At 63.2% G+C, this 57671-nt stretch carries 47 protein-coding genes and 1 riboswitch (2 of these 48 running past the window's edge); of the genes, 32 read left to right on the top strand and 15 right to left on the bottom strand.

Features of this window, described 5'->3' with window-relative positions:
* The 3 genes from VGE08_RS21605 to VGE08_RS21595 all read right to left on the bottom strand — a co-directional run.
* A protein-coding gene (locus VGE08_RS21605) for a CsiV family protein (RefSeq protein WP_331069998.1) crosses the window boundary here: on the bottom strand, positions 1–458 show its 5' portion. The gene continues 208 nt to the left of window position 1, outside the view; only the first 458 of its 666 coding nucleotides appear in the window; it begins with the start codon at positions 456–458; its stop codon lies beyond the left edge, outside the window.
* 82 nt (positions 459–540) lie between these two features.
* Positions 541–4149 carry a transcription-repair coupling factor gene (mfd, locus tag VGE08_RS21600; RefSeq protein WP_331069997.1) on the bottom strand — a complete coding sequence of 1203 codons (3609 nt, stop codon included), beginning with the start codon at positions 4147–4149 and terminating at the stop codon, positions 541–543.
* A 160-nt stretch (positions 4150–4309) separates the two neighbouring features.
* Positions 4310–4615 (bottom strand): hypothetical protein, encoded by a 306-nt coding sequence (locus VGE08_RS21595; protein WP_331069996.1) that lies wholly within the window; start codon positions 4613–4615, stop codon positions 4310–4312.
* Positions 4616–4874: 259 nt separating this feature from the next.
* On the opposite strand from VGE08_RS21595, the gene VGE08_RS21590 reads away from it, so the two are divergent.
* Genes VGE08_RS21590 through lolD form a run of 3 tightly spaced genes read left to right on the top strand, consistent with a single transcriptional unit; the run spans position 4875 to position 8107 of the window.
* Positions 4875–6140, top strand: a complete 1266-nt coding sequence (locus VGE08_RS21590) for a lipoprotein-releasing ABC transporter permease subunit (protein WP_331069995.1) — start codon at positions 4875–4877, stop codon at positions 6138–6140.
* A complete protein-coding gene (locus tag VGE08_RS21585; RefSeq protein WP_331069994.1) occupies positions 6133–7380 on the top strand; it encodes a lipoprotein-releasing ABC transporter permease subunit in 1248 nt (415 codons plus the stop codon). Before VGE08_RS21590 ends, VGE08_RS21585 begins: the two co-directional genes overlap by 8 nt.
* A 46-nt stretch (positions 7381–7426) precedes the next feature.
* Positions 7427–8107, top strand: coding sequence for a lipoprotein-releasing ABC transporter ATP-binding protein LolD (gene lolD, locus VGE08_RS21580; protein WP_331069993.1), 681 nt, complete (start codon positions 7427–7429; stop codon positions 8105–8107).
* 45 nt (positions 8108–8152) lie between these two features.
* On the opposite strand, the gene VGE08_RS21575 is transcribed toward lolD, so the two are convergent.
* A complete protein-coding gene (locus VGE08_RS21575) occupies positions 8153–8683 on the bottom strand; it encodes a DUF2062 domain-containing protein (protein ID WP_331069992.1) in 531 nt (176 codons plus the stop codon).
* An 84-nt stretch (positions 8684–8767) separates the two neighbouring features.
* Between VGE08_RS21575 and VGE08_RS21570 the strand changes: the two genes are divergently transcribed.
* The 8 genes from VGE08_RS21570 (at position 8768) to VGE08_RS21535 (ending at position 16980) form a co-directional block, all read left to right on the top strand.
* Positions 8768–11104 carry a DNA internalization-related competence protein ComEC/Rec2 gene (locus VGE08_RS21570; protein WP_331069991.1) on the top strand — a complete coding sequence of 779 codons (2337 nt, stop codon included), beginning with the start codon at positions 8768–8770 and terminating at the stop codon, positions 11102–11104.
* A 74-nt stretch (positions 11105–11178) separates the two neighbouring features.
* The gene (locus VGE08_RS21565; protein WP_331069990.1) at positions 11179–11805 is read left to right on the top strand and encodes a MotA/TolQ/ExbB proton channel family protein; all 627 of its coding nucleotides are present in this window, start codon (positions 11179–11181) and stop codon (positions 11803–11805) included.
* Entirely contained in the window at positions 11802–12239 is a 438-nt protein-coding gene (locus VGE08_RS21560; RefSeq protein WP_331069989.1) for a biopolymer transporter ExbD, read from the top strand. The genes VGE08_RS21565 and VGE08_RS21560 overlap by 4 nt, the downstream gene beginning before the upstream one ends.
* 40 nt (positions 12240–12279) lie before the next feature.
* A complete protein-coding gene (msbA, locus tag VGE08_RS21555; RefSeq protein ID WP_331069988.1) occupies positions 12280–14043 on the top strand; it encodes a lipid A export permease/ATP-binding protein MsbA in 1764 nt (587 codons plus the stop codon).
* Positions 14044–14126: 83 nt separating this feature from the next.
* Positions 14127–15167: a tetraacyldisaccharide 4'-kinase gene (gene lpxK, locus VGE08_RS21550; RefSeq protein ID WP_331069987.1), complete on the top strand. Its 1041-nt coding sequence runs from the start codon at positions 14127–14129 to the stop codon at positions 15165–15167.
* A 16-nt stretch (positions 15168–15183) separates the two neighbouring features.
* Positions 15184–15372: a Trm112 family protein gene (locus VGE08_RS21545; protein WP_331069986.1), complete on the top strand. Its 189-nt coding sequence runs from the start codon at positions 15184–15186 to the stop codon at positions 15370–15372.
* 4 nt (positions 15373–15376) lie between these two features.
* Positions 15377–16171, top strand: coding sequence for a 3-deoxy-manno-octulosonate cytidylyltransferase (gene kdsB, locus VGE08_RS21540; protein ID WP_349258760.1), 795 nt, complete (start codon positions 15377–15379; stop codon positions 16169–16171).
* A 320-nt stretch (positions 16172–16491) separates the two neighbouring features.
* Positions 16492–16980, top strand: coding sequence for a low molecular weight protein-tyrosine-phosphatase (locus tag VGE08_RS21535; protein ID WP_331069984.1), 489 nt, complete (start codon positions 16492–16494; stop codon positions 16978–16980).
* Between the two features lie 68 nt (positions 16981–17048).
* Here VGE08_RS21535 and VGE08_RS21530 read toward each other — a convergent pair whose 3' ends face one another.
* On the bottom strand, positions 17049–19646 hold the full coding sequence (locus VGE08_RS21530; protein ID WP_331069983.1) for an Rne/Rng family ribonuclease: 2598 nt from the start codon (positions 19644–19646) through the stop codon (positions 17049–17051).
* Between the two features lie 486 nt (positions 19647–20132).
* Here VGE08_RS21530 and VGE08_RS21525 point away from each other — a divergent pair, with 486 nt between their 5' ends.
* Positions 20133–21149 carry an RluA family pseudouridine synthase gene (locus tag VGE08_RS21525; RefSeq protein ID WP_331069982.1) on the top strand — a complete coding sequence of 339 codons (1017 nt, stop codon included), beginning with the start codon at positions 20133–20135 and terminating at the stop codon, positions 21147–21149.
* Between the two features lie 241 nt (positions 21150–21390).
* Here the strand turns inward: VGE08_RS21525 and VGE08_RS21520 are convergent, their stop codons facing one another.
* The gene (locus VGE08_RS21520; protein ID WP_349258769.1) at positions 21391–21966 is read right to left on the bottom strand and encodes a nucleoside triphosphate pyrophosphatase; all 576 of its coding nucleotides are present in this window, start codon (positions 21964–21966) and stop codon (positions 21391–21393) included.
* A gap of 155 nt (positions 21967–22121) precedes the next feature.
* Between VGE08_RS21520 and VGE08_RS21515 the strand changes: the two genes are divergently transcribed.
* From VGE08_RS21515 to VGE08_RS21500, 4 genes are all read left to right on the top strand, one after another.
* Complete coding sequence (locus VGE08_RS21515) at positions 22122–22667, top strand: DUF177 domain-containing protein (protein ID WP_331069980.1); 546 nt, start codon at positions 22122–22124, stop codon at positions 22665–22667.
* Positions 22668–22739: 72 nt separating this feature from the next.
* Complete coding sequence (gene rpmF / locus VGE08_RS21510; RefSeq protein WP_331069979.1) at positions 22740–22931, top strand: 50S ribosomal protein L32; 192 nt, start codon at positions 22740–22742, stop codon at positions 22929–22931.
* 24 nt (positions 22932–22955) lie between these two features.
* On the top strand, positions 22956–23981 hold the full coding sequence (gene plsX / locus VGE08_RS21505) for a phosphate acyltransferase PlsX (protein WP_349258768.1): 1026 nt from the start codon (positions 22956–22958) through the stop codon (positions 23979–23981).
* A gap of 109 nt (positions 23982–24090) precedes the next feature.
* Complete coding sequence (locus VGE08_RS21500; RefSeq protein WP_331069977.1) at positions 24091–25134, top strand: L,D-transpeptidase family protein; 1044 nt, start codon at positions 24091–24093, stop codon at positions 25132–25134.
* Between the two features lie 325 nt (positions 25135–25459).
* Here the strand turns inward: VGE08_RS21500 and VGE08_RS21495 are convergent, their stop codons facing one another.
* Positions 25460–25771, bottom strand: coding sequence for an alanine-zipper protein (locus VGE08_RS21495; protein WP_331069976.1), 312 nt, complete (start codon positions 25769–25771; stop codon positions 25460–25462).
* A 376-nt stretch (positions 25772–26147) separates the two neighbouring features.
* Between VGE08_RS21495 and VGE08_RS21490 the strand changes: the two genes are divergently transcribed.
* The 7 genes from VGE08_RS21490 to lexA all read left to right on the top strand — a co-directional run bounded on the left by VGE08_RS21490 (position 26148) and on the right by lexA (position 35017).
* Complete coding sequence (locus VGE08_RS21490) at positions 26148–26825, top strand: GspH/FimT family pseudopilin (protein ID WP_331069975.1); 678 nt, start codon at positions 26148–26150, stop codon at positions 26823–26825.
* Positions 26826–26851: 26 nt separating this feature from the next.
* Positions 26852–27325, top strand: a complete 474-nt coding sequence (gene pilV / locus VGE08_RS21485; RefSeq protein WP_331069974.1) for a type IV pilus modification protein PilV — start codon at positions 26852–26854, stop codon at positions 27323–27325.
* 9 nt (positions 27326–27334) lie between these two features.
* The gene (locus VGE08_RS21480) at positions 27335–28531 is read left to right on the top strand and encodes a PilW family protein (RefSeq protein ID WP_331069973.1); all 1197 of its coding nucleotides are present in this window, start codon (positions 27335–27337) and stop codon (positions 28529–28531) included.
* An 8-nt stretch (positions 28532–28539) separates the two neighbouring features.
* On the top strand, positions 28540–29145 hold the full coding sequence (locus VGE08_RS21475; protein ID WP_331069972.1) for a pilus assembly protein: 606 nt from the start codon (positions 28540–28542) through the stop codon (positions 29143–29145).
* A gap of 27 nt (positions 29146–29172) precedes the next feature.
* Entirely contained in the window at positions 29173–33813 is a 4641-nt protein-coding gene (locus VGE08_RS21470; RefSeq protein WP_331069971.1) for a pilus assembly protein, read from the top strand.
* A gap of 14 nt (positions 33814–33827) precedes the next feature.
* Entirely contained in the window at positions 33828–34244 is a 417-nt protein-coding gene (locus VGE08_RS21465; protein WP_331069970.1) for a type IV pilin protein, read from the top strand.
* A 146-nt stretch (positions 34245–34390) separates the two neighbouring features.
* Complete coding sequence (gene lexA / locus VGE08_RS21460) at positions 34391–35017, top strand: transcriptional repressor LexA (protein WP_331069969.1); 627 nt, start codon at positions 34391–34393, stop codon at positions 35015–35017.
* A gap of 9 nt (positions 35018–35026) precedes the next feature.
* Here lexA and VGE08_RS21455 read toward each other — a convergent pair whose 3' ends face one another.
* The 3 genes from VGE08_RS21455 to nirB are packed head-to-tail and all read right to left on the bottom strand — an operon-like array spanning position 35027 to position 41759.
* The gene (locus VGE08_RS21455) at positions 35027–37678 is read right to left on the bottom strand and encodes a molybdopterin-dependent oxidoreductase (RefSeq protein ID WP_331069968.1); all 2652 of its coding nucleotides are present in this window, start codon (positions 37676–37678) and stop codon (positions 35027–35029) included.
* On the bottom strand, positions 37675–39231 hold the full coding sequence (gene nirD, locus VGE08_RS21450; protein ID WP_331069967.1) for a nitrite reductase small subunit NirD: 1557 nt from the start codon (positions 39229–39231) through the stop codon (positions 37675–37677). The genes VGE08_RS21455 and nirD overlap by 4 nt, the downstream gene beginning before the upstream one ends.
* Positions 39228–41759, bottom strand: coding sequence for a nitrite reductase large subunit NirB (gene nirB, locus VGE08_RS21445; protein ID WP_331069966.1), 2532 nt, complete (start codon positions 41757–41759; stop codon positions 39228–39230). The genes nirD and nirB overlap by 4 nt, the downstream gene beginning before the upstream one ends.
* A gap of 360 nt (positions 41760–42119) precedes the next feature.
* Between nirB and VGE08_RS21440 the strand changes: the two genes are divergently transcribed.
* The 6 genes from VGE08_RS21440 to VGE08_RS21415 all read left to right on the top strand — a co-directional run bounded on the left by VGE08_RS21440 (position 42120) and on the right by VGE08_RS21415 (position 49818).
* Positions 42120–42725: an ANTAR domain-containing response regulator gene (locus tag VGE08_RS21440; RefSeq protein ID WP_331069965.1), complete on the top strand. Its 606-nt coding sequence runs from the start codon at positions 42120–42122 to the stop codon at positions 42723–42725.
* A complete protein-coding gene (locus VGE08_RS21435; RefSeq protein WP_331069964.1) occupies positions 42722–43954 on the top strand; it encodes a CmpA/NrtA family ABC transporter substrate-binding protein in 1233 nt (410 codons plus the stop codon). The genes VGE08_RS21440 and VGE08_RS21435 overlap by 4 nt, the downstream gene beginning before the upstream one ends.
* A 327-nt stretch (positions 43955–44281) precedes the next feature.
* On the top strand, positions 44282–45664 hold the full coding sequence (locus VGE08_RS21430; RefSeq protein WP_349258767.1) for a CmpA/NrtA family ABC transporter substrate-binding protein: 1383 nt from the start codon (positions 44282–44284) through the stop codon (positions 45662–45664).
* A 119-nt stretch (positions 45665–45783) separates the two neighbouring features.
* On the top strand, positions 45784–46794 hold the full coding sequence (locus VGE08_RS21425) for an ABC transporter permease (RefSeq protein ID WP_414717521.1): 1011 nt from the start codon (positions 45784–45786) through the stop codon (positions 46792–46794).
* A gap of 14 nt (positions 46795–46808) precedes the next feature.
* Positions 46809–48497 (top strand): nitrate ABC transporter ATP-binding protein, encoded by a 1689-nt coding sequence (locus VGE08_RS21420; protein ID WP_331069961.1) that lies wholly within the window; start codon positions 46809–46811, stop codon positions 48495–48497.
* Positions 48498–48546: 49 nt separating this feature from the next.
* Entirely contained in the window at positions 48547–49818 is a 1272-nt protein-coding gene (locus tag VGE08_RS21415; protein WP_331069960.1) for a hypothetical protein, read from the top strand.
* Between the two features lie 23 nt (positions 49819–49841).
* Here VGE08_RS21415 and arsC read toward each other — a convergent pair whose 3' ends face one another.
* Positions 49842–50213, bottom strand: coding sequence for an arsenate reductase (glutaredoxin) (gene arsC, locus VGE08_RS21410; protein ID WP_331069959.1), 372 nt, complete (start codon positions 50211–50213; stop codon positions 49842–49844).
* A gap of 242 nt (positions 50214–50455) precedes the next feature.
* Between arsC and VGE08_RS21405 the strand changes: the two genes are divergently transcribed.
* Complete coding sequence (locus tag VGE08_RS21405; RefSeq protein ID WP_331069958.1) at positions 50456–51625, top strand: dipeptidase; 1170 nt, start codon at positions 50456–50458, stop codon at positions 51623–51625.
* Between the two features lie 44 nt (positions 51626–51669).
* Here the strand turns inward: VGE08_RS21405 and VGE08_RS21400 are convergent, their stop codons facing one another.
* Positions 51670–51981: an HPF/RaiA family ribosome-associated protein gene (locus VGE08_RS21400; protein ID WP_331069957.1), complete on the bottom strand. Its 312-nt coding sequence runs from the start codon at positions 51979–51981 to the stop codon at positions 51670–51672.
* Positions 51982–52286: 305 nt separating this feature from the next.
* Here VGE08_RS21400 and sulP point away from each other — a divergent pair, with 305 nt between their 5' ends.
* Positions 52287–54431 carry a sulfate permease gene (gene sulP, locus VGE08_RS21395; RefSeq protein ID WP_331069956.1) on the top strand — a complete coding sequence of 715 codons (2145 nt, stop codon included), beginning with the start codon at positions 52287–52289 and terminating at the stop codon, positions 54429–54431.
* A gap of 80 nt (positions 54432–54511) precedes the next feature.
* Positions 54512–54901 carry a YchJ family protein gene (locus VGE08_RS21390; protein ID WP_349258759.1) on the top strand — a complete coding sequence of 130 codons (390 nt, stop codon included), beginning with the start codon at positions 54512–54514 and terminating at the stop codon, positions 54899–54901.
* 5 nt (positions 54902–54906) lie between these two features.
* On the opposite strand, the gene VGE08_RS21385 is transcribed toward VGE08_RS21390, so the two are convergent.
* The 3 genes from VGE08_RS21385 to VGE08_RS21375 all read right to left on the bottom strand — a co-directional run.
* On the bottom strand, positions 54907–55494 hold the full coding sequence (locus tag VGE08_RS21385; protein WP_349258766.1) for a TMEM165/GDT1 family protein: 588 nt from the start codon (positions 55492–55494) through the stop codon (positions 54907–54909).
* Between the two features lie 2 nt (positions 55495–55496).
* Positions 55497–55674: riboswitch (yybP-ykoY riboswitch) on the bottom strand.
* Positions 55675–55712: 38 nt separating this feature from the next.
* Complete coding sequence (locus VGE08_RS21380) at positions 55713–57398, bottom strand: MFS transporter (protein WP_331069953.1); 1686 nt, start codon at positions 57396–57398, stop codon at positions 55713–55715.
* A gap of 145 nt (positions 57399–57543) precedes the next feature.
* Positions 57544–57671 carry the 3' end of an FAD-binding oxidoreductase gene (locus tag VGE08_RS21375; RefSeq protein WP_331069952.1) on the bottom strand. It continues 1252 nt past the right edge of the window, so the window shows 128 of its 1380 coding nt (coding positions 1253–1380); its start codon lies beyond the right edge, outside the window; the stop codon is at positions 57544–57546.

Below are 57671 nucleotides of genomic sequence, written 5' to 3'. Positions count from 1 at the left end.
GAGCCTGGCACCAGCGAGCTGAGCGAGAGATATTTGGCCGAGTCGCGAGCAAAGCCAGGCTGCGTCCAGCCGATATGCGCCAACGGTTGATAACTCCGGTTGCGACGCATCGTGTCTTCGACGGCCGTGAGCTTCATCTTCGCTGCGGGCAGGGCCGGGAAGGTGACCGTCGGTGCCGCGACCGTAGGCACATCGGCCAGCTCGGAAGACGACAACTCATCCTCCGGAATATCCAGCCGCTGCGCGGCACCTGCCGCCTCCGTGCCCCAGTTCTCGGGCGTTTCGCGGCCACCAAGATTGCGAAAGATCAGCAACTCGACATCGTAGGACTGCACCGGCGCAGCCGCTTGCTGTGCGACTGCAGAGCCCACCACCGACATCAAAGCGGCAAGCCATACCGCCACACCGAGCTTGCGCTGGCGGGCCCCGAAGCGAGTGACCGAAGCTGAATGAGTCATGGGGGAGAAGTTTACCAGTTGGCGGCGGCTGGCAGGGGAGAGGGAAGTGTCGCGTTTGAGTGACCGTTTTGCGCTAGCGCCACTAACGTTTGAACCGCTGAGATTTACTCGAACCTGACTTGTAACTGACCGTCGGCTTGGGCGGCGCAGGCCTGGCGGGCTGACTGGTCTTGGCGGCAGCCGCAGCAATCACTTTCTCACGCTTCCTTTCGGCTTCCAGCTCCGCCGCCGTCGGCGTGGACTTGCTCAGCTCGGAGAGCAACTGCTCCACCGCCGTGAACCGCAATTCCTCTTGTTCAAGATTCGTCGTGAATCGAAGCTTGTTGCCACCCTCCAAGCGATGCGTGCGCGAGTTACGCTGCACGTAACGAATCAGAGCGCCAGGCTCAACTTTGGTGTCGCTCTCGAAGGTGACCGACCCGCCGCCAGGGCCTACGTCGATCTTGCGCAAGCCGAGATTGCGGGCGGCCTGCTTGAACTCGGCGATGCGGAACAAGTTCTTGGCCGGCGGTGGCAGCAGGCCAAAGCGATCGATCATTTCGACCTGCAACTCACGCAGTTCCTCGTTGGTCTTGGCTGCCGCGATGCGCTTATACAAAACCAGGCGCAAATGAACGTCAGGCAGATATTCATCGGGCAGCAAGGCGGGCAGGTGCAGATCCACCTCGGGGCCTTGGTGCATGGGCTCGTCGAGCTGCGGCACCTTGCCGGACTTCAACGCATTCACCGCGCGCTCCAGCATCTCCATGTACAGCGCGTAACCAATCTCCTGGATCTGCCCGCTCTGTTCCTCGCCGAGCAATTCGCCGGCGCCGCGGATTTCGAGGTCGTGGGTCGCCAGAGTGAAGCCGGCGCCGAGGTCTTCCAGCGATTCGATAGCTTCCAACCGCTTCACCGCATCCGCCGTCATGAGATTGCGCGGCGGCGTCATCAAGTACGCATAGGCCTGATGATGCGAGCGACCGACGCGGCCACGCAGCTGGTGCAACTGGGCCAGGCCGAGTTTGTCGGCGCGATCGATAATGATGGTGTTCGCTGAGGGCACGTCGATGCCGCTCTCGACGATGGTGGTACACACCAGCAGGTTGGTGCGCTGGTGATAGAAATCGAGCATCACCTGTTCCAGCTCGCGCTCGCGCATCTGGCCGTGGCCCACGGCAATGCGTGCTTCGGGAACCAGCTCGGCCAAGGTGCGAGCAGTCTTCTCGATGGTGTCGACGCTGTTGTGCAGGAAATAAATCTGGCCGCCGCGTCGGAGCTCACGAAGACAGGCTTCGCGAATCGTCGCCGTATCCCATTGCGACACGAAGGTCTTGATCGACAGTCGCGACACCGGAGGTGTCGTGATCAGCGACAGCTCGCGCAAGCCGCCCATGGCCATGTTGAGCGTGCGAGGGATCGGCGTGGCAGTGAGCGTCAACACATCCACTTCGGCGCGCAACTGCTTCAGTTTCTCCTTGTCCTTGACGCCGAAACGATGCTCTTCGTCGATGATGAGCAAGCCGAGCCGGGCAAATTTCACCCCGGTCTGCAGCAGCCGATGGGTGCCGACGACGATATCGGTTTGGCCCGACTCCAAAGTCTCTATCACCTGATTCACTTCCCTGGCCGTACGGAAGCGTGAGAGTGACTCCACGCGCACAGGCCAGTCGGCGAAGCGATCGGCGAAGGTTTGATAGTGCTGTTGCGCGAGGAGGGTCGTCGGCACGAGAACCGCGACTTGCTTGCCTGCCTGCACGGCAACGAACGCAGCGCGCAAAGCCACTTCGGTTTTGCCGAAGCCCACGTCGCCGCACACCACGCGATCCATCGGCCGCCCGCTGCCGAGGTCGTCGATCACGGCGCGAATGGCTTGCGCCTGATCTGGCGTCTCTTCGAACTTGAATGCAGATTCGAACGCACGCAAGTCGTCTTCGGGCGCAGTGAGTTGCTCGCCCTGTCGCGCGGCGCGGCGCGAATACAGATCCAACAGCTCGGCAGCTGTATCGCGAATGCGCTGCGCCGCCTTCCTGCGCGCCTTTTCCCAAGCATCGCCGCCAAGCTTGTGCAGTGGCGCCTGTTCGGCGGGCGCGCCGGTGTAACGGCTGACCAGATCCAGCGCTTGCACCGGAACATACAACTTGTCGCCTTCGGCGTATTCGAGCACCAGGAACTCGCTGGTCAGACCGCCAACGTCCAGCGTCGTGAGGCCGACGAATCGGCCGACGCCGTATTCCTCGTGAACCACGGGTGAGCCGGGGTGCAGATCGGTGAGATCGCGAATGATTTTTTCGGGATCGCGCTCCGGGCGGCGGCGCCGGCGCTCCTGCCGGGCACGCTCGCCGAACAATTGTTCTTCGGCGATCAGCGCAAACGGCGGCTCGTCCAGCTGCAAACCCGTCGAGATCGGCGATACGGTGATGGCCAGCCGTGCGTCACCGTCTTTGAATGCCGACCAGCTCTCGACCAGTTGTGGACGCAGGTGACTCTTGTGCAGCAGGTCGATCAGCATCTCGCGGCGGCCGGCCGACTCGGCGGCGAGCAGCACGCGGCCAGGAAATGAACCCAGGAAATTCACCAGCTCGCGTGCGGGCTCTTCGCTGCGCTGGTCGACGCGCAGGCTCGGCGGTACCCGGGTGGAGAAGTTCTGGTAGGGCTTCGGGGTCGTCAGCGGATCCAGCTCGACGCGCGACAGCTCGATGCGTCGATAGGACGTCATCCGCTGCATGAGCTCCGCCACTGGCATGAACACTTCGCGAGGCAACAGGATCGGCCGTTCCGCGTCGTGGCCACGCTGTTCGTAGCGGCTTTCGACTTCGGTGAACGCCTGTGCCGCCAGCGAATCGATCTCGCGCTCGGCGGCGATGATGGTGTTCTGCGGCATATAGTCGAGCAGGGTCGCAGTGCCGTCGAAGAACAACGGCAGGTAATACTCGATGCCCGGCGGCGGCGAGCCCTCGGCAATATCGCGATAGATCGACATGCGCGTGAGATCGCCGGGGAAGCGATTGCGGAAGCGCCGCTTGAAGTTCTGGATGCCCTCGGCGGTCAGCGGGAACTCGCGAGCGGGCAGCAAGCGCAGTGCCGTCACCTTCTCGCCGGAGCGCTGCGTCTCCGGATCGAACTTGCGAATCGATTCGACCTCGTCATCGAACATGTCGAGGCGATACGGCGTGTCGCTGCCCATCGGATACAGATCGACGATCGAGCCGCGCACCGCGAACTCGCCCGGTGCCATCACTTGCGAGCTCGAGACGTAGCCGGCGCCGGCGAGTCGGTCGCGAAACGCCGCCACGTCGAATTTCTCGCCAGCCCGCAAATCGAATGCATGCGCATCGATGTACGCCTGCGGCGGCAGTCGTTGCAGCATCGTCTCCAGATCGACGATGACGATGCCCTTGGTCATGCGCGGCAGCGTCGACAACAGTCGCAGCCGTTGCGAAACGATGTCGGGATGCGGCGAGAACAGGTCGTAGGGCAGCGTCTCCCAGCCGGCGAAGATTTCGATCGGCGTGCCGGGCTCGCAGAAGAAGCGCAGCTCGTCTTCGGTGCGACTGGCCTGGCGGGCGTCGTGAGCGATCACCAGCAGCGGCTGGGACGATTTGCGCGCGGCCTCGGCGAGCCACAGGGAAGTGGCGGAGCCATAGAGTTGGCCCCAGCGCACTTGCAGTTGTGTACGGCTGGGAAGCAGCGGACGGTCGGAGTCGGTCATCGCGCGTTTAATGGGGGCGTTGGCGCCCGATCAAAATGGAAAAAGCCAAATAGCGGACACTCGGGCCGATGCCGCAGGGGCACCCCGAGGGGGCGATGACTCTACCAGAGCGGGCGCGCCGCCGCCGGCGCGCTAGCGAGGGGGACCGACCGAGCCGGGCTCAGCCGATCGCGACGGTGTGAATGACCAGCTGATGCTCGAAGTACACCACGAAGCCAGGGTATTCCCAGCGGGTGATCGGCGGTTCGCCGACGGGTGCGGCGCGCTGCGTGGGGGCGCCAAAGGTGGCTTCCACCTTTTCCATGGACATGCCCCGGGACGGCCGGTTGGCCTGCTCGCTGGCCGTGGGGGCGGGCGGAGTGGTCAGCTCGTCGGCCCCGGCGGCGGCCGCTGCCATTGAAACGACCAGCCCGGCCAGCAGCCGTGGCAGCACAATGCGCAGTTTCGGGCGAATCTGAAAGCTCATACACCCCTCCCTATCGGGATTCCTTCGGCCCTTGCAGGACCCGCGGCACTGTATAGCAGGGCTTACATAACGGCCAAGCGCGGGGCCTCGATTTGTTGTCCCAGTTCACACTTTACGGCCAGTGCAGGATGTTGCCCCGGCCGTTCATCGTCCGGCCGGCCCAGGGGCGGCGACATGCACTGGCAGCGTGCAATTTGACACTGACAGTTCACATTGCGGCCGGCGGCAAGGTAGCCTTGCCCGCCCGCAAAGGAGATCCATGTTCCACCCCCTGCCGCTCTACATCGGCCTGCGCTACGTGCGCAGCCGCAGCCAAGGCTTCTTCGTCTCATTCATCAGTTGGGTTTCGATGCTGGGCATCTGCGTCGGGGTGGCGGCGTTGATCACGGTCATTTCGGTGATGAACGGGCTGGAGGGCGAGATGCGGGGCCGCCTGCTGAGCGTGGCGTCGCATGCCACCCTGGCGGGCACACCTGAACAGCTGCGGCACTGGGAGACCCTGGCGGATCAGATCCGCAGGGAAGACGGCGTCGTCGGCGTCGCGCCGTACATCGACCTGCAGGGCATGCTGGGGCGGGGCGAGGACATGCGTGGCGCGCTGATTCACGGCGTCGATCCCGAACTGGAGTCCCAGGTGTCGGACATGGCGGCTCACATGCAGGTGGGCAGCTTCGACGACCTCGTGCCGGGCGAGCAGCACATCATCCTGGGGTCCGGCCTGGCGTACGCGCTCGATGCGCGAGTGGGCGACGAGATCACGGTGCTGGTGCCCGCGCTGGCGGGTGCGGAGGGCGGCATGGTCGCCGGCATCGAGCTGCGGCCGCGCATTCAAAATTTCATCGTCAGCGGCGTTTTCGAAGTGGGCGCGCAGGAGCACGACAACGTGCTGGCGATCGTTCATTTGCAGGATGCCGCGGGACTTGCGGGCACACTGGGTCTGCCCAGCGGCCTGCGCCTGAAGTTCAGCGACATCTTCGCCGCGCCGGTGCGTGCGCCGCAGATCAACGCGGCGCTCGGCGGGCAATTCAAAGTCAGCGACTGGTCGATCGAGAACGCCAGTTACTTCAGAGCCGTGCGCATCGAAAAGACCATGATGAGCCTGATCCTGATGCTCATCGTGGCGGTGGCCGCATTCAACATCGTCGCCGCGCTGGTCATGGTGGTGAACGAGAAACGCACCGATATCGCGATCCTGCGCACCGTCGGCATGACGCCGCGCGCCATCGTCGGCGTGTTCATGACGCAAGGTGTGTTGATCGGCTGGGTCGGCGCGCTGTTGGGCCTGGTGGTCGGCTTGCTGCTGGCGTTCAACGTCAGCACCATCGTGCCGTTCCTGGAAGGCCTGTTCGGCGCCAAGGTGTTCGACCCCAGCGTGTTCGTGATCTCCGATATGCCCTCGGAAGTGCAATGGCCGCAGGTGGCTGCCATCACGATCACGGCCTTGGTCCTGACGGTGCTCGCGACGATCTACCCGTCATTGCGTGGCGCGGCGACCGAGCCGGCGGAAGCGTTGCGCTATGAGTAGTCGTTACGAGTTCCTCATTGGTCGGCGCTATCTGCGCTCGAATCGTGGCAACCGCTTCGTTTCATTCATCTCGACCATTTCGATGCTCGGCATCGCCATCGGCGTCGCGGTGCTCATCGTGGTGCTGTCGGTGATGAACGGCTTCGAGCGCGAGGTGCGAGGCCGCATTCTCAATCTCACCTCGCACGCGACCATCAGCGCCTTCGGCTCGGGCCTGCCGGACTGGGAGGACACGGCCGCGAGAATCGGTGAGCATCCCGATGTCGTCGCTGTCGCGCCCTACATCGAACAACAAGCGTTGCTGCTTGCCGGGGACAAGAGCAGCGGCGCCGTGGTCACGGGCGTGCTGGCCGACCACGAACGCAATGTCACGTCCATCACAGACAAGATGGCAGCGGGCTCGTTCGAGGATTTGCAGGCCGGCGGCTTCGGCATCGTGCTCGGCGTTGAGCTGGCGAACGCGCTTGGTGTGAAGCTTGGCGATCGTGTCGTGGTGGTCACGCCGTTGCGCACGGTTACGCCGGTGGGCGTGAAGCCGCGCTACCGAAATTTCAAAGTGGTCGGCATCTTCAACGCGGCCATGTACGAGTTCGATCGCAATCTCGCGTACATCAACCTGGAAGACGCCGCGCTGCTGTATCGCATGGGCGATCAGGTCACCGGTTTGCGGCTGAAGCTCGCCGATATGTTCGAGGCGCCGCGGCTGGTGCGCGAGTTGGCGCTGTCGCTGGGCGGTGGCTATTACATCGACGATTGGACCCGCAAGCACGCCAACTTCTTCCGCTCCATCCAGCTCACCAAATCGGCGATGTTCCTGATCCTGCTGCTGGTGGTTGCGGTGGCCGCGTTCAACATCGTGTCCACGCTGGTGATGGTGGTGAAAGACAAGCGTGCCGATATCGCGATCCTGCGTACCATTGGCGCTTCACCGCGCGGCATCCTGACGATCTTCATGACCCAGGGCACGGCCATCGGTTTCATCGGTACGGCTGCCGGCGTCGCGCTCGGTGTACTGATCTCGGTCAATCTGGAAACGTTGATCCATGGGCTGGAAGCGCTGCTCGGCGTGCATTTCCTGGACGCCAAGGTGTATTTCATCAGCGACCTGCCGGCCACGGTGCAATGGCCCGATGTGCTCAAGATCAGCCTGACGACGTTCCTGCTGTGCTCGCTGTCGACGCTGTATCCGGCCTGGCGCGCGGCGCGTACCCAGCCGGCGCAATCGCTGCGTCACGATTGAATCCGCGACCGACGCCCGATCACGAGTTTCATAACAAGAGAGTTCCATGGCCGATCCGGTTCTTGCCTGCAGCAACCTGACCAAGCATTTCCAGCAGGGCGACACCCGCGTGGAGGTGCTCAAAGGCATCGACTTCGCGATTCATCCCGGCGAGCGCGTCGCCATCGTCGGCGCTTCCGGCTCCGGCAAGACCACGCTGCTGCAATTGTTGGGCGGCCTGGACCTGCCGACCTCGGGCACGGTGACCATTGCCGGTCAGCAGATCAATCAACTTTCGGACAAGGAGCGTGGCGATTTGCGCAATCGGGCGCTGGGCTTCGTCTATCAGTTCCATCACCTGCTGCCGGAGTTCACGGCGTTGGAGAACGTCGCCATGCCGCTGCTGATTCGGCGCGTGTCTGTCGAAGAAGCACGCTCGCAAGCACGACAGTTGCTGGAGCGGGTTGGATTGAGCGCGCGCTTGGATCATCGCCCGGGGCAACTGTCCGGTGGCGAGCGTCAGCGCGCGGCAGTGGCACGCGCATTGGTGACTCGTCCGCCCGTGGTGTTGGCCGACGAACCCACAGGCAATCTCGACGGCGCGAATGCGCGTCAAGTGTTCGAGTTGATGCTGGAGCTCAATCGCGAGCTGGGCACTGCGCTCATCATCGTGACGCACGCGCCTGAGCTTGCTGCGCAGATGCAGCGCTCGCTCACGCTGAGCGACGGTCGCCTGCACGCGACCTGACAGTGTGCCGGATTTCCCATCCGGCCATTCGCTCTTCACCTGCCATCAGTCACTTCCAATCTGCGTCTTGCCCCCTTTGCGCTCGTGATACTTGAGCACCAGGCTCAAGTGCCACAGGCCGCCGACCAGAATGTAGCCGGCCACGGCCGCGGCGCTGCCTAGCACCAGGCATCCCAGCAGGAACGGTTTCCAGATCGGCAGCAGCGTGGTGCTCAGCCATTGCCAGCTCATTTCGAAATCCACATTGCGGCCGGGCACGTCCAGCAGGCGGCAGCCCACCCAATAGGCGGCCATGTACAGCGGCACCATGGTGAACGGGTTGGCGAGGAAGGTGCCGAAGATCGCGGCTGGCAGGTTCAGGCGCAGGCCCAGGGCGACGAGCGTGGCCAGCAGGACCTGCAAGGGAATCGGCACGAACGAAATCAGCAGGCCGAGCGCAAAGGCGCGCGTCACGCTGCGCCGGTTCAAGCTCCAGTACATCGGCTGCTCGAGCAGCAGGCGGAAGGGCCGCATGAACCATTGATCCTTCCAGCGATGGCGCTGGCGGCTCAGTGGTTTGAAAAAGCGTCTGGGCATGCGGCGGGCGCGAAGTTGACGATGGCTGATTATCTCAGTCGTGCGGCTGGACGCGAAGGAATTGTGGCTGCGCAAGGAGGCGCGATGGTAGCGATTGCCCTGGCATTTCTTACCGGTCATTGCGTGATTCACAGCCTGTCGAGGCTGCCGGACCTCGCCGTGTTGGCGTTCGTCCTCGGGGTCTCATGCGCAGTGCTCCTCAGTGGGCCGCTGGCAGCGCGCCTGCCAGGCGGCTCGAGCATTCGCAAGGTACTGCTGGCGGCTGCGTTCGGATTCTTGTGGGCGTGGGTGCACGCGGCGATGCGCATGGCAGACGATTTGCCTGCCGCGTTCGAAGGCAAGGATGTGACAGTGCTTGGCTTCGTTGCGTCATTGCCGGATTCGGGTGTCGATCCTCAGTTTGTCTTCGATGTCCTCGCCGCGGAACCGGGGATTCCGCGGCGGTTGCGTTTGAGGTGGTATCGCGCTACTGCCACGCCGCAACCCGGCGAGCACTGGCAGCTCACCGTTCGTTTGAAACGTCGCAATGGGTTCGCCAATCCGGGCGGATTCGACTACGAAGGTCATTTGTTTCGTGAAGGCATCGGCGCCACGGGCTACGTGCGCGACACTGCGGATAACCGACGCGTGGAGGTGACATCGCACGGCTATTGGATCGCCCGCGTTCGGGGCTGGATCGGCGCGCGGATCGCCGCAGCTGTGGGTGAGCACGACATGCTCGGCATACTGCAAGGGCTCGCGATCGGCGATACCCGCGCCATGAAAGTGGAACAGTGGCGAGTATTCGCCGCGACCGGCACGACTCATCTCATGGCCATCTCCGGCCTGCATATCGGCATGGTTGCCATGCTGGCGGCGTGGGCTGGTGGGTACATCGTTCGCAACCGTCGTGCGCAGTCGCTAGGCCTCACCGCCATGCACGGTCAGGTGCTGGCCGGGCTGTCGGCGGCGGTTATCTATTCAGTGTTGGCCGGGCTGTCCATTCCCACTCAGCGCACGCTGGTCATGCTATGTATCTATTTCGCTCTACGGTGGAGCCGCAGGACGCTGGCGATCAGCCGATCGTTGAGCCTGGCCTTGATCGCAATCCTGCTGCTGGATCCGTTCGCGCCGCTGGCGGTGGGCGCGTGGCTATCGTTCATCGCCGTGGTGGTCATTCTGATGGCCACCTCGGGACGCCTGATTCGCGAAGGCATGATTGTGAGCTTCGGTCGCGTGCAACTGGCGGTGACGATCGGCTTGGTCCCGGTGTTGCTAGTGTCTTTCGGCAACTTGTCACTGGTGGCGCCGCTCGCGAATGCGTTCGCGATTCCGGCTTTCACGCTCTTGATCGTGCCTGCCGTCCTGGCCGGGACGTTGGCCGCCATTATTCATCAGGAGTCGGGCGCGGTGCTGCTGCAGTTGCCGGCGGCACTGCTCGATGCAGGTTGGCCGATGCTGGAATGGATGGCAAGCCAACCGTTGGCGGTGTGGTACGTGCCGCAGCCGTCATTGCCTGTATTGGCGGCCCTGATCGCAGGCGTGGTGCTACTGATGATGCCCGCGATCTGGCCGATGCGGCTGGTGGGAATGTTCATGTGCTTGCCGATGATGTTCTATCGCGCGCCGACGCCCGCGCCCGGGACGTTCGAATTGACCGTGCTGGACGTGGGGCAGGGATTGGCAGCGGTGGTGCGGACGCATTCGCGCGTGCTTGTATACGACACGGGGCCTGCGTTTCCGTCCGGCCGTAGCGCGGCTGAATTGGCTGTGCTGCCGTATCTGCGCCATTACGGTGTGCGCAGCCTCGATGCGTTGATCGTGAGCCACGGCGATCAAGACCACAGCGGCGGCTTGGTCGACGTGCTCGCGGCGCTGCCGGTGCGAGCGCTGTTGGTGGGCCCTTCTGTCGATATCAGCCGAGGAGAGATATCGACCGATGCATCGACTTGCGAGCGCGGACAGCAGTGGCAATGGGACGATGTGACCTTCACGCTGCTGCATCCGGACACGAGATCTGGATCGCGGGCGCCGCACCGATCCGGCAATGACAGTTCCTGCGTGCTGCATATCGGCGGGGCATTCGGTACCGCATTGCTGACTGGCGACATCGAGTCGGACGCGGAAGGCGAGTTGCTCGAACGCGGGCTGTCGCCGGCCACCATCGTGGTCGCGCCTCATCACGGCAGTGAGACTTCGTCGAGTTCGCTATTCGTCGCCGCCACGCGACCGGATGTGACGATCTTTTCCACCGGCTATCGCAATCGCTGGAATTTTCCGCGACCGGCGGTAGTCGAACGCTGGCGCGAAGCCGGCGCGCGCAGCTTCGATACGGGCGCGAGCGGCGCCATCAGCGTGACTTTTGCACCTCACGACGCGCCTGTTCATGTGCAAGTTCGCGAGCACCGTCACACACGGCGACGCTACTGGACCCGGCAGTGATGCTGCCGCGGCGAAAGCTGCTAGTATGCGGCGGATAACCCGGCTCCCCACACACGGTCACAGCAAACACTGTCATGTTCGAAATCGTGAAAGCCGGCGGCATCATGATGGGGCCGATCATTCTCGCCTCCATCGTGACCGCAGCCATTTTTCTGGAACGTCTCTGGACCTTGCAGACCAAGCGCGTGCTGCCCTCGGACCTCACCGAGAAGGTGTGGCGCTGGGTGGAGCAGCGGCAGATCCAGGACAAGCACATCGCCGCGCTTCAGCAGAACTCGCCGCTGGGCAAGATCCTGGCGGCGGGCCTGGCCAATCGCAATCGCGACCGCGCGGTGATTCGCGAAGCCATCGAAGACACCGGTCGGCACGTGGTGCACGAGCTGGATCGCTTCATCGGCACGCTCGGCACCATCGCGTCGCTGTCGCCGCTGATGGGCCTGCTGGGTACGGTGCTCGGCATGATCCGCACCTTCAACGCCATCACCACGGCGGGCATCGGCAATCCAGCCAGCCTGGCCGGCGGCATCGCCGAGGCGCTGATCACCACCGCTGCGGGCCTTACGGTCGCCATTCCGGCGCTGCTGGCCTATAAATACCTGCGCGGCCGCGTGCAGATACTGGTGGTGCAGATGGAAAAAGAGGCCACCAAGCTGGTCGAGGCCATCGAGAGGCAGTCGGCGGAGAGCGGAGTCGGCGCATGAACCTGCGGCCGAAGGACCACGAAGAACCGGAAATGAACCTCACGTCGCTGATCGACGTAGTGCTGCTGCTGCTGATTTTCTTCATGGTGTCCACCACCTTCATCGACGAATCGCGCATCAAGCTGCAGCTGCCGCAGGCCAGCACCGAGCCGGCGGCGGAGCAGAAGAAGGATCCGATCGAGGTGGCCGTGACCGCCAGCGGCGAGTATCGTGTCAACGGTCAGACGCTGATCAACACCAGCCCGACCACCCTGTCCGCCGCGGTTTCCAAGCTGGCGGGCGAGCGGCGGGATCTGCCGGTCACCATCCGGGCCGATGCGCGCAGCACGCATCAGTCCGTGGTGACGGCGATGGATGTGCTCGGCCGTCTCGGATTCAAGGCCATCAGCATTGCCACCGTCAACGATCAGAGCAACCCAGGCGCGAGCCAATAACAACGGTCCCGGGCCAGTCCAGCGGACCGACCACGTCACCATGCCATCTTCCGATCGCGGCTCGAAGCCTGCCGTTCCGGCCGACGCCTGGCAAACCTATCGCCGGCTGATCGGCTATCTGCGCCCGCACCGGGGCATGTTCCTGCTGGGCGTGCTCGGCGCCATGGTGTTCTCGGCGAGCATGGTGAGCTTCACGGCCTTCGCCAAAGTGTTCGGTGACGGCACCTTCGAGAATCGCGATCCCCGCACCATCGTCTGGTTGCCGCTGGCGCTGATCGGCTTGTTCCTGCTGCGCGGCCTGGGCGACTTCACCCAGACCTACTGCATGGGTTACGTGGGCCGCCGCATCGTCAAGCGGCTGCGCGGCGAGATCTTCGAGCGCGTCGTGCATCTGCCGGTGGGCTACTTCGACCGCAATTCCAGCAGTGTGCTGCTGAGCAAGCTCACCTACAACACCGAGCAGGTCGGCAACGCTTCCACCGATTCGGTGCTGATCACGGTGCGCGAGGCGCTGACCATCATCGGCTCGATCGCCGCGCTGTTCTATTTCAACGCGCGGCTGGCGGCCATCGCGCTCATCATGGGCCCGCTGGTGGCCTGGCTGATCGGCATCATCAACAAGAAGTTCCGGCGCTACAGCCATCGCATCCAGAACTCGGTGGGCGACATCACACGCATCGCCAAGGAAACATTGGAGGCGCCGCGCGTCATCAAGGTGTACAACGCCGAGGACTACCAGACCCGCCAGTTCGAGAACGTCAACGAGCACAACCGCCGCTCCCACATGCGGCTGGTGCTGACCAAGGGTCTGTCCAATCCGGTGGTGCAGATGGTCACGGCCACCGGCTCGGCCATCGTGCTGTCCATCGCCATTTCCGACGCCATCAACCAGCGCACCAGCATGGGTGACCTGCTGGCATTCTTCGTGGCGCTGGTCGGCATCGCTCAGCCACTGCGTGCGCTGGTCGGTGTCGCGGGGCCGCTGCAGCAGGGCATTGCGGCGGGGCAGAGCATTTTCGAGCTGCTCGATGAGCCTGCCGAGCCCGCCGGTGGCCACGTCGTGGCCGAGCGGGTGCGCGGCGCCATCGAATACGAGAATGTTTCCTTTACCTATCCGGTGGGCAAGGGCGTCGCCTTGCACGAGGTGAGCCTGCGGGTCGACCCCGGCCAGAGAGTAGCCATCGTCGGCCGTTCCGGCAGCGGCAAGTCGACGCTGGTGAACCTGTTGCCACGTTTCTACGAGCCCGACTCGGGCAGCATTCGCATCGACGGGCGCGAGTTGAGCGAGTACCGGCTCAGCAACTTGCGCGATCAGATCGCGGTGGTCAGCCAGGAAGTGGTGCTGTTCAACGATACCATCCGCGCCAACATCGCCTTCGGACGCGATGTGACGAACGAGCAGATCGAGCGCGCGGCGGAGGCGGCACTGGTCATGGACTTCGTGCGCGAGCTGCCGGCGGGGCTGGATACGATGGTCGGCGATCGTGGCGTGTTGTTGTCCGGCGGTCAGCGGCAACGCATCTCGATTGCACGTGCCTTGCTGAAGGATGCGCCGATCCTGATTCTCGACGAGGCCATGTCGGCACTCGACACCGAGTCGGAGCGCATCATCCAGGACGCGCTCGAGCGGCTCATGCACAACCGCACCACGCTGGTCATCGCGCACCGTTTGTCGACAGTCGAGACCGCCGACCGCATCCTGGTGATGGAGGCGGGCAAGATCATCGAAAGCGGCACCCATGCCGAGCTGATCGCGCAACAGGGACAGTACGCGACGCTGCATCGGATGCAATTCAACGCATGAGCGCGGCGCGCCGCCAGGTCGACGGTTGCAGCTTGCGATGTGTGGCGGTTGCTGCCGCCCATGGCGTCTGACGAGCAGCACTGATGGATGCGTTCCTGCAGCGAGTCTGGTACGAGCGCCGATCGCAGTGGTTCTCGCTGTTGCTGCTGCCGCTGTCGTGGTTGTTCGCGCTTGTCTCGGGGGCGCGGCGGGCAGCGTATCGACGCGGTTGGCTGCAGTCGTTTCGAATGACTCGTCCGGTGCTCGTCGTCGGCAACATCACGGTTGGCGGCACGGGCAAGACGCCGATGACGATCTGGCTGGCAGAGCAACTTCATGCGCGCGGACTTCGGGTCGGCATCGTGTTGCGTGGTTATGGCGGCCGGTCCACCCGGTGGCCTTGCGATGTGACGAATGAAACATCCGCCGAAGAAGCAGGGGACGAGGCGGTACTGCTGGCGCAGCGTACTGGAGCCTTGATTGTCGCGGGACCGGACCGGGTTGCCGCAGCCAGGCGTGCTATCGAGCGGGGGGCCGAGGTCGTCGTTTGCGACGATGGCATGCAGCACTATCGTCTGGCGCGCGATCTCGAATTGGCCGTGATCGATGAGCGTCGCGGGTTGGGTAACGGTCGCCTGCTGCCAGCCGGGCCCCTGCGTGAACCTGTGGGACGCTTGAACAGCGTCGACTTGAAGATTCTGACGCGGCGCTCCGTCAGCGCTGATCCGTCCCCCATTCCCGGCGCGGTGGTCGCCATGCCCCAGTTAGGCGATGCGGTATCGCTTGGCACGGGAGAGCGTCGCGCATTGCAAACCTTCGTCGGCACGCGCGTGCACGCGATCGCCGGAATCGGCAATCCGCGGGCCTTTTTCGACGCGCTGTCCGCCCTGGGTTTGACCATCGAGCCGCATCCTTTTCCGGACCACGCACGCCTGACCGCCGCCGATGTGACGTTCCCGGACGGCGCGCCGGTGCTGATGACCGAGAAGGATGCAGTAAAATGCCGGCCGGGCGCCGACGCCGCAAGCATCGCGAATTGCTGGGCCGTGCGCCTGGACATCTCGATGAGCGAGGCCGACGCGCAGACCCTGCATCGTTTGCTCGATCGCGTGCTGGGCGCCGACGCCGGCCGCGCCGTCAACTGAAATCGCCGGAGCGTTCATGGACTCCAAACTGCTCGACATCCTCGCCTGTCCGCTCTGCAAGGGCCCCTTGCAGTACGTGAAGGCGCAGCAACTGCTGGTCTGCCGCGCGGATCGGCTGGCTTATCCCATTCGTGACGGCATTCCCGTCATGCTCGAAGACGAAGCGCGCACGCTCGAGCCGATGGATCCGCTGCTGAAGGATTGAGGTGATGATGCCGCGGAATCCGCGACGGGGGAGCTTCAAAGTCGTCATTCCGGCGCGCTACGCGTCGGCTCGATTGCCGGCGAAGCCGCTGCTCGACATCGCCGGGCGGCCGATGATTCAGTGGGTCATCGACGCCGCGGCACGCAGCGGTGCCGACGAAGTGCTGGTGGCTACCGACGATGAACGTATCGCCGCCGCCGCCATCGATCCTCGGACCGGCCAATCGATCGCGGTGATGACGAGCGCCAATCATCCCTCCGGTACGGACCGCATCGCCGAAGTCGCCGCCAGGCGCGGCTGGGACAAGCGAACCATCGTGGTCAACGTGCAAGGTGACGAGCCCATGTTGCAGCCCGCGCTGGTGGAACAGGTCGCTTCACTGCTGGATCAGCACGCCGACGCTGACATCGCGACGCTCTCCACGCCGGTCACGAGCCTGCACGAGTTTCTTGATCCCAATGTGGTGAAGGTGGTGACCGCACAAGACGGCACGGCGTTGTATTTCAGTCGCGCTCCAATTCCCTGGACTCGCGACGGCGCGCCGCAAGGACTGAGCAGCCAGACGAGTTTCACCGGCGCGCAACGTCATCTCGGAATCTATGCTTATCGCGTCGAAGCACTACAGCGCGTGACCGCTCTGCCGCCGGCCGAGCTGGAGCTCACCGAAAAGCTCGAGCAATTGCGCGCCCTGCAAGCCGGCATGAAGCTCGTCGTCGCCGTGGCATCCGCGGCCCCGTCAGCCGGAGTAGATACAGAAGCTGATTTGTCGCGCGTGCGCGCCGCATTGTCGGGCGACTGACGCGAACGCCAGACTAGGGAGATCGAATCGCCGCTCGCTCTCGCGAGCTCCGTGTAGTGCGCGGTCTCCAGCAAGTTGCTGTCCCAGCGAACCAGCAGGTAACCCAGGTCCATCACGCGCAGGACCGTACCGTCAGGAAACTGCGGACGGTTGCGCGCGAGCACTCGATCTCCTTCAGCCAAGTCATGAGGTCCGTTTGCCATGAGGGACGCGGAAAAGGTCAGACAGGCCCCGTATAGGCCCCGTATAGGCCCTGAATAAGGCTCGGCGCGCGTTCGCGATTACAATGGCAACCCAGTAACGCAAGATCGAGGGGACCCATGGGAGCTCGTAGCGTCAATCGCCTCTTGTTTGTCTGCATGGGCAATATCTGCCGCTCGCCGACGGCCGAGGGCGTGTTCCGACAGGTGTTGGCGGCGCACGCGCCGGATTTGCAGATCGAGATTGATTCGGCCGGCACGCATGGCTATCACGTCGGCTCGCCGCCCGACGATCGCGCCATCGCTGCGGCCAGGCGCCGGGGCATCGACCTGTCGCAATTGCGGGCGCGCATGATCGCCGCCGAAGACTTCGAGTCCTACGACCTGATCCTGGCGATGGACGAGGAGAACTTGCAGGAACTGCGGCGTCGCGCGCCGGCCGGTCATCACCATCGCATTCGTCTGATGATGGAGTTCGCACCACACGCTCCCTCGCGCCATGTGCCCGATCCGTACTATGGCGGGCCGCAGGGATTCGAAGAAGTGCTGGATCTGCTGGAAGAGGCGGCACAGGGGCTGATCGCCGAGCTGCGCTCGTGGCAACGGTAGTAAGGGCTCATCCATAAAAAAGGGCCGGCAGTGCCGACCCTTTAATGCATCTCAGTGCATCGATTCGACTACTCGTCGCGGTGTGTGCCGCCGGACGTGCCACTGCCCCAGGAACTACTGCCGCTCGAAGGCGACGAGCTCCACACGGTGTATTTGTCGCCACCGCCCGCCGCTGCAGCGGCGTGAGGCTCGGACTCACGCGGCTTCGGAGCGGGGGCGGGGGGAGGCGAAGCGTCGCTCGTCTGTTCGCGCGGAGCTTCCGAACGAGGCGTCTCGGGGCGTGGAGCAGGAGCGCCACCAGCGAAACCATTGCCTCCGCTGCTCGATTCACGAGGCGCGCCTTCGCTCGACGAGCTGGCACCGGAAGAGGCGCCGCCTGACGAGTCACCGCTGAATGAACCCCCCTCGGAAGACGAGCCGCCCAATGGGTTGCCGCCTTGGGTGTGGCCGTCGGCGCCGCCCTGACCAGCGGCTACGTTGCCATCCTCACCACCGCGACCGCGGCCACGACGACGGCGACCACGACGGCCACGGCCGCCGCGCTCACCTCGCTCTCCACGTTCGCCAGTGCGCTGTGCGTCCGCCGGTGCACCGGTTGCAGCCGGAGCAGCTGTGCCTTCCGCAGGGGCTGCGGCCTGAGCGGCTGGCGCGCGTTGCGGCTGCTGCTGTTGACGCTGTTGCTGCTGCGAACGAGGGCCCTCGCCGCCGTGTTCACGCGGCTTGCGATCCTGGCGCTGCTGTTGTTGATGACCGTCGCGACGAGCTTCCTGCGCAGGCTTCTCGGCGCGCTGTTCGTGTTTGCCCCCGCGATCACGATCGCGGTCGCGAGAGCCACGACGGTCGCGATCACGGTCACGGCCATGACGCCCATCGCCTCGATCGCGGCGACCCTCGGAACGCGAACGCGAGCTGTCGCGACGGGCGGGTTCACTGGCAGGCGCGGGCGGGGTGCCCGTGCCAAAGAAGAAGCGCCAAAGCTTCACGAAAATACCGATCTGCTCGGCCGGCGTGGGCGGCGGAGCGATGGTGGTTTCAAGCGCGATGGTCGGGGGTGGCGGCAAGCTCGGCACCGTCGATGTCACAACCGCGGGAGCCGCGGCGGCCGCGCGCTCTTCGCGCTTGGCGAGCTGTTCGGCCGTGGGCTGGGGCGCGACCGGGATCAAATGGCTGACGGTCGAGTTCTCGGGCAAGCCGGCTTCATCGTCACGGACACGGCGGATTTCGTACGCCGGCGTTTCCATGTACTTGTTGGGGACCAGCACCACCTGGACGCTGCTCTTGGCTTCGATGTTGTTGAGCCATTCGCGCTTCTCGTTCATGAGATAGGTCGCGACTTCCACCGGCAGCTGGGCGATGACCTTGACGGTGCGGTCCTTGCGCGCCTCTTCGCCGATCAGACGCAACAGCGCCAGGGCCAGCGAATCGACGCTGCGAATCGAGCCCATGCCATTGCACCGCGGGCAACTGATGCTCGCCGACTCGCCGATGGACGGCCGCAGGCGCTGACGAGACAGCTCCAGCAATCCGAAGCGCGAGATGCGGCCGATCTGGATGCGAGCGCGGTCCTGCTTCACGGCGTCGCGCAGACGATCTTCGACCGCACGCTGGTTCTTTTGCGACTCCATGTCGATGAAGTCGATGACGATCAGGCCACCGAGGTCGCGCAGGCGCAGTTGCCGGGCGATTTCGTCCGCGGCTTCCAGGTTGGTGTTCAGAGCCGTGGTTTCGATGTCCGTGCCACGAGTGGCGCGGGCGGAGTTGATGTCGATCGAGACCAGTGCTTCGGTCGGATCGATGACGATGGAGCCGCCCGAGGGCAGGTTCACCTTGTGAGAGTGCGCCGACTCGATCTGGTTCTCGATCTGGAAGCGCGTGAACAGCGGCACGCTGTCTTCGTAGAGCTTCAGCTTGCGCAGCCCGGCCGGCATGAAGCGCTGCATGTACTGCTGCGCTTCGTTGTAGATCTCCGGGTTGTCGATCAGGATCTCGCCGATGTCATCGGACAGATAGTCGCGCAGCGCGCGAATGATGGCCTTGGACTCCTGATAGATCAGGAAGGGAGCGGGCCTGCCTTCGGCCGCCGAGGCGACCGCGTTCCAGACTTCCTTCAGGTTGTCCAGGTCCCACTGCAGTTCCTCGGCCGTGCGGCCGACGCCGGCGGTGCGCACGATGGCGCCCATGCCTTCGGGAATCTGAACCTGGTCGAGTGCTTCACGCAGCTGCTCGCGATCTTCGCCTTCGATCCGGCGCGACACACCGCCGGCACGGGCGTTGTTCGGCATCAGCACCAGGAAGCGGCCGGCGAGGCTGATGAAAGTCGTGAGAGCGGCGCCCTTGTTGCCGCGTTCTTCCTTTTCGACCTGGACGATGACCTCCTGGCCTTCGCTCAACAGGTCGCGAATGTTGCCGCGGCCCGGCGACTGGCCGTCCTTGAAATACTCGCGGGAGACTTCTTTCAGCGGCAGAAAGCCGTGACGCTCGGCGCCGTAATCGACGAAGCAGGCTTCCAGGCTGGGCTCGACGCGGGTGATGCGTCCTTTATAAACGTTGGCTTTTTTTTGTTCCCGGGACGGGACTTCTACATCCAGATCGTAAATTCGCTGTCCATCAACCAGTGCGACGCGCAACTCCTCTTCCTGAGTCGCGTTGACTAACATTCTCTTCATGAGGCCCTTCTAAGGATTCGAAAAGGGCCGGGCGAGCACGCACGGCGGGCGCGAGCCATGGAGGCAGAAAGGGGCGATCGGGGAATGTCTTCATCCGATGTTGCCAGCGCGGTTCCCTGGTGGTGATAACCGGGGGAATCCGGCGCGTTTTTTATCCTGTCGCTTTGGCGGTCCCGCTCGTAGGCGTGGGCCGTCGACCCGGAATACGAGGTGCGTCATTCCGGCATCGCCGTTCGCGCGGCCGAGCGATGGTCTGCGACCCTGTCCAGTCGAGCAGGCAGGTCTGAGCAGAACCAACTAAGATGCGGCCCCCTTCGGCTGGCGAAGAATGCCGCGCATCGGTGCACGTGCGCCGCTGGACCGATCGGTGTGGACGATCTGTGTCTGGACGCGCGTGAACCTGAAATCGTCGCGGAACATATCACAGGGCAACCGTTCAATCAATGGTCAATCAATAAGTTACGAGCGCTTCCCAAGATTACTCACATGCCTGGTTCCGCCCCCTCGAATTCCGACGACGATTCCTCCGCGCCGCGCGCCGGCAAAAGCGCTGGAGTCAGCTACGTGGAGGCGGGCGAGGGCGATGCCGGACAACGCATCGACAACTTCCTGAGCCGCATCCTGAAAGACGTGCCGCGCAGCCTCGTCTATCGCATTCTGCGCACCGGCGAGGTGCGCGTGAACGGCAAGCGAGCCAGGCCTGACCATCGTCTGGCCGCAGGCGATCGAATTCGCCTGCCACCGCTGCAACGGAAGACCGAGGAGCAGCGAGCAGCCGAGCGCAGCGCCCCGTCCCGTTCATTGAGGGACTTCGTCGCGGGCGCCATCATTCATGAAGATCGCGATCTCATCGTCGTGAACAAGCCTGCTGGCGTTGCGGTTCACGGCGGCAGCGGATTGAGCGCGGGTGTGATCGAAGCACTGCGCGCCACGCGCCCCGAATTGAAAGAGCTGGAGCTGGTGCATCGACTCGATCGGGACACCAGCGGTGTGCTGCTGATCGCGAAACGTCGTGCCGTGCTTCGGGAGCTGCACGCACTGCTTCGCGAACGCGACATGGAAAAGCGCTATCTCGCGCTGGTGGTCGGGCGCTGGCCGTTTGGCACCAAGACCATCGACCTGCCGTTGAAGACCAACTTGAAGCAAGGCGGGGAACGCGTCGTGCGCGTGCATGCGGACGGCCAGCAAGCGGTCACGACGTTCACGCCCATTCAGCACTTCGGCAAGCTGGCCACGCTGTTGGATGTCTCATTGGGCACGGGCCGCACGCACCAGATTCGTGTGCATGCCGCGCACGCCGGTCATCCCATCGCGGGCGACGAGAAATACGGCGATCGCGAACGCGACGCGAAGCTGAAGCCATATGGCCTGCAGCGCATGTTCCTGCACGCTCACTCGCTGACGTTCGAGCGCAAGGGCGCCAAGCCGTTCACCATCAGCGCGCCACCACCGCCCGATTGGCAGGCGGTGATCGAGAATCTCAAGAAAGGTCTGAAGCGCTGAGATTGGTCGCGGGGCGTGATGTGGGCCGTGCCACCGGTACCACAATCAACCGCCCAAAAAGATCAAGAACGCCCCGTTGACTCGATCAAGCGCCCGGCACCCGACTCTCAGACTGGCTGGAGGTGACGGGCAAAGCCGCCCGCCCGCCTACATTTGCAGGGTGGCTAACCAAGTGCTGGATCGCCACCCCGAGCTGCTCGAGGAAATCAGAGCGGCATGATTCCCCTGGCGTCGGCGCGCTTCAGGGCAGATTGAAGCCGTTCTTCCGGAGTGCGCCTGCCAGCCAGATCAGCGGCAGGCCGATGAGCGCGGTGGGGTCTTGCGAATCGATGCGGTTGAACAGCGCCACGCCGAGCGACTCCACTTTGAACCCGCCCGCGCATTCATAGGGCTTGTCGCGCGCCACATAGCGCTTGATCTCGTCCTCGTTGAGTTGACGAAAATGCACCGTGGTCAGATCGACATGGCCGAGGTTGGTGGCCGCGGCCGTGTTGATCACATGCACGGCGGTGTGAAACACGACGCGCTGACCGCTCAGGGATTTGAGTTGCGCGATGGCGCGCTCGCCCGAGCCCGGCTTGCCGAGCACGTCCCGGCCACACAGCGCCAGCTGGTCGGAACCGATGACCAGGCTGTTGGTGTGCCGGCTGGCGACCGCTTCAGCTTTGGCCCGAGCCAGCCGCTGTGCCAGGTCCACCGCGGCCTCGCCCGGGAGCGGTTCCTCGTCGACGTTCGACGCCGCGACCGTGAAAGGAATCCCCAGCCGTTCCAGCAGTTGCCGGCGATAAGTCGAGGTGGACGCAAGCACCAGCCGCAGCCCGTTGGGGGGAGGGCTCATGGCCATACCCCGGGTGCGTTACTGGCGGGTTTTGTGAGGCCGCCCATGGGCCGGATTACAAGCTGTGAGAAAACAAACATTTACGCCTTTCTTTTTTTGACACCACAGGGGGTGATGGCTAGTATACGCGCCCCATGCCGCGACCCCCGGCCGCTCCTGTAGACAATATTGTTGACGCAGAGGTCTGCGCGCGGGCGGGAAGCACGATTGCACGCAGTTTTTCCGCCGCCGAGCTGCCGCGCCTGCGCGAGGCCGGTGGCCATGACGATGCGGCGGTCGAGGCCAATTTCCAGTTCTCCCAGTTCGACGGCCGACCTGCCGTGACGGGCGAGCTGCACGGCACGGTGGTGCTGACGTGTCAGCGCTGCATGCAGCCGGTGATGGTCGATGTCGACGACAGCTTCCAGGTGTTGCTGGTCGACGCCGAGCGCAGCGACGAGCCGGGCGGTTACGAGCCGGTGGTCGCCAAGGCCTCGCGACTCGATCTGGGCTGGCTGGCGGAGGAGCAGGTGCTGCTCGCGTTGCCGCTCGTGCCGATGCACGACAACGTGGACTGCGCGGCACAGGAAATTGCAGCGAGCGAGGCAGCCGGGGACGGCGAGCACGCGGACGAGGTCGATGAGGCCGCCGCGACTCACCAGCCGTTCCGGAATCTGCGAGACCTGCTGCGGAAGTCGTGACGCTGGTTGTGAAGTGACCGTTCGCGCCGAGCGCGTCTCGTAGAATCGTATTTGTTTGGTTGGAGAGTAGTCATGCCTGTTCAGAAAAGCCGAAAGACCCCGTCCAAGCGCGGCATGCACCGCTCGCACGACGGCCTCGAGCGTCCGGCGCTGTCGGTCGATCCGACGTCCGGCGAAACCCATTCCCGTCATCGCATCACGCCCGATGGTTTCTATCGCGGCAAGAAAGTGATCGAGAGCCGCGAAAAGCCCGATTCGGAATAAGCCGTACTCCAGCGAGTACCGGGTCTGAGTAATCGGCCAGTCACCATCGCGGTGGATGCCATGGGGGGCGATCACGGCCCCTCGGTCACCGTGCCCGCGGCGCTCGCAGCCCTGCAGCGCGACGCCGACCTGCGCATTACGCTGGTCGGCCTGAAGGATCCCGTCCAAGCCTTGTTGAGCGGCGCGTCTGCGTCGGTGCGCTCGCGCATTCAGCTGCGTGAGGCATCGCAGGTCGTGACCATGGACGAGAAGCCGCAGGAGGCCCTGCGCAAGAAGAAAGACTCGTCCATGCGCGTCGCCATCGAGTTGGTGAAAGCGGGCGAGGCTGACGCGTGCGTGAGCGCCGGCAATACCGGTGCGCTCATGGCCACGGCGCGGTTCGTGCTGAAGACCATCGAAGGGATCGACCGGCCCGCGATCATTTCGCGCATCCGCGCCCGTCATGGGCACACTCACATGCTCGATCTCGGCGCCAATTCCGCATGCAGCGCCGAGCACCTGTTCCAGTTCGCCGTGATGGGGTCAGTGGTCGCGTCGGACATGCACGGCATCGCCCGGCCGCGAATCGGCATCCTCAATATCGGCGAAGAAGAAACCAAGGGCGACAGCGTGGTGCAGGAAGCGGCACGGCTGCTGACGGCCAGCAAGCTGAACTACATCGGCTTCGTGGAAGGCGACGATATTTTCTCCGGCGAGGTGGATGTCGTGGTTACCGATGGCTTCACCGGCAACGTGGCGCTGAAAACCATGGAAGGCCTGGCCAACATGCTGGTCGGGGCGCTCAAGACCGAATACACGCGCAATCCGCTGCGCTATGTCGGCGCGCTGGCCTCGTGGCCGGTGCTGCGGTCTTTGCGCAAGGAATTCGATCCACGCACCTACAACGGAGCGAGCATGGTCGGGCTGACCGGAGTGGTGATCAAGAGCCACGGCAGCGCCGACACGGTGTCGTTCACCAATGCCATTCATGTCGGGCTGGTCGAGGCGCGTAAGGGCGTGCCAACCCAAATCGCGAACCTGCTCAAGTCGCAGCAGCCGGCGGTGGCTTGAAATCGATCACAGCAGCATAATTGAGACCTTGACAGGGAGCCGGGCATCCCTTGCGGAATCGCTGCCGGCTCACACTTGGGGTCGTTTGCGGCTGCTAGACTCTGCGCTCATGAAGATCCGCTCTTTCGAGAACAGGCTCGGCAACGTGCTGACCGATGCCCTGACCAAAACCTTGGCCAATGCATTGGGCGCCGTGGCGTTGCTCGTCGGCACGAATGCCCTGGCCGCGACATATACGTTGCCGGTGGGCACCGATACCGTCATCGGCGAAGTCCAGAAAGTGGTCGCAGTCCACGAGGACACGCTGCTGGATATCGGCCGGCGTTTCGGTGTCGGTTACGAGGAGATCGTCGCGGCCAACCCGGGCGTCAGTCCGTGGCTGCCGGGGGCGGGCACGGAAGTGGTGATTCCGTCGCGTTACATTCTTCCCGACGCGCCGCGCGAAGGCATCGTCGTCAGCCTGTCCGAACATCGGTTGTTTTATTTTCCGCCGCACAAGCCGGGCGAGGCGGCGGTGGTTCATACGTATCCCATCAGTGTCGGGCGCATGGATTGGCATACACCGCTCGGTCTCACGCGCATCGTGAACAAGCGCGAGAAGCCGATCTGGTATCCGCCGGAGTCGGTGCGCAAGGAACATGCGGCGGAAGGGCGCCCATTGCCCAAGGCTGTGCCGCCGGGGCCCGACAATCCGCTCGGCGATTACGCGATGCGCCTCGGCATTCCGGGCGGCGCCTATCTCATCCACGGCACGAATCGCCCGTCCGGCGTCGGCATGCAGGTCACGCATGGTTGCGTGCGGATGTTTCCGGAGGACATCAAAGATCTCTATGCGATGGTGCCGGTGAATACGCCGGTGCGCCTGATCGATCAGCCGTACAAGATGGGCTGGCTGGGCGGGGAGCTGTACATGGAAGTGCACACGCCGCTGGAGGGCACGGATAAAACCGATGCGCACAGCCTCACCAACATCACCAAGCTGCTGGTCTCGGCCACGCAGGAGCGGCCGGATATCTCCACGTCCGGCGCCATCGATTGGGCCAAGGCCGAGCGCACCTTCGAGCTCGCCAGCGGCATTCCCGAGCCGGTGATGCTGCGTCCAGCGAGCGTTCCCGCGACCGTCCAGGTCATCAGCGACTCAGCCGGCCGATAACACCGTCCCCGATAGCATTCGAATACGCGCGTTCCAACGCACTGTGGCGCGCGCTGATAAACTGCGCGCGCGGACCCCGCGGCCGAGGTCACCTAAACCACCGAGTTAGTCCATGGCCAAGGTTGTGGGGTCCGTCTTGTTTTCGGATTCGGGGTCGCGCTGCCGGACGGGGCGGGCAACATCCATGTGCCTGGTCAAGAGTGCTCCGGAGATACGAGCGCGGTTGAGGACAGCGCGGCGCTTCGTCGAAACGGCGAATTGTCTGGCCCAAAAAAAACGCCGCGGATTGCTCCGCGGCGTCTCGTTCGATCGAGATCGAGCCGAATTACTTCGACTGCGACTTCTTGAACATGCGGTCGATCTTCTCGTTGGTCGCGTCACAGCAGGCCTGGCTGGCCTGAGCGGCCTGCAGAGCCTGGTTGGCAGCGCTCTGCGCGCTGTCAGCAGCGGAACGAGCGGACTGGGCCGCGGCGGCAGCGGAGTCGGCGGCAGCCTTGGCGGCGGCGGCGTCCTGCACGGCCTTGTCGGCAGTGGCCTTGATTTCATCAACGGTCTTCTGCGACACGCAACCGCTGGCAGCAACGAGAGCCAGCGCAGCAATACCTGCCTTCAGCGTGGTGGAGATGGGTTTCTTCATGACTTCTTTCCCCTTCGTACTGGGTCGGATAAAAAAGGACCAGAGCGACAAATTTTCACGGCCTCTTAATACACGGGAGTTATGGCGGGTTCCCGTATATCAGGCTCACCAGCTTCTTTGTTTGTAAAAGCTGCCGGCAGGCCGAGGCGCGGAGAATACAAGATTGAGGGCTGTCTATAAAGCTTATGTCGCCAGTGCGTCTGCAGGCCGCGACATTTGCTCTCTTATCTCTCTTTCAGATCTTCCATGGTTGCGGGCATTGACAGGGCGTTGACGTGACCTGAACCGTGGCTGCGGCCGTTCGCGCAGCGCTGCCACGATTTCACAGAATGAGCACGCCGACGCCGTCCATCTTCGTGCCCGGGCCGCCGGTCGGATGCAGTTGCCGCTGGTCGAGCGGGCGGGCAATTTGCGCGCCATGAAAAAGGCACCCACTCCCATCAGGTGGCCAACCAGGTGGCCGAGCCTGCCGCGCCGGACCCGGGGCTTCACCATCCTGGAGCTCATGATCACCGTCGCGGTACTGAGCATCCTGGTCGGTGTCGGCATCCCGTCCTTCCAGGACATGATGCGCCGTAATCGCCTGGCCACGCAGACCAACCAATTGCTCGGTGCGCTCGCATACGCCCGGAGCGAAGCGGTGAAGCGGGGCGTGCGCGTGACCGTGTGCCCGGCGAACGATGCTCAGGATGCCTGCTCCGACGACGGCAGGTGGGCGCAGAACGGGATGATCATCTTCACCGACAACGTCGGCGCCGTGGGCGAGGTCACCATGGGCGACGAAGACGATCCCGAGAACAACGATGCCATCCTGCAACGCTTGCCCGCGGCGGCCGATCAGAACATCAACATCCGCAACCCGCGCATCCTGATCAGCTACATGCAGAACGGCAACCTGGAATTGCCGCCCGGCGAGGATTCGCAATTCATCCTCGCGCCGGAGAATTGCCAAGACCCGAACGGCGCTCGCCTGGTGCAGGTGATCGCGGCGGGCCGCGCCAGCGCGCGTCCGGCCGCATGCCCCGCTGCCGACCCCGAGCCCGACGCCGGCTGATGGACAGAACATCGGTGGACACTTTCATGAGATCCCTTGTTTCTCCGCCTCGTTGTTCGCGCCTCGCGCGTCATGCCGCCGGCATGACGTTGGTCGAAGTGCTGGTGACGCTGGTCATCATCTCGGTCGGGTTGCTCGGCGTCGCCGCCATGCAACTCGCCACCGTGCGCAACAACCAGGACGCCTACGTGCGCTCCCAGGCTGCGGTACTCGCGGGCGACATGCTGGATCGCATGCGGGCCAATCGCAGCGACGAGCTTGGCAACAGCAAAGCGGACCAGTACGAGATCGCCATCGACGAGGAAGACGTACCCGACACGCCGGAGGGAGACGAAATCGCCAACTGGCGCAGGATCCTGGAGACACAGCTTCCGGATGGGCGCGGCGGCATCGCCTATGACGCGGTGACCAACCTCGTCACCATCACCATTCAGTGGGGCGAGCGCGCCAACGATCCAGACGACCGTCAGCTGACCTTCGTGACCAACAGCACGATCTGAGGCGCGCCCATGCAAGTCACTATCAGGAATCGGATGTCCGGCCTCAGCCTGGTGGAGCTGATGGTCGCGCTCGGCATCAGTGTGCTGCTGCTCATGGGAGTGGTCGCCCTGTTCGTCAGCTCGCGCACGAGCTACGAGACCACGGAGCGGTTGTCTCGCATCCAGGAGAATGGTCGCTTCGCCCTCGACCAAATCGCAGTGGACGTCCGCGCGACCGGCTTCAACGATTGCGCGCGGGCAATCCCTGGCGCGAAAGCTGTCAATTATCGCCTCAACGTGACGCAGAACCCGTTTCCGCCACCGCTGCCCGGTGAAGAGCCGGAGGATGTGGCGCCCGTGCTTCCCGACCCACGCTGGAACTTCGCCCAGCCGGTGTTCGGCATCCAGGCGACCGGCGACGAGTTCGTGCTGCCCGCGGGGATGGCTCTGGCGGATCTGGATCTCGAGCCCGTGCCGAACGCGGCTGGCGACATACTGGTCCTGCGCGTGCCCAACCGCGAAGTACGCTCCATGCAACTGCGCATGCCGCAGGCCCAGGGATTCGATCCCTTGACGGTGCGTCACTTCGAACCGGTGCCGTTCCAGGTCGGTGACACCGTGATGGTGTCCGATTGCGAGGCGCGCGCCTACTTTCAGGTGACGAGCTACAACCCGGGAACCGGGGAAGTGGGGCACGCCGTAACCCCAGCGACGGATGGCGGCAGCTCGGGCGTGGATCGGCCGGGTAATCGCTCCGCTACGTTCATTCATCCGTTCAAGAACGGCGCCACCATCGTGCCGATCAGCACGATGATCTATTACCTCGCACCGAGCCGCGACAACGATCCGGCTGTCGTCGACGACCCGGAGCGCGCGGATGAGCTGCGCATGTCGCTATATCGCAAGACCGGCGGTGCCGCGCGCAGCGACGAGATTGCCGAAGGCATCGAGCGGATGGAAGTCCGCTTTGGCGTCGACGAGGACCCGATCGACACCAGAGTCGATACCTATGTGTCCGCGGACGAAGTGAAGGATTGGAACTCCGTCATGACGGTGCAGATCGCGCTGCTGGCGCGTGCCCCCGAGGAATTCGGTACCGATCGCGATGAGCAGACCTACGTGATGCTCTCCGGCGAGGAGGAAATCGTGGTCGGCCCGTTCAACGACCGCAATCTGCGCAAGGTCTTCACGGCGACGCTCGCTTTGCGCAACCAGGTCATCGATTGAAGGTGTGTATGAAGCACTATCGACAGGCTCATCGTTTCATTACCCGGCAGCGTGGCGCCGCGCTCGTGATCAGCCTGCTGCTGCTGCTGGTCATGACATTGCTCGGATTGGGCGCCAGCCAGAGCACGCGCTTGCAAGAGCGCATGGCCGGCAATCAGCGGGACCAGGAGCTTGCGTTACAGGCCGCGGAAGCAGCCTTGCGCTACGCGGAAAGCCACGTGTCGGGGGAGAGGGGGGGCGGCGCGCCCGTGATCAACTGTTCGAGCCCCGGTGGCGTCACGTGCAAATCCTACGATCAACGCACGTTGGTGGATCCCCTTACCAACGTGGCCCTCGATCTGGCCAATCAGTCCGATGAGTGGTGGGAACGATGGGGCCGCAAGCTGGGCAGCGACCCGGATGACGGTAACGTGGATCTCGAGATCGAAGGCGTCGCCAGTGCGCCGGAATCGATCGTCGAATTTCAGGGTGAGCGCAAAGACTCCCTGAGCGAGGGCGGCTCGAATTTCAACGTAACACGCGAGTTCTATACGGTCACCGCTCGCTCCACCGGCCAGACCGAGAACGCCCGGGTCGTCATCCAGAGCTCCTACTCCAAGCTTGCTTTCAATTAAACATCCGAGCTGACACAGGTTATGCAAATGCTCAAGCAGTACATGATCCGCTGTTGGTCGCTCAGCGCCGCCGCGCTCGCCGTGCTCGCCGCGGCGCCAACGCACGCCGCGCCGCTGAATCTCAGCCAGATTCCGCTGTACATCGCGCCGACTGCCACGCCATTGAACATGCTCGTGGTGGGGCGCGATCACAAGCTCTACTACGAGGCTTACAACGACGCCTCGGATCTGAACGGCGACGGCAAGATCGACGTGGGCTACAAGGGCTACCTGCCGAACGACGCCGGCGGTATCGACTACTACGGCTACTTCGACTCTTACAAGTGCTACACGTATGCGAACGACCTGTTCTCCCCGGTCAGGTTCACGACCGACAAACAGTGCGGCGAAGCGGGAGAGTGGAGCGGCGACTATCTGAACTACCTGACCATGTCGCGCATTGACGCCTTGCGTAAGGTGCTCTACGGCGGCAAGCGCGCGGTGGACACGGACAGCTCGACCGTGCTGGTCCGTTCGCACATTCCCATGGATGCGCACAGCTGGGGCAAGGAATATTCCTGGGACGCACCGGCGGCTTTCGATATCCGGAAATTCACTCCCTTCGAGCGTCCCACGCAGGGCAAGCGTCATCTGTTCGCGAACACCACGCCGAACGTCAACGCGTCCGTATGGACCGATGACAATGGGCAGCCGAGATTGCGAGTGCTGACCAACCAGACGTATCGGATCTGGGAGTGGGTCAGCAAGGAGAGTCCGGTGGCCGGCACGCGCATCGCGCCGGCAGGCTCCGGCGACGTGACCGTCGATCCCACCGACTATCAGGTGCGGATCGAGGTTTGCAAATCCGAGGCGTTGATCGACTCCGCCCGCAATACCGAGAACTGCAGACGTTATCCCGATGGCAACTACAAGCCCACGGGCTTGTTGCACGAGTTCGGCGAAAACGACTCGATGATGTTCGGTCTGCTCTCCGGTTCATACACCGCGAACAAGAGCGGCGGCGTGCTGCGCAAGAACGTCAGCTCGTTCCGTGACGAGATCAACGAAGACGACGGTACCTGGAATACCAATGTGCAGGGCATCGTCCATACGCTGGACAGTCTGCGTAGCGCGGCCTACACCCGCTATACCAGCAACGGCGGCACCAGCTACGACTGCGGTCTGCCGGCCATGGCGCGCGGCGCCCCGGCCGACGGTACTTGCCGCATGTGGGGCAATCCGGTGGCGGAAATGATGTACGAGACGCTGAAGTACTTCAACGGAATGAGCCCGACTTCGCAGTTCACCGCCATCCAGGGCAGCAGCAACACGAACATCGAGAGTGTACTCGGCCTGCCGCGACCGGCCTGGCGAGATCCCTACTCCGACGCGAAATATCCGACGTGCTCCAAACCGTTCCAGACGGTGATGGCCGATATCAACAACTCGTACGATTCCGATCAGCTGCCCGGCTCGCGATTCGCCAACGCCGTCAGCCCCTCGGGTCCGCTTCCCGGCCTGGATGTGGGGGACCTTGCCGACAAGATCACGTCGGTCGAAGGGGACATCGCGGGTCGCGAATTCTTCATCGGTGAAGCCAATGGCGAGTACGACGGTACGCCCACGCCGAAGACGGTGACCAGTCTCGCAACCGCTCGCGGTCTCGCACCCGAGGAGCCCACCAAGGAAGGCGGCTATTACGCCGCGAGCGTCGCTTATCACGGTCGCACCAACCGTGCGAACTCACTCACCGAACAGCGCGTGCAGACGTTCGCTGTGGCGCTGGCGTCGCCGCTGCCGCAGATCAAGATCCCGATGGGCGACGATCGATTCATCACGCTGGTGCCGTTCGCCAAGTCGGTGGCCTATGGCAGTGATATCAAACGCGATCGCGGCCAGTTCCAGCCCACCAACCAGATTGTCGATTTCTACGTGGAGGACATCGCGGAGGATCAGCGCAGCGGCACGTTCCAGGTGAACTTCGAGGATGTCGAAGCCGGTAACGACCATGACATGGACGCGATCGTGCGCTACAGCTACCGGGTCACCGGCGCCAACACGGTGCAGGTGGACGTTACTTCAGACTACCAGGCCGGCGGCATCGTTCATCACATCGGCTATGTGATCTCCGGAACCGACGGGACCGATGGCGTCTATCTGGTGGTGCAGGATTGCAACAAGCAGACGGATGGCACCTACATCTGCAATGGCAGCGATCCGGACTACTTCCTGGACACGCCGCCAGGCGAGCTGCCGGGCGGCAAATGGAATGACGGGGAGCCTCTGCCCGCAACTTCGTCGCGCACCTTCACTGCGAGCAGCGGCAGCGGTGCGTCGCTGCTCAAGGATCCGCTGTGGTACGCCGCCAAGTGGGGTGGCTTCGAGGATGTGGATGGCGGTCAGCCCAACGTGCCGGACGATCCGCGGGAGTGGGATGCCAATGGCGACGGCATCCCGGACAACTACTTCCTGGTCACCAACGCGTTGACGTTGAGCCAGCAGTTGCGCGAGACCTTCAGCGCGATCATCAACCGATCCTCTTCGGTGACGGCGGTCGCCGTGAATGGCGGCGCCATCAGCACCGACACTCGCATCTACCAGGCACGTTTCGATACGGCCGATTGGAGCGGTGAGTTGCGCTCCTATGCGCTGGAAAACCGCGAAGTCGTCACGCCCGCGCGATGGGAAGCGAGCGCGCGCATGCGGAATACGAGTTGGACCGCACGCAACATCATTACAGTCAATAATGACGGCAGCGCCGTGCCCTTCACCTGGGACAACGGCATCGACGATGACCGCAAGCTACAGCTGCATTCCAATGCGAACATCGCCAAGACCTATCTCGAGTATCTGCGCGGCGATCCGAGGAACGAGGTCCGCAATGGCGGTACTCTGCGCAATCGCGCCACCGCGAGCGGTCAGCAGAAACTGCTGGGCGACATCATTTCGTCAGCGCCGCTCTATGTGGGCTCGCCGCGCGGCCGCTACAGCGACCGATTGGAAAAGAACAAGTATTCCGAGTTCTTCGACAAGCAGCGTAAACGCGACGGCGTGGTCTACGTGGGTGCCAACGACGGCATGCTGCACGCATTCCGGGCGGACCAGTACTACGAGACGCGCGACCCGGAGACCAACCGCTTGACCCAGACCGGGCGAAAGGACCGGGACGGCGAGGAACTGCTCGCGTTCATTCCCAAGACCGTGTTCGGCAACCTGGAGAAGCTGACCCGCCCGTCCTATTCGCACCAGTACTTCGTGGACGGCTCGCCCAATTCCAACGACGTCTATTTCGACGACGAGTGGCACACCGTGCTGGTAGGCGGTTTGAACAACGGCGGCCAGGGCATCTACGCGCTGGACGTGACCGATCCGGAGAAGCTCGGCAAGAACTCCTTCCTGTGGGAGATCAACGACCGTACCCCCGGTTTCGAGGATCTCGGCTACACCTACAGCCAGCCCGCGATCGTGCGGTTGGGCGATAAGGAAGATCCGGAGACCCGGCAGATCCCGCCCGGGGTCTGGGTGGCGGCGTTCGGCAACGGTTATAACAATACCGAGGTCGACCAGGCGACCAGCGCCACTGGCAACGCGGTGCTGTACATCGTCGATATCGAAACCGGCAAGTTGCTGAAGGCATTCGATACCGGCGTAGGCAGCGCCGATGACCCGACCGGCCAGAATCGCCCGAACGGCCTCGCCACACCGACCATGGTCGACACCGATGGCGACCGCATCGTCGATTTCGCCTACGTCGGCGACTTGTTCGGCAACGTGTGGAAGATCAATGTGTCCGGCAGCGACCCGAACGATTGGGACTTTGCCTTCAAGACCGCGGGCGGCAAGCCCGCACCATTCTTCGTCGCGAAGGATGACGATGGCAATCGCCAGCCGATCACCTCTCGCATGGAAGCCGCACCCGGCCCATACGGCGTCGGCGTACAGCTGCTGTTCGGCACGGGCAAGTACCTCGAAGGCATGGACAAGATCATCACGCCCACGCGGGTGCAGACGTTCTATGGCTTGTACGACGCCAATGGCAACGTAATCGACCCGGAAGCCGATCCCATGCCCGCGCAGATCGACGGCCGGGATCGCCTGGTCAAACAGACCATCGATCGGGAATTCCGCTTGGCCGATGGCACGTACGGCCGCACCACTTCGCAGAACAAGCTGGGCTCGCGAATGGGCTGGTACATGGACCTGGTGTCGCCCGGCAACCTCTACCAGGGCGAGCGCGTGATCGCCAATCCGTTCATTCGCGATGACCGCATCGTGTTCTCGACGTTGATTCCGAACAACGACGCCTGCGGTGCTGGCGCCAGGACCTGGACGATGATCCTGGACGTGCTCACCGGCAAGATGCTGCCGGGCCAGGTGGACACCAATGGCGACGGTTCGATCGACCCACCGCCCGGTGGCAGCAGTGGTGGCATTGGCAATCCGGACGACCCGGAGGACCCCGACGGCCCAGGCACTCCGGGCGGAGATGACGAGGAGTACGACGAAGACCTGGGCGGCTTCGGCGGCCAGGAAGGTGGCGAAGGTGGCGGAGGCCATCTGACCTGTGCCACCAAGGGCTGTGCGTACGACTACATCCTGTCGATCGACAAGGATGGCAACATCGACGCGCGCGCGATGCGCTCGTTCCTGGGCACGCGCGGCCGACAGTCGTGGCGGCAGATCAGATGAGGATGGGCAGCAGCATGCGGCGCAGGCAAGTGGGAATCACGCTCATCGAGCTACTGATAGCGGTGGCGATCGTCGGCATCCTCGCCGCCATCGCTTATCCGAATTACCGGCAGTACGCGCTGCGCGGCAATCGGACCGAGGCCAAGGCCGCATTGATGCAGGCGGCGCAGGAGCTGGAGAAGTGCTACACGCGTTATGGTCGATATGACGATGATCGGTGCACCACGTTCGACGCTCTCGACGACGGCGTCCGGGATAGCGAGGGGCGCCGGTATCAGATCTCCTTGAACATGGACAATACCGGCCGCGATGACTACGAACTGCAAGCGGTTCCACAGGGAGGGCAGGCGGTAGACTCCTGCGGCACCCTGACCCTCAATGCAACCGGCAGACGTAGCAGCGCTACGCCGGACGATCCCAAGTGCTGGTAGCTTCCCACCACTGACGACAACGATGTATGCGGCCTCCTTCACGGAGGCCGCTTGCTTTCATGCGCAAGTGACTGTATATAGACACAGGCATTGGATTTATATACAACTGTTCGCCCGCATCTTCATCACCACATCAAGTCGCCGCCATGTCAGAACTAACGCCTCGACAACGCGAGATCGTCAAGCTGATCCAGGAATCCCTGCGCGATAACGGCATGCCGCCGACGCGCGCCGAGATCGCGACCGCCATGGGATTCAAGTCGGCCAACGCCGCCGAAGAGCATCTGCGCGCCCTGCAGAAGAAGGGCGTGCTGGACATCATTCCCGGCGCCTCGCGCGGCATCCAGTTGAAAGATTCTCTTCGTGAGCAGATGGGCCTGCCGCTGATTGGTCGAGTTGCAGCCGGCAGGCCCATGCTCGCGGAGGAGCACATCGAGGGTCGCTATCAGATCGATCCGAAGATCTTCGCGCCGCGCGCGCACTACTTGCTCAAGGTGCGTGGCATGAGCATGAAGGACATCGGCATCCTGGACGGCGACCTGGTCGCGGTCCATCGCACGCCGGAAGTGCGCAATCGCCAGGTGGTGGTGGCGCGCCTGGACAATGAAGTGACGGTCAAGCGGTACAAGCAGGACGGCAAGATCGTCTGGCTGCTGCCCGAGAACGAAGAGTTCGAGCCCATCCGGGTGGACTTGAAGGAACAGTCGCTCATCATCGAGGGCATCGTGGTGGGCGTGCTGCGCCAGGGCAAGTCCAAGGGCCTGTTCCAGTAAGGGCCTGGATCAAACCCGTGCCGGCTGCGCCAGCAGTTGCCTGATTTCCGGCAGGCACGAGCCGCAGTTCGTGCCTGCTTTCAGTTCGCGGCCCACGTCCCGGGCAGTCCGCAATTTGTTGCGTGCGATGACGCTGCATAGCGTGTTGCGTCCCACGCCGAAGCACGAACACACCAATGGCCCCGGATCAGCAGCGGATGAAGCGGGCCCGCCATTGAGCAGCGAAACGCGATCGACATCGCTGACCTTCTTCTTGGCGAACAGGTTCGAGAGCCACGCGCGCGAGGGCAGGTCCATGCGCGGTGAAATGAACACGCAGCCGGCGATGCGTTCGTCGATCAACAGCACGGCTCGGAACACGCCGCTGGCGGGATCGGAATATTCCACCCAATCCGCATCGACAGGTGCCCGCAGCACGTGCCGGGCCCAGTCGGAAGCTGGCGGCCGGCCGCGGCCCGCAATCTCGTAGCGTGTGAACTGCTCGCCGCGAACCGTGCTCCACCATGTCGTGTCCAGCGTTGCGGCCGGCGTGCGCGACAGGATGAAGCCATGCCAGTTCACGGTGAACGGTGTGACGCGCGCGGGCGTGTGTTTGAATTCCGGCTCGCCCGAGACCGGGTCGACGATGGGATTCACCAGCGCTCCGACGCGAGCGTCGGAAGCAAATGCGCCGTTCCAGTGAATGGGCACGAACACCATGCCGCGTGGCATCTCGCCCGTGGTTTTCACTCGTGCTACCAGCGCGCCCCATTGCGTCTCGACGCGAGCGAGCTGACCTTCGCTCACTGCCGACAGCAACGCATCTTGCGCGTGCATGTCGATATAGGGCTCGGGCAGGTGAGACGCCAGCCGAGGCGCGCGGCCGGTGCGACTCATGGTGTGCCATTGATCTCGAATGCGGCCGGTGTTCAGCACCCAAGGAAATTCGTCATGCGTTGCGTTCGCGGGGGCGCGCGGCACGGTAGGGATGAAACGAGCTTTGCGTCCCGCGCAATAGAACTGTCCCGATTGCAGCAGGCGAGGCGTTCCTGGGTGGCGTCGCTCCGGCACCGGCCATTGAATGGGCTCGAGCGCGTCATATTCGGCGGAAGTGAGCTCGGCGAGTCCGCCGATATCGAAGGCGCGCTCGCCTGCATTGTTGAATGCCGAAAGCGCGGCGTGCTCGATGAAAATCTCGCGGGCCGTGTCGTAATTGAAACCGCGATCGAATCCCAGCCTGCGCGCCACTTCGCACATCAGCCACCAGTCGGGCCGCGCCTCGCCGCTCAACGGCTGAAATGCGCGCTGACGCGAGATGCGCCGCTCCGAGTTGGTGACCGTGCCGTCCTTTTCTCCCCAGCCCGCCGCCGGCAGCAACACGTGCGCGAGCGCGTTGGTGTCGGTGCTCTCGAAACAATCGGACACCACCACCAGCTCGCAGCGTTGCAATGCTGCCTTGACCTTGTCGGCGTCGGGCAGGCTGACGACCGGGTTGGTCGCCATGATCCATACAGCTTTGACTTTGCCGTCATGAATGGCGTCGAACAGCTCGACTGCTTTGAGGCCGGGACGTTCGGCGACCTGGGGACTGTGCCAGAAATTCCGCACCAGCTGCCGGTGCTCGGCGTTGTCGATCTCCATGTGCGCGGCCAGCATGTTTGCCAGGCCGCCCACTTCGCGGCCGCCCATCGCATTGGGTTGGCCCGTGATCGAGAACGGCCCGGCGCCGGGTCGGCCGATGCGCCCGGTGAGCAGGTGGCAGTTGATGATGCTGTTGACCTTGTCGCTGCCGGCCGAGGATTGATTGACGCCCATGGAGAACGCCGTAATGACGCGCGCGGTGCTCGCGAACAATCGATAGAACGTCCGCAGTCTTTCAGTATCGATGCCGCATGCCGCTGCCACTTGCGACAAGTCACCGGCGGACTCGCGCGCAGTCTGCAAGGCTTCTTCGAGACCTTCGGTATGGTCGGCAACAAAGTCGGTAGCCGTGAGACCTTGCTTGTGCAGATAGGCGAGCAGGCCATTGAACAGCCACACATCGCTGCCGCTTCGCACCGGCAGGTGCAAGTCGGCGATTTCGCAGGTCATGGTTCGTCGGGGATCGAGCACCACGATCTGCAACCCCGGACGTTGCTGTTTCGCCTGCGCGATGCGCTGGAACAGCACTGGATGGCACCATGCGGTATTCGAGCCCACCAGCACGATCAGGTCAGCCAGCTCCAGGTCTTCGTAACAGACCGGCACGATGTCCTCGCCGAACGCCCGCTTGTGGCCGCTGACCGCCGAGGACATGCACAAGCGCGAGTTGGTATCGATATTGGCCGTGCCGATGAAGCCCTTCATGAGCTTGTTGGCGATGTAGTAGTCCTCGGTCAACAATTGACCCGAGACATAGAAGGCGACTGCATCCGGACCCTGGTGATCGATGATGCGCCTGAAGCCGGCGGCCACATAGTCCAGCGCCGTGCTCAAGGTGGCGCGCTGGCCGTTGATTCGAGGATGGAGCAGGCGGCCTTCGCTGCCTAATGTTTGGCCCAAGGCCGAGCCCTTGGAACAAAGCCGGCCGCGGTTCGCCGGGTGTGCCGGGTCGCCGCTGATGCGCACCGTGCCGCGGGCATCGACATCGGCCAGGACGCCGCAACCGACACCGCAGTATGGGCACGTCGTCCTGATGCTCACTGTCGGCCGGCCACCGCTTCGCCGAAGATCAGTTTGTCGCGCAGTGGACCCACGTCGCGGCCTTCAGTCATGAGCTCGCAATACCAGGCGCCATCACGTGTGTCTCCGTACAGCACGGCACCGCGCAGCTTGTTGTTCTCGATCACGATCCGCTTGTAGATGCCGCGCTTGGCATCGCGCATCACGAGCGCTTCACTGCCGGGCCCGCCGAGGAAGTCGCCAGCGGAGAACAGATCGATTCCTGTCACCTTGAGATGCGTCGACAGCATCGAGCCACGGTATCGGCCCACGCCGTGCTCGGCGAGATGCGTGGCACAGACGCGCGCCTGCTCGTAGAGCGGGGCGACCAGGCCATAAGTGTTGTTGCGATGCTGGACACATTCGCCGACCGCGTACACGCACGGGTCGAAGGTCTGCATCGTGTCGTTCACGAGTACGCCGCGGTCGCAGCGCAGGCCCGCCGCTTGCGCCAGCTCGATGTTGGGCCGGATGCCGGTGGCCATGACGACCAGGTCGGCATCGATGACCGTGCCATCGGCGAGCTCGACGGCGCTGACCCGATCGGTGCCCTGGATGGCGGTGGTCTTCGCCGGCATGTGGAATTGCAGGCCGCGGCGCTCGAGCGATTCCTTCAGCAACTGCGCCGCGACGGGATCGAGCTGTCGTTCCATCAATGTCTCCATCAGATGCACGACCGTGACTTGCATGCCCTGCTTGAGCAGCGCGTTGGCGGCTTCCAACCCCAGCAGTCCGCCGCCGATCACCACCGCTTTCGTGTGAGTGCGTGCCGCGGTGAGCATCGTGTTGACGTCCTGCAAATCACGGAACGTCACGACGCCGTCGAGCTTGGCACCCGGCACGGGCAGCACGATGGGATTGGAGCCGGTCGCCAGCAACAGCCGATCGTAATCGGCCTCGATGCCGTCACGAGAGCGCACCTTGCGGCGAATCCGGTCGATGGCGACCGCCGCGTCGCCCAGGTGCAACGTCACGCCGTTATCGCGATACCACTCGACAGGATTCAGGACGATATCGTCGAACTGTTTCTCGCCGGCCAGCAACGGCGAGAGCAGGATACGGTTGTAGTTGGGGTAGGGCTCGGCACCGAACACGGTGATGTCGTAGGGCTGGCCGGCAATGCCGAGCAGCTCTTCGACCACTTTCATGCCGGCCATGCCATTGCCGATCACGACCAGCTTGCGACGGCTGGTCTTGCGCAGCGGCTGTGACTTGACCCAGATCTTGCCGTCGCTCACTCGGGCCGGCCAGGCGCGCACCGAATAGTCCGCATCTTCGACGCAACGGCCGGTCGCCAGGTTGAAGTGATGTTTGTAGATCGGCGAGGCGACCACCGGCTCGCCGTTGATGTCACCGATCAGGCCGCGCGAGAGCACGTTGGCTTCGCTGTGCGGGTCGTAGTTGTCCAGCGCGTAGACCGCGTCGCCGACGCGAAACACGGCGATCTGCCGACCCTCGAACCACACGGCCACGCCGCTGTCCGGCAGCACGTCGTCGAATGAGCAGACGCTGCTCCAGGTGTGAGCGCGCTTCATACAGCCTCCCGCTGACGGGCGCGTTCGTCGCTGGTGGCCGGGCGAATCTGCCCGCGCTCCTCCACGAACACCACGTTGTCGTCGCTGCGATCGCTGTTCACGAAGTGACGGAAGCGCTTGAGCGTCTGTGGATCGTCCACCGCCTTCTTCCATTCGCACTCGTAGGTGTTGATGACTCGCGCCATATCCGCCTCCAACTCGGCGGCGATGCCGAGCTTGTCCTCGATGACCACTTGCTTCAGGTAGTCGAGACCGCCTTCGAGATTGTCCAACCACACCGACGTGCGCTGCAGGCGATCCGCGGTGCGGATGTAGAACATCAGGAAGCGATCGACGTAGCGGACCAGCGTGTCGCGGTCCAGGTCACCGGCGAGCAGGTCGGCGTGGCGCGGCTTCATGCCGCCGTTGCCGCACACGTACAGATTCCAACCCTTCTCGGTAGCGATGATGCCGACATCCTTGCTCTGCGCTTCGGCGCATTCGCGTGTGCAACCGGACACGGCGAACTTCAGCTTGTGCGGGGCGCGCAATCCTTTGTAGCGGTTCTCGATGTCGATGGCGAAGCCGACGCTGTCCTGAACTCCGTAGCGGCACCAGGTGGAGCCGACACACGATTTCACGGTGCGTACCGCCTTGCCATAAGCGTGACCGGATTCGAAGCCGGCCTCGATCAGCTCGCGCCAGATCATCGGCAGCTCGTGCACCTGCGCGCCAAACAGGTCGATGCGTTGTCCGCCGGTGATCTTGGTGTACAGCCCGTACTTCTTCGCCACGACGCCGATCACGATCAGCTTGTCTGGAGTGATCTCGCCGCCTGGAATGCGCGGCACCACCGAGTAGGTGCCGTCCTTTTGCATGTTGGCCAGGTAATAGTCGTTCGTGTCCTGCAGCGTGGCCTTGTCACGCTTCAGCACGAACTCGTTCCAGCACGAGGCCAGGATGGATGCGATAGTGGGCTTGCAGATGTCGCAGCCCGAACCGCGGCCGTGCTTCTGCAGGACTTCGCCGAACGTCTCGAGCTGACCCACGCGCACCAGATGAAACAACTGCTGACGCGAGTAGCGGAAGTGCTCGCAGAGGTTGTTGTTGACCGCGACGCCGCGGCTCGCGAGCTCGGCCTTGAGGATCTGCGTCACCAGGGTGCTGCATCCGCCGCAGGAGGTGGCCGCCTTGGTGGCGGTCTTGAGCGCGCCGATGGTGGTGCAGCCTGCTTCGATCGCCGAGCAGAGCGCCCCTTTGTTGACGTTGTTGCAGGAGCAGACCTGCGCCGTCGCGGGCAGCCCGGCGACGCCGGCACGCTTGGGCTGCTCGCTCGCGCCGAAGCTCGGCACGATCAGCTCCTCGGGATTCGCTGGCAGCTCGCTGCCGTCCAGCATCATCTGCAGCAACACGCCGTAGTCGTCGGCGTCGCCGACGAGAATGCCGCCGAGCAGCCGCGAACCGTCTTCGCTGACGACCAGCTTCTTGTACACCTGCTTGCGCTCGTCGACGAAAGCATAGGCGCGCGAGCTCGGCGTGGCGCAATGAGGATCGCCCAGGGATGCCACATCGACGCCCATGAGCTTGAGCTTGGTGCTCATGTCGGCACCGGTGAACAAGGGGTCGGTCTGGTCTTGCAAGCGGGCGGCGCAGACGTTGGCCATTTGATAGCCAGGGGCGACCAGGCCATAGAGCTTGCCGTTCCACAGCGCGCATTCGCCGATGGCGAAAATGTTTGGATCGGAGGTGCGGCAGTCATTGTCGATGACGATGCCGCCGCGCTCGCCTGTGTTGAGCCCGCAGGCACGGGCCAGCTCGTCGCGAGGACGGATGCCGGCCGAGAACACCACGATGTCCGCCTCGAGCGAGCTGCCATCGGCGAATTGCAGGCGATGGCGGCACTGCTCGCCGTCCACGATCGCCGTAGTGCTCTTGCCGGTGTGGATGCCGACATCGAGCTGGGCGATCTTCTGTCGCAGTACTCGTCCGCCCATGTCGTCCACTTGCACCGCCATCAAACGCGGCGCGAACTCGACCACATGCGTCTTCAATCCAAGATCGCGCAGCGCCTTGGCTGCTTCGAGGCCCAGCAGACCGCCGCCGATGACCACGCCGATCTTGCTGGTGGCTGCCTGCGAGCGAATGGCTTCCAGGTCTTCGATGGTGCGATAGACGAAACAGCCCGGCCGCTCGTGTCCATCGATGGGCGGAACGAACGGGAACGAACCCGTCGCCAGCACCAGCTGATCGTAGGGGAGAGTTTTGCCTTGCGCCGTGCGCACGCAGCGAGCGTCGCGATCGATGCCGGTCGCGCGGTCGTTCAAATGCAGCGCGATGTCGTTGCGCTCGAAGAACTCTTCACGCACCAGCGACAGGTCCTCGGCGCTCTTGCCGCTGAAGAAGCTCGTCAGCTGCACGCGATCGTAGGCCGGACGCGGCTCTTCGCAGAGCACGCTGATTTCATATGAGGCCGAGTCTGCCACGAGCCGCTCCAGCAGCCGTTGCCCGACCATGCCATTTCCGATGACTACCAGCTTTTTCGCCGACATCTTGCACCCATGATCGATGTCCCGCGCGCGGGACATTCGGATTCGTTTTGAGGAGGGTGGTTGGGACAGCGAGCTGCGACTGGCCGCGCATGGCGGAGAGGATTGAGTGCAGATCGCTGGTGCTGCGCCCATCATTGGAGCAGCCAAGATGCCAGTGATGTTGCAAACGCTATGCCACGTCGCTACGCCCAAATCTCCGGCATTTGGTGCCGTGACGGGCGCTACTGTGCTCGCTCGTGGTGCGTGTAACGATCATGGTGCGCATAAAGTGGTGCGAATGAATCGGCTTCGGGCCTTGGAGAATGCGCTCGTGCCGCGGCCGGGCCTGCATGGCACAGCCATTGCAATCCCATTCATCCGATGCCCGAAGCCCGGCCGAAAAATGAGCTCAACCTGCGCGTCCTGATCGTGGATCAGAACGTCATGCGTGCCAGCATTCTGGAAGAGGGGCTGCGCGAAGCCGGCTATCTGAACGTGATCGTGCTGCGCGAGATGCACAACCTCATGCGGCGCATCGTCGAGATCGATCCGGAAGTGATCGTGATCGACCTGGAGAATCCGAATCGCGACGTGCTGGAGCAGATGTTCCAGGTGTCCCGCTGCGTGCGGCGGCCGATCGCCATGTTCGTGGACCGTTCGGATGCCGACATGATCGCCGCGGCGGTAGATGCCGGCGTGGGCTCCTATGTGGTCGATGGCCTGAAGAAGGAGCGCGTGAAGGCCGTGCTCGACATGGCAATCAGCCGTTTCAACGCCTTCAACAAACTGCGTGAAGAGCTCGACCTCGCCCGCCAGGCGCTCGATGAGCGCAAGATCGTCGAGCGCGCCAAAGGTATTCTGATGAAGCAGCGAGGCATGAGCGAGGAGGCCGCGTATGCGCTGTTGCGCAAGGCGGCCATGAACGAGAACCGTCGCCTCAGCGAGGTGGCACAGAGTGTCGTGACTGCGGCGAGCCTGCTCAAATGAATCCTGCCCACATCAATCCTGCCCACATCAATCCTGATCGAATCGAGCATGGCACCACGGTGGTCGGGTTCATCCCGCTGATGGATTGCGCGCCGCTGGCGGTCGCGGTCGAAAAAGGGTTCGCGGCTGAAGAGGGACTCGACTTGCGCCTGGTGCGCGAAACCTCGTGGGCCAATATTCGCGACCGCGTGGTCGTCGGTCACTTCGATGCCGCGCACATGCTCGGCCCCATGGCCGTCGCCTCCACCCTGGGCGTGGGTCATTTGAAGGTACCCATGGCAGCGCCATTGTCGTTGGGCCTCGGCGGCAACGCCATCACCGTGGCGCTGGGCGTCTGGGATGGGATGGTGACGGAAGGAGCGAGCCTCGGCGCCAGTCCGCGTGCACTCGGCGAAGCGCTGAACAAAGTGGTACGTGCTCGCGAGCGCGCCCAGAAGCAGCCGCTCACCTTTGCGATGGTGTATCCATTCTCCAGTCACAACTATGAGCTGCGCTACTGGCTGGCGGCTTGCGGCATCGATCCCGATCGCGATGTGCGGCTGGTGGTCATCCCGCCGCCGCTGCTGGTCGATGCCATGCGCGAGGGCCAGATCGACGGCTTCTGCGTCGGCGAGCCATGGAGCAGCGTGGCGGTGTCGGTCGGGGTGGGCTGCATTGCCTTGCCGACGACCGCCATCTGGCGGTTGAGCCCCGAGAAAGTGCTCGGCTGTCGTCTCGAATGGGCACAACGCTATCCGGACCGGCTGCAAGCGCTGGTGCGCGCACTCTATAAAGCGGCGTCGTGGTGCCAGCGACCGGAGAATCATCTGGAGCTGTCGCGTTTGCTGGCCGAGCCGCGTTTCGTCGGTGCACCGGCAGAGATTTTATTGCGCGGGCTGTCGAATCGACTGCGTTTGCAACCCGGCGGCGAACCGCAGCTCCTGGAAGATTTCTATTTGCCGGCGTCGCATGCCGCAACGTTCCCGTGGGTCAGCCACGCATTGTGGTTCTACTCTCAAATGGTGCGTTGGGGACAAATTGCGTTCGATCCGGATCATATTGCCCAAGTGCGTGCCACGTATCGACCGGATCTGTATCGACTGGCGCTGGCCAGGGTCGTACCCAACATTCCCGACGTGGATGCCAAGATCGAAGGCGCCGCTCAGCACGGACCCGATGGATTCTTCGACGACGTGTCGTTCGACTCGAGCGACGTGCCCGCCTATCTGCGGCAGCTCTCCGGCAGCTGATGCGATCGCGTAGCTGCACGAACTTCGTGCAGCTATCTCACTTGTTTGCTCCGTTGCGACTCACATTGCGCTGCGCGTTTGTTTGCTCACGCGCCGCAACTCCTTGTCTTCTCGTGAAGATGCCGGTTGTGGTGGCGCTGGCACGGCGGTTGCAGCACTGGTTCGCAAAGGAGCGATTCGTCGCTCCATTCATCGGGCCGACCCAATAGCGGGCTGGCCGGGCAACGCCGCCGACTCCAATGCATGCCACTTGCGTGCAATGAAGTCGGCGGCGTTTTTTTTGGGCCTCAAGAAAGTTCGGGAGTGACCGGATCCATGGCGCAGATGATGTTTCGAGGCTGGCTGCTCGCGCTGGTCGGTGCATTGAGCACTGCACAGTTGCCGGCGGCGGAACTGGAGTTGGAGAAAGAGCAACTGAAGCTCGGCTTCATCAAGCTCACCGACATGGCGCCGCTCGCCATCGCCTACGAGAAAGGCTTCTTCGAGGATGAAGGTCTGTATGTAACGCTCGAACCGCAAGCCAACTGGAAGGTGATCCTGGATCGCGTCATAACAGGCGAGCTCGATGGTGCGCACATGCTCGCCGGCCAACCGCTCGGCGCAGCGGTCGGCTTCGGCACCAAGGCCGACATCGTCACTGCGTTCAGCATGGATCTGAACGGCAATGCGATCACTGTTTCCAACGAGGCGTGGAACTTGATGAAGCCGCATGTACCGATGGATGCGCAGGGCAAGCCAGTGCATCCGATCAAGGCCGCTGCATTGAAGCCCGCGGTGGACGCGTTCAAGGCCAACGGCAAGCGTTTTCAGATGGCAATGGTGTTTCCGGTATCCACTCACAACTACGAGCTGCGTTACTGGCTGGCTGCTGATGGCTTGCACCCGGGCTTTTATTCGCCCAGCGATGTCTCCGGGCAGATCAAGGCCGATGTGTTCCTGTCCGTGACGCCACCCCCGCAAATGCCCGCGGCGCTGGAGGCCGGCACCATACATGGCTATTGCGTCGGCGAACCCTGGAACCAGCAGGCCATTTTCAAGGGCGTAGGTGTGCCGGTGATCACCGATCTGGAAATCTGGAAGAACAATCCGGAGAAAGTTTTCGGCGTCACACGCGCCTGGGCCGAGAAGCATCCCAATACGCACCTGGCGTTACTCAAGGCGCTGATCCGCGCGGGCATGTGGCTCGATGAGAACAACGGGGCGAATCGTAAAGAGGCGGCGCAGATCCTGTCGCGGTCCGAGTATGTAGGTGCCGACTATCGGGTGATCGCCAACAGCATGACGGGTACGTTTGAGTACGGCCGCGGCGACAAACGCAGCGTGCCCGACTTCAATGTGTTCTTCCGCTACTTCGCCACCTATCCGTACTACAGCGATGCCGTGTGGTATCTCACGCAGATGCGTCGCTGGGGCCAGATTCCGCAAAGCCAATCGGACCAGTGGTATCACGCGACCGCCAAGAAGGTGTATCTCACCGAGCCTTACCTGCGCGCCGCGCGCATGCTGATCGAAGAGAAGAAGGCGAAACAGGAAGACTTTCCTTGGGACAGTGACGGCTTCCGCGCGCCCACCAAGGACTTCATCGATGGCGTCGAATACGACGGCCGCAAACCCAACGAGTATTTGCAGAAGCTCCAGATCGGCTTGAAACGAGGCCAGGTCGTCGAGAGCGGCAACGTGGTCACCAAGCAGGATCGAGGGGCAACTTGATGTCGACATCGTCGCTGGCGATTGCTCGGGAGCAATCATCATCATCTGCCGCGCAGGAAGTGGCGCCGGCCGCTGAATTGCCGCCGCCGGAAAAGCCCAAGGCGCAGGAACCGCTATGGCTGCAACGACTGTTGCGGTTTTTTGCGACCGTCGGCCTCGGTTTCATCAATCCTGTATTCCGCTTATGCCGTGGGGAGAATCCACGGCAGCAGTTGCGTGAATTGTGGAACCAGGCCGGGATTCCCTTGCTGGCCATCGCGGTATTCCTGTTCGCGTGGAGCCAGGCGTCGAGCCGAATACAAACCAGTCTCGGGCAGATTCCCGGACCGATTGCAGTCGCGCAGCAAGCGTACAGCCTGTGGAAGGATCACAAGGCGGAGCGCGAGAAGGCCGTCGCATTCCATGAGCGTCAGGAGCAGCGCAACGCCGCCAGACTGGCGAAGAATCCCGATGCCGAAATCAGAGTGATGAAGTACACCGGCAAGCCGACCTACATCGATCAGATTCTCACCAGTTTGAAGACGGTCTTTACCGCGTTCGTGCTGGCGACGCTGGTGGCGGTGCCGCTCGGCATCCTGTGCGGCTTGAGCGCGACCATCAATGCGGCGCTGAACCTGTTGATCCAGGTATTCAAGCCGGTCTCGCCGCTGGCGTGGTTACCGCTGGTGACCATCATCGTCAGCGCCGTGTATGTCAGTGCCGATCCGATGTTCGAGAAGGCGTTCGTGATCTCGGTCATCACGGTGACGCTGTGCTCGTTGTGGCCGACGCTCATCAACACGGGCGTCGGCGTGAGCTCCATCGATCGCGATCTGTTGAATGTCGCGCGCGTGTTGCAGCTGAAGTGGACCACCAAGCTGTTCAAGCTGGTGCTGCCGTCGTCGCTGCCGTTGATTTTCACCGGCATGCGATTGTCGCTGGGAGTGGGCTGGATGGTGCTGATCGCGGCGGAGATGCTGGCGCAGAACCCGGGCCTCGGCAAATTCGTCTGGGACGAGTTCCAGAACGGCAGCTCGGAATCGCTGGCGCGCCTGATGGTGGCGGTACTGACCATCGGCATCATCGGCTTCCTGCTCGATCGGGTCATGCATACGTTGCAGACCCTACTCGACTTCGGGATCCGGCGATAGCTCGGGAGAGTCAGATGTCGATACTGCAGCTGAAGAATGTCAGTAAGGGTTATGGCGCAAACAACGGCTCAGGGGAGCAGAAGGTCGAGGTGCTCGAGAATGTGAATTTGAGCATCGCAGAAGGCGAGTTCGTCGCCATCGTCGGCTTTTCCGGCAGCGGCAAGACTACGCTGATCTCGATCATCGCCGGCTTGATCCAGCCGGACTCGGGCGAGGTGCACTTCGAGGACCGGCCCGTCACCGGGCCGGGACCGGAGCGCGGTGTAGTGTTTCAAAACTATTCACTGCTGCCTTGGTTGACGGTCCAGAGCAACGTCGCTCTGGCCGTCGACAGTGTTTTCCCGCAGTGGCCATCGCAGCAGCGGCGCGAGCACGTGCAAAGGTATATCGAAATGGTCGGTCTGACGCACGCGGCGGATCGGCGGCCAGCGGAGCTTTCTGGCGGTATGCGTCAACGCGTAGCCGTGGCACGGGCGTTGGCCATGGATCCGAAGGTGCTGCTGCTCGATGAGCCGCTGTCGGCGCTGGATGCCCTGACGCGCGCTCGTTTGCAGGATGAGATCGAGGCGATCTGGGCGCGACAGCGCAAGACCGTCATTCTCGTCACCAATGATGTGGATGAAGCGCTGTTGCTGGCCGATCGCATCATTGCGCTCAAGCCCGGACCGCGGGCCACCCTGGGGCGCGAGTTCAAGGTCGATCTGCCGCGACCGCGCGATCGCCGAGCGGTCAATGAAGACGATTCATATCGCCGGCTGCGTGCACAGATCTCTCAATGCCTGATGAGCTTGAGCGTGCAGCGTAGTGGCAGCTCGGGCGCGCCGCGCACGCTGCCATCCGTCGTTCCCATCGAGCCGCCAGTGCCCAGAACCATGCGCCGCGCGACGCGGCCCAAGCCGGCGGAGAACCTCGACAAGTTCGTCGAGTTCTACGACGTAAGTAAGGTCTACCCGACCCCGAAGGGACCGCTGACCGTGGTAGACCGATTCCAGCTGAATATTCGCAAGGGCGAATTCATTTCCCTGATCGGCCATTCGGGCTGCGGCAAGTCCACTGTGCTTTCCATGGTCGCGGGCTTGAGCGACGTTTCAAGTGGCGGCATCACGCTCGACGCGCGTGAAGTCACATCCGCCGGGCCGGATCGCGGCGTGGTTTTCCAGGCGCCTAGCCTGCTGCCGTGGCTGACTGCACGAGAGAACGTGGCGATCGGCGTAGACCGTGTCTATCCCCATGCAACGGAGCAGGAGCGGCGTGACATCGTCGAGTACTACCTGTCGCGCGTTGGCTTGGGTGATGTGCTGGAGCAGAAGGCGAGCGAGTTGTCGAACGGCATGAAACAACGTGTCGGCCTGGCACGTGCCTTCGCGCTGTCGCCGAAGCTGCTGCTGCTCGATGAGCCGTTCGGCATGTTGGACGCGCTGACGCGGTGGGAGCTGCAGGAAGTGCTGATGGAAGTGTGGAAGCGCAATCAGGTCACCGCCATCTGCGTCACGCACGATGTCGATGAAGCCATCCTGCTCGCCGACCGGGTCGTGATGATGGCCAACGGTCCGCGCGCACGCATCGGCCGCATCATGAAGATCGATCTGCCTCGGCCACGCACGCGCAAGCAACTGCTGGAGCACCCGATGTATTACGACTATCGCAACGAATTACTGGCATTTCTAGAATCTTGCGACCAGCAGCACACGCACGCCGCATAATTGGTTCATACAATATTGACAGTACAACGCTCGGGGAGGGCGAAAAGCAATGAGTTCTTTGGGTCAGAAGATCGGCACGACGGTGGTCACGGCACTGACCCTGACCGCGTCGGGCATCGCTGGTGCCGCCGACTTTGGCGTGCTCGGCGGCGCCGTTGCCGAAGCAAAGCCGATATTCGATGCGCGATTGCGTTACGAGACGGTCGATCAAACGCCACTGGCCGAGGAGGCGGACATCCAGTCGTTGCGGCTGCGGCTGGGCTTCGAAACCGGCAAAGCCTGGAACACCAGCCTGCTGGCCGAGGCCGAGGTGATCACCGACCTGGGCGGCAGCTATCGCGGCGATCCCGCGCGGCCGCGCGATCTTGCCTATCCAGTGATTCCCGATCCGGAATCCGAGGAGATCAATCGGCTGCAACTGGTCAATACCTCGCTGCCGGGCACGACGGTCACGCTGGGCCGGCAACGCATCGTGGTGGACGATCACCGCTTCGTCGGCAATGTCGGCTGGCGGCAGAACGAGCAGACCTTCGATGCCGTGCGCATCGTCAACAAGTCCGTGCCGGGGCTGACGCTGGACGCCACCTACTTGAATCAGGTGAATCGCGTTTTCGGCCGCGACTCTCCGCAGGGGCGCTATCACGGCGACGGCGTGCTCGCGATTGCGGCCTATCAGCTCGGCATCGGCAAGCTCAGCGCGTTCGGCTATTGGCTGGATTTCGATCCGGAGAGTGGACTGACGGGCGGACTGGATCCGGTGCGCTCGTCGAATGAAACCTTCGGTGCGCGGCTGGCCGGCGAGCGGCCTTTGAGCAAAGTCAAAGTTGGCTATATGGCGACCCTGGCGCGACAGAGCGACTATGGCAGCAATCCCTTCAGCTTCGATCTCGACTATTACTCGCTGGAGCTGACCGGAACCTACCGCCAGTACAGCCTCACGCTGGGCCAGGAAGTGTTGGAGGGCAACGGCACCATCGGCTTCGCCACGCCGCTGGCCACGCTGCATCGCTTTCAGGGCTGGGCGGACAAGTTCCTGACCACGCCGGCCAACGGCATCGACGATCGTTATGTGAGCCTGGGCTATGCCGCCAAGGGCATCGCCAGGCTCGATACCTTGTCGGCGTCCCTGGTCTACCGGGACTTTCGCTCGGAACGTCTATCCGAGGACCTGGGCGATGAAGTGGACCTGCAGTTGCAGGCCAAGTATCAGCGCTTCGTCGCGCTGCTCAAAGTGGCGTTCTACGACGCGCACGAAGGACGCACGCCGGCAGCGTATCAGGACACGACCAAGTTCTGGGCGCAGCTGGAATACGTCTGGTAGGGCAGCACTGGCCGGTCCTGCCGTCACGACTTTGACGGCAGGATCTGCAGCACCGTCTCCGCCGGGCGGCTGAGCACCGCGCCGCGCGGCGTGACTACGATAGGTCGATTCATCAACACCGGGTGCTTCAGCATCTGATCGATGATCTCGTCGTCGCTCCATTTCGACGAGTCACCCAATCCGAGCTTCGCGACTTCCTTCTCGCGCATCAGTTCGCGGGGCGACAGCTTGGTTTTCTTCAGCAGTTCCAGCAGCGTCTTGCGGTCCGGCGGCGTCTTCAGGTACTCGACCACGCGCGGCTCGATGCCGGCCTCGCGAATCAATGCGAGTGTGTTGCGCGAGGTCCCGCAGGCGGGGTTGTGGTAGATGGTCACGTCGGAGGCGCTCGTGCTCATGCTCGTGCTCTATTGAGTGCAGGGAAGGAGCGGAAGTCTAGCCCAAAGCTGCCGCGGGCGTTCTGCCCAGCTTATCCACAGGACGGCGCGTTTTCCGGCCGGAAATGTTGCAAGCCTCGTCTTTGTTGATCCTGGCCGGTAGCGCGGATATGGCCCGGGGCAAGCGTGCGTTACCCTTCGCGGCGCAACCGTTGCTCGATTGTGTTCGACGTGAACCACTATTGTTTCGGGGGAGAGATTCCGTGCGCACTCGCGACCATCGTCCGGCCAGACCCGCGGTCAGCCGCCGTTCCGTCCTGAAGTCCGCTGCAGCTGTCACGTTGCTCAGCACCGGGTTTCCCATGATCAACACGGGTCGCTACCAGGCTTTCGCGGATTCGCCGAAGAAGTACTCGGCCAAGACCCTGCGAGCCGTGGAGCGTGCGCTGGTGATCGACATGCTCGCGCCGCTGAAACTCGACTTCACGCCGGAGGCGTATGCCGGCCGCATGACCGATGCCGAGGCCGAGATGTTCCGCTCCTGCGGCATCACGGGCTTCCACAACTCGGTGGGAACCGGCGGCCCCAACGCGGTGGAGGAGACGTTGCAGTTCATGACGGCCTGGCAGGGCTATGCCGGTCGCAACTCGCACGTGTTTACGCTGGTCGACACGGCCGCCGACCTCGACCGCGCCAAGGCGCAGCGCAAGGTCGCCGTGATCATGGGATTGCAGAACTCCGAGCACTTCCGCAAGAAGGAAGACGTGAAAGCGTTCTATCAGCTCGGCCAGCGCTGCTCGCAGCTCACCTACAACTCCCAGAACCTGCTGGGCAGCGGCAGCACCGAGCGCGTCGATGGCGGCTTGAGCGACTTCGGCGTGGAGATCGTCAAGGCCATGAACGAGGTGGGCATGCTGGTGGACGTGTCCCATTGCGGAGACCAGACCACGCTGGATGCGATCGAGGTTTCGCCGGTGCCCATCGCCATCACGCATTCCAATTGCCGCGGCATCTTCAATCACCCGCGCCTGAAGACCGACGAAGCGATTCGCAAGCTCGCCGCCAAGGGCGGCGTGATGGGCATCACCGGCGTGCGCATGTTCGTGCGCGACCGGGAGCCGACCACCATCGAGCACATCGTGGATCACATCGAGCACGTGGTGAAGCTGACCAGCATCGAGCACGTCGGCATCGGCTCCGACGCCGATCTCAACGGCTATGACGACATGCCGGAGGATCAGAGCAAGATGTTACGTGCGGCGTACAAGGCGAGCTATGGCTTCCGCGACAAGATCGACATCGAGGGCTTCGATCATCCGCAGAAGGTCTTCGACTTGACCGAAGCGCTGTTCCGCCGCGGCTATTCCGAGCAGAACATCATCGCGATACTAGGCGGCAACTTCCGGCGCCTGCTGGGCGCGACCTGGAAGTAAGGCACCAAAGAATCCGGCGCCGAGTGATCCGGCGCCGGATATGGTCAGTGGGTTTCGCGCTTGCCGATCGCGTGGCCAAGCGCATGATCCAGGCGCTCCAGCGCGCCATCGATGGCGAGTTGCAAGGTTTCGGCGGTATGGGTCACTGCGATCGGCGGCATGTTGGACATGCGCGCTTCCAGCATGCAGCGCTTGTCGGCGCCTCCCTTGCCGGCATTCACGTCCCCCAGGTGCATTTCCACCCGGGTGATTCTATCGGCGAACTTGGACAGGTAGTCCTCGACGGTCTTGGAGAGTCGTTCGGCGGTATCCCCGGCGAGGCGGACGTGATTGTCGTGATTCACTTGAACCTGCATGCGAGCTTCCTTCGTGGCCTCAGGCCCATTGACCTCTGGTCGACCTCTGGGCCCATTGAAATGTAGTCGGGCGACCGGGCAGTTGTTCCCGTCGGGGAAAGCTTCACAGTTGCCCATGGATGTACGATGGGGTCACGCCAAGCATTACGCAAGCGCTGTGCTGATCAATAAGGCGAACCCGTAACCGGCTCCGTGAGTCCCAGGGTGTGGCACCGCGACTGCCTGAAAGGTCATGGTCAGCGCCGCAGGCCGCGGCGTATCATGCCCGGCGACAAGAACGAGACGCGATAAGAACGAGAGTGGGCGTGAACAAAGTCACCGTGCGAGGCGTCGATGGCTCCCACCGCGACCATGAATTGACCGCCGGCACCATCCTCGTCGGCCGCGACCCGGCCAGCGACATCCATCTCAAGGACCCACAGGTCAGCTGGAAACACGCGGTTCTCATCAACGAAGCCGGGGCCTGCGCCATCGAGGACCTGGGCAGCTCGAATGGCACGTTCGTGGCTGGCACGCGTATTCAGCGCCACGTGCTGTACCCGGGCGAACGCATCAAGATCGGTCCGTACGAGTTGACGTTGCAATCGGTGCAGCTGCCGTCACCGAATTCTGCGAGCGAACGGACTCTATTCGCAGCCGCAGACCGCTATGTTCGACGCCACGCGCAAGAGCGCGACACAGATCCACAACGCGGCGCTGTCCAGACAGGGGAGACGGTCAGCGTAGATGTACGTGATTGGCGCGGCGCCTTGAAAAGTTTCATTCCTCTGCTGAATGGTCGCGCTCTATATGGAGAATTCCAGCTGCGCCGCGAATTCACGGCAGGACTGACCGTCGCCGCGCTGCTGGTTCCGCAAGCGATCGCCTATGCAACGTTGGCGGGATTGCCACCCATGATGGGGCTCTATGCCGCCATCCTGCCGATGATCGTGTATGCGTTGACGGGTAGCGGCCGGCATACATCGGTGGGTCCGGTGACGGTGGATTCGCTGATGCTGGTGCTTGGCCTGAGCACGATCGCCACCGCAGGCACCGCGGCATACATCGCGCTGGCCACCTTGCTGACCGCGATTATCGGCGTGACGCAGCTGGTGATGGGCGCGCTGCGCCTGGGCTTCCTGGTGAATTTCCTGTCGTATCCCGTGCTCGCCGGCTTTACTTCGGCGGTCGCCATCATCACGGCATTGGGCCAGTTGCATCATCTGCTGGGCATTCCGCAGGGCCACTTTCCCTACTTGTACGAGGCGGTGCTGGATGTCGCGACGCGCGTCGGCGAGGCGAACCTTGCGACGCTGGCGATCGGTCTGAGTTGCATTCTGTTGCTGCTGGGCTTCACCAGGCTGTCGCCGAAGGCGCCAGGTCCACTGACCATGGTGGCGGCGGCCACGGCCTTGTCGTTCGTGTTCAGCCTGGACCAGCACGGCGTCGCAGTGTTGGGCGAGGTGCCGCGCGGATTTCCGGAGCTCACCGTGCCGGAGTTGAGCGGGTCACAGGTCCGGCAGCTGTTGCCGTTGGCCTTGACCATGGCGCTGGTCGGATTCGCACAGACGATTTCGGTCGGCAAGTCCCTTGGCAACAAGTACGGCTACGACATCGATGCCAATCGCGAGCTGGCCGCCTTGGGGCTGGCGAATGTCAGCTCCAGCTTCTCGCAGGGTTACGCGGTGTCGGGTAGCCTGGGGCGATCCGCTCTGAACGCCAATTGCGGCGCAAGAACGCCGCTGGCCGCGATCGTGACCGCGCTGTGCATTCTGCTGACGGCGTTGTTCTTCACACCGTTGTTCCATTATCTGCCCGACGTGACGTTGGCAGCCATCCTGGTCGTGTCATCGCTGCGGCTGATCGACACGCGGGAGATCCGCTACCTGTTCAACGTGAAGATCACGGAAGGCTTGCTGCTGGTGTTCACGTTCCTCGCCACGTTGCTGTTCGGCATCATGCACGGCCTGCTGCTTGGAATCATCGCCTCCATCCTGTTGTTCATCACGTTGAACACGCGGCCCTACACGGCCATTCTCGGGCGACTGCCCGCCACCAATATTTTCCGCAACGTCGAGAATTTCCCGGAAGCGCAGACGTTTCCCGGGCTGGTCATCCTGCGCATCGACGCGTCGCTGTATTTCGCCAACGTGGTGTTCCTGAAGCAGCGTATTCACGAGATCTGCCGGCTCAACGCCGGGCGGCTGCGGGCCTTGATCCTCGATGCCAGCGCCGTCAACGATCTGGATTCATCGGCGGACACGGCCTTGCATCAGCTGTCGCAGGAGTTCAAGAAGCTGGGGATCGAGTTTTATATCGCCGGTGTCAAGGCGCCGGTGCGCGCGGTGATGCAACGCTCGGGGTTGTACAGCAAGCTCGGCGGCGATCACTTCTTTTTCACCATTGACGCCGCCGTGCGGCGTTTCCAGGAGAAGGCCGGCGAAGCGCTGCCACGCCGCCATTCTCCCTGAGGCCATCAACGAGGACCGATTCGAACGCATTCGGACCAGCCGCCGCAAGCAATGCGCGGGCATTTGAGTGCTGTAGCCTGATGAAACGATCCACTGAAACAAATTGCCCGTGCGGTTCGGGCCTGACATACGAGCGCTGCTGCGGGCGTTGGCACAGCGGCGAGCCCGCACCCGATGCGCAGTCCCTGATGCGATCACGTTACAGCGCCTTTGTAATGCGCAACGAGCCCTATCTGCTCGCCACCTGGCATGCGACGAAGCGGCCCGAGTCCATCGAATTCGAACCGGCACAAAAGTGGCTGGGGCTGAAGATCGTCGATGCTCGCGTGACAGGGGAGAACGCGGCCGAAGTGGAGTTCATCGCGCGCTATCGCATCGGCGGTGCCTCCGCGACGCGGCTGCATGAGCGCAGCCGCTTCGTGAAGGAGAACGATCGCTGGTTCTATGTCGACGGCGACATACAACCTTAGCGGAGTCACATCCCGCCCAATCCCAGCCCCAGGTTGATCTTCAGCAGAATCAGCATGCCGAAGATCGCAAACAGGGCGGCCGCCACGAACCGCATCTTGCTCAATGGAAAGCGCTTGGCGAGCGTCTCGCCGAGCAGCACCGCGGGAATGTTGGCGGCCATCATGCCCAGAGTGGTGCCGGCTGTAACCGCGGCGAGGCTCGCGTACTTGGCCCCCAATGCAATCGTCGCGAGCTGTGTTTTGTCGCCCATCTCGGCGAGAAAGAACATCACCAGCGTGGTAAGAAACGCGCCGTGCTTGCTGACGGTGCGTTCGGATTCATCGAGCGTATCGGGAATCAGCGCCCAGACGGCGAAGGCCAGGAAGGAGAGGCCAAGCACCCAGCGCAGCACATCGGGGCTGACCGCATGCGCAACCCAATCGCCGGCGAGCGCGGCCAGCGCATGATTGAACAGCGTGGCGGCGAGGATGCCGACGATGATGGGCCAGTGCTGACCACGGAAACGGGCGGCGAGAACGAATGACAGCAGCTGCGTCTTATCGCCCATCTCGGCGAATGCGACCATGCCGAGCGAGGTAACCAATGCTTCCACGAAGACTCCCGGGGCCAGCTGCGTAATACCCATGACTTCACGTCCACGCCGGCCCCGGCGGTGGCACGCAAAGTCAAAGGTCTCGCCTAGCTGATGCCGCCGACGCCATGGTCTACGACCAAGTCTGTTGACGTCGGCTCCCTACGTTGCGTAGGGCGGCTACTCCCCAGTGACGGGCGCGAAGATACCGGGTTGGGCGCCGATACTCAAGCTGGCGCTCACGAAGAGCGCGAAGGATCGGTCAATGGCTCAGCGAGATCGTGCGGTGTGGATACGTGGCCGGCCGGCAGCGCGGCGGTCTGCCGCTCGATCATGCGGCGGACCACTGGCGAGCCGGGCCCTTGATGCAACTCGCGCAGGCGTTCGGGAACTGTCGCGTCGTCCTGCGTCATGCGATTGTTGTGGCGGATGTACTCGAGCCAGGTCGGTAGCGTGAATCGCTCCACCCAGAGCTGCGGATCGGCCAGATCGCGCATCAAAGTCCAGTGCATCGCGCCGTCGCGTTTGCGAATGCGCCGTCGTTCCGCCATGGTTGTGAGGAACTCGAGCACATCTTCTTCACGAATCACATATTCAACGGTGATGACCACTGGCCCGGTGCGCAGCTCGACGGGGACGGCGGTTTCCGGAGCTTGCCAGCGGCGCAACGGATCGAGATTGAGATCGTCGGTTTCCGCCAGCGGCATTCGCAAGCCCATCGCCGTGCAGATCAGCAGGACCAGAGTCGCAGCAACCAACGCCAGCCGCACGCCGTCGCTCGCGGAAATGATGCCCCACAGCCAACTGCCCAGCGCCATGCCGGCGAAGGTGGTCACTTGATACAGAGAGAGTGCTCGCGCCACGACCCAACGCGGTGTCGACAACTGAACGGAGACGTTCAGAGTCGAGAGTGCAAGTACCCACGCAGCTCCGGTCAGCATCAGCATCGGTATGGTCAACAGCGCTTGTGTGCTGAAAGCCGTGACAGTCGCCCCGATGGCGAAAGCGATGCTCGATGCACGCGTCAATCCCTCCGACGACATTCGTTGGCGAAGTCGTGCGCTGGTCAATGCTCCTAGCACCGCGCCCACGCCGAAGGCGCCCAGTAATAAGCCATAAGTAAGTGGGCCGCCCTTCAGCAGGTCCTTCGCCACCAACGGCAGCAGCGCCAGCACCGAGCTGGCGCCCATGCCGAACACCGCGCCGCGAACCAGCACTCGCTGGATGGATGGCGACATGGACACATAACGAATGCCCGCGGCGACTGCGAGTCCGAAAGGCTCTCGCGGCAGGAGCTGAGGCGGGCGCACGGGCCGCCAACGTCCCAGTACCAGAATGAGCGCGATATAACTCGATGCATTCACTGCGAACGCAACTGCCACTCCCGCAGCGGCCACGATTACGCCGCCGATCGCGGGGCCCACGCTGCGAGCAATGTTGAAGCCCATGCTATTGATGGCGACCGCGCCTGGAAGATGCGGTCTGGGCACCATGTCGCCGACGGATGCCTGCCAGGCAGGACCGTTGAACGCCGCGCCACATCCAAGCAGGAACGTGAACAACAGCAATAACCAGGGGGTGATCACATTCAGCCAGGCGCAGACGGTGAGCGAGACGGACACCAGCAACATGAAAATCTGCGCACCCAGCATGACCTTGCGCCGGTCCATGTTGTCCGCCATCGCTCCAGCGAACAGCGACAGCAGCACGATGGGCAGCGCTACGGACGTCTGGACCAGCGCCACCATGTCGGCCGATTCCGCTATGGACGTCATCATCCATGCCGCGCCCACGGTCTGAATCATCCCGCCCAGGTTGGACAGAATGCTCGCGAACCAGATCGAGCGGAACACCGGAAACCGGAATGGCGAAAGCGCCGAGACCGGTGGCGAGTCCTCGGCGGCAGGGGCAGTGGCCTGGAGCATCGGCCAATGATACCGCGGGAAGGTGCGACCTTCTCGCGGGCGGTCGTGGGATATTTACAAGGCTAGAGTTCTGCGATCGTGCCCGGGTCTGGGGCGATCGGCACGCCGTGGCATCGGCCGCCGCAGCGTCGCTGGAATGTGATGACTATAAAACCTTGCCGCGGTTGAGCAGGCCGAACGGATCGAGGGCCGCTTTCAACTGACGCATGAGCGCAAGCTCTTCGGCATTGCGTGAGAGCGGCAGCCATTGGCGCTTGTCGAGGCCGATGCAAT

Source organism: Steroidobacter sp., assembly GCF_036406195.1.
Lineage (GTDB): Bacteria > Pseudomonadota > Gammaproteobacteria > Steroidobacterales > Steroidobacteraceae > Steroidobacter.
Note: the sequence above shows the minus strand (reverse complement) of the source record. Positions and strands in the feature narration are given on the sequence as shown.

Excerpts from the sequence above, each read along its gene's own strand:
- VGE08_RS21420 (WP_331069961.1), top strand. The coding sequence starts at position 46,809 with ATGTCGATACTGCAGCTGAAGAATGTCAGTAAGGGTTATGGCGCAAAC.
- VGE08_RS21480 (WP_331069973.1), top strand. The coding sequence starts at position 27,335 with ATGCAAGTCACTATCAGGAATCGGATGTCCGGCCTCAGCCTGGTGGAG.
- VGE08_RS21435 (WP_331069964.1), top strand. The coding sequence starts at position 42,722 with ATGAATCCTGCCCACATCAATCCTGCCCACATCAATCCTGATCGAATC.
- VGE08_RS21530 (WP_331069983.1), bottom strand. The coding sequence starts at position 19,646 with ATGAAGAGAATGTTAGTCAACGCGACTCAGGAAGAGGAGTTGCGCGTC.
- arsC (WP_331069959.1), bottom strand. The coding sequence starts at position 50,213 with ATGAGCACGAGCGCCTCCGACGTGACCATCTACCACAACCCCGCCTGC.
- VGE08_RS21575 (WP_331069992.1), bottom strand. The coding sequence starts at position 8,683 with ATGCCCAGACGCTTTTTCAAACCACTGAGCCGCCAGCGCCATCGCTGG.
- VGE08_RS21595 (WP_331069996.1), bottom strand. The coding sequence starts at position 4,615 with ATGAGCTTTCAGATTCGCCCGAAACTGCGCATTGTGCTGCCACGGCTG.
- VGE08_RS21525 (WP_331069982.1), top strand. The coding sequence starts at position 20,133 with ATGCCTGGTTCCGCCCCCTCGAATTCCGACGACGATTCCTCCGCGCCG.
- msbA (WP_331069988.1), top strand. The coding sequence starts at position 12,280 with ATGCCATCTTCCGATCGCGGCTCGAAGCCTGCCGTTCCGGCCGACGCC.
- VGE08_RS21390 (WP_349258759.1), top strand. The coding sequence starts at position 54,512 with ATGAAACGATCCACTGAAACAAATTGCCCGTGCGGTTCGGGCCTGACA.
- VGE08_RS21490 (WP_331069975.1), top strand. The coding sequence starts at position 26,148 with ATGCAGTTGCCGCTGGTCGAGCGGGCGGGCAATTTGCGCGCCATGAAA.
- VGE08_RS21380 (WP_331069953.1), bottom strand. The coding sequence starts at position 57,398 with ATGCTCCAGGCCACTGCCCCTGCCGCCGAGGACTCGCCACCGGTCTCG.
- VGE08_RS21515 (WP_331069980.1), top strand. The coding sequence starts at position 22,122 with ATGCCGCGACCCCCGGCCGCTCCTGTAGACAATATTGTTGACGCAGAG.
- lexA (WP_331069969.1), top strand. The coding sequence starts at position 34,391 with ATGTCAGAACTAACGCCTCGACAACGCGAGATCGTCAAGCTGATCCAG.
- VGE08_RS21570 (WP_331069991.1), top strand. The coding sequence starts at position 8,768 with ATGGTAGCGATTGCCCTGGCATTTCTTACCGGTCATTGCGTGATTCAC.
- pilV (WP_331069974.1), top strand. The coding sequence starts at position 26,852 with ATGAGATCCCTTGTTTCTCCGCCTCGTTGTTCGCGCCTCGCGCGTCAT.
- mfd (WP_331069997.1), bottom strand. The coding sequence starts at position 4,149 with ATGACCGACTCCGACCGTCCGCTGCTTCCCAGCCGTACACAACTGCAA.
- VGE08_RS21500 (WP_331069977.1), top strand. The coding sequence starts at position 24,091 with ATGAAGATCCGCTCTTTCGAGAACAGGCTCGGCAACGTGCTGACCGAT.
- VGE08_RS21430 (WP_349258767.1), top strand. The coding sequence starts at position 44,282 with ATGTTTCGAGGCTGGCTGCTCGCGCTGGTCGGTGCATTGAGCACTGCA.
- VGE08_RS21470 (WP_331069971.1), top strand. The coding sequence starts at position 29,173 with ATGCTCAAGCAGTACATGATCCGCTGTTGGTCGCTCAGCGCCGCCGCG.
- VGE08_RS21465 (WP_331069970.1), top strand. The coding sequence starts at position 33,828 with ATGCGGCGCAGGCAAGTGGGAATCACGCTCATCGAGCTACTGATAGCG.
- lolD (WP_331069993.1), top strand. The coding sequence starts at position 7,427 with ATGGCCGATCCGGTTCTTGCCTGCAGCAACCTGACCAAGCATTTCCAG.
- VGE08_RS21495 (WP_331069976.1), bottom strand. The coding sequence starts at position 25,771 with ATGAAGAAACCCATCTCCACCACGCTGAAGGCAGGTATTGCTGCGCTG.
- VGE08_RS21400 (WP_331069957.1), bottom strand. The coding sequence starts at position 51,981 with ATGCAGGTTCAAGTGAATCACGACAATCACGTCCGCCTCGCCGGGGAT.
- VGE08_RS21590 (WP_331069995.1), top strand. The coding sequence starts at position 4,875 with ATGTTCCACCCCCTGCCGCTCTACATCGGCCTGCGCTACGTGCGCAGC.
- rpmF (WP_331069979.1), top strand. The coding sequence starts at position 22,740 with ATGCCTGTTCAGAAAAGCCGAAAGACCCCGTCCAAGCGCGGCATGCAC.
- VGE08_RS21565 (WP_331069990.1), top strand. The coding sequence starts at position 11,179 with ATGTTCGAAATCGTGAAAGCCGGCGGCATCATGATGGGGCCGATCATT.
- VGE08_RS21475 (WP_331069972.1), top strand. The coding sequence starts at position 28,540 with ATGAAGCACTATCGACAGGCTCATCGTTTCATTACCCGGCAGCGTGGC.
- VGE08_RS21560 (WP_331069989.1), top strand. The coding sequence starts at position 11,802 with ATGAACCTGCGGCCGAAGGACCACGAAGAACCGGAAATGAACCTCACG.
- VGE08_RS21585 (WP_331069994.1), top strand. The coding sequence starts at position 6,133 with ATGAGTAGTCGTTACGAGTTCCTCATTGGTCGGCGCTATCTGCGCTCG.
- VGE08_RS21545 (WP_331069986.1), top strand. The coding sequence starts at position 15,184 with ATGGACTCCAAACTGCTCGACATCCTCGCCTGTCCGCTCTGCAAGGGC.
- VGE08_RS21415 (WP_331069960.1), top strand. The coding sequence starts at position 48,547 with ATGAGTTCTTTGGGTCAGAAGATCGGCACGACGGTGGTCACGGCACTG.
- nirB (WP_331069966.1), bottom strand. The coding sequence starts at position 41,759 with ATGTCGGCGAAAAAGCTGGTAGTCATCGGAAATGGCATGGTCGGGCAA.
- lpxK (WP_331069987.1), top strand. The coding sequence starts at position 14,127 with ATGGATGCGTTCCTGCAGCGAGTCTGGTACGAGCGCCGATCGCAGTGG.
- kdsB (WP_349258760.1), top strand. The coding sequence starts at position 15,377 with ATGATGCCGCGGAATCCGCGACGGGGGAGCTTCAAAGTCGTCATTCCG.
- VGE08_RS21535 (WP_331069984.1), top strand. The coding sequence starts at position 16,492 with ATGGGAGCTCGTAGCGTCAATCGCCTCTTGTTTGTCTGCATGGGCAAT.
- VGE08_RS21440 (WP_331069965.1), top strand. The coding sequence starts at position 42,120 with ATGCCCGAAGCCCGGCCGAAAAATGAGCTCAACCTGCGCGTCCTGATC.
- nirD (WP_331069967.1), bottom strand. The coding sequence starts at position 39,231 with ATGAAGCGCGCTCACACCTGGAGCAGCGTCTGCTCATTCGACGACGTG.